At 67.2% G+C, this 56,831-nt stretch carries 49 protein-coding genes, 1 other RNA gene, 2 pseudogenes and 1 riboswitch (2 of these 53 running past the window's edge); of the genes and pseudogenes, 35 read left to right on the top strand and 17 right to left on the bottom strand.

Features of this window, described 5'->3' with window-relative positions; translation table 11 throughout:
• The 7 genes in view from bcsG to bcsZ are tightly spaced (each overlapping or abutting the next) and all read left to right on the top strand, a layout consistent with a single transcriptional unit that may run on beyond the window.
• Nucleotides 1-768, top strand: the 3' end of a protein-coding gene (gene bcsG, locus D7Y61_RS04885; protein ID WP_258010236.1) for a cellulose biosynthesis protein BcsG. The gene continues 864 nt to the left of window position 1, outside the view; 768 of the gene's 1,632 nt are visible here — the last part of the coding sequence; its start codon lies beyond the left edge, outside the window; it ends in the stop codon at nt 766-768.
• Nucleotides 768-947 carry a cellulose biosynthesis protein BcsR gene (bcsR, locus tag D7Y61_RS04880; RefSeq protein WP_049402398.1) on the top strand — a complete coding sequence of 60 codons (180 nt, stop codon included), beginning with the start codon at nt 768-770 and terminating at the stop codon, nt 945-947. Before bcsG ends, bcsR begins: the two co-directional genes overlap by 1 nt.
• The gene (gene bcsQ, locus D7Y61_RS04875) at nt 944-1,699 is read left to right on the top strand and encodes a cellulose biosynthesis protein BcsQ (RefSeq protein WP_180865330.1); all 756 of its coding nucleotides are present in this window, start codon (nt 944-946) and stop codon (nt 1,697-1,699) included. Before bcsR ends, bcsQ begins: the two co-directional genes overlap by 4 nt.
• Nucleotides 1,699-4,323, top strand: a complete 2,625-nt coding sequence (gene bcsA / locus D7Y61_RS04870; protein ID WP_180865329.1) for a UDP-forming cellulose synthase catalytic subunit — start codon at nt 1,699-1,701, stop codon at nt 4,321-4,323. Before bcsQ ends, bcsA begins: the two co-directional genes overlap by 1 nt.
• Nucleotides 4,320-6,683, top strand: coding sequence for a cellulose biosynthesis cyclic di-GMP-binding regulatory protein BcsB (gene bcsB, locus D7Y61_RS04865; RefSeq protein ID WP_180865328.1), 2,364 nt, complete (start codon nt 4,320-4,322; stop codon nt 6,681-6,683). The genes bcsA and bcsB overlap by 4 nt, the downstream gene beginning before the upstream one ends.
• Entirely contained in the window at nt 6,683-10,264 is a 3,582-nt protein-coding gene (gene bcsC / locus D7Y61_RS04860; protein ID WP_180865327.1) for a cellulose synthase complex outer membrane protein BcsC, read from the top strand. The genes bcsB and bcsC overlap by 1 nt, the downstream gene beginning before the upstream one ends.
• Entirely contained in the window at nt 10,248-11,381 is a 1,134-nt protein-coding gene (gene bcsZ / locus D7Y61_RS04855) for a cellulose synthase complex periplasmic endoglucanase BcsZ (protein ID WP_180865326.1), read from the top strand. Before bcsC ends, bcsZ begins: the two co-directional genes overlap by 17 nt.
• A 60-nt stretch (nt 11,382-11,441) precedes the next feature.
• Here bcsZ and D7Y61_RS04850 read toward each other — a convergent pair whose 3' ends face one another.
• Complete coding sequence (locus D7Y61_RS04850; RefSeq protein WP_180865325.1) at nt 11,442-12,758, bottom strand: NCS2 family permease; 1,317 nt, start codon at nt 12,756-12,758, stop codon at nt 11,442-11,444.
• Between the two features lie 100 nt (nt 12,759-12,858).
• Nucleotides 12,859-14,523, bottom strand: a complete 1,665-nt coding sequence (gene ettA, locus D7Y61_RS04845; RefSeq protein ID WP_010481992.1) for an energy-dependent translational throttle protein EttA — start codon at nt 14,521-14,523, stop codon at nt 12,859-12,861.
• Nucleotides 14,524-14,776: 253 nt separating this feature from the next.
• Between ettA and D7Y61_RS04840 the strand changes: the two genes are divergently transcribed.
• The 6 genes from D7Y61_RS04840 (at nt 14,777) to ribD (ending at nt 19,534) form a co-directional block, all read left to right on the top strand.
• Nucleotides 14,777-15,250, top strand: a complete 474-nt coding sequence (locus tag D7Y61_RS04840) for an RcnB family protein (protein ID WP_180865324.1) — start codon at nt 14,777-14,779, stop codon at nt 15,248-15,250.
• A gap of 188 nt (nt 15,251-15,438) precedes the next feature.
• Nucleotides 15,439-16,692: a serine hydroxymethyltransferase gene (gene glyA, locus D7Y61_RS04835; RefSeq protein ID WP_099588522.1), complete on the top strand. Its 1,254-nt coding sequence runs from the start codon at nt 15,439-15,441 to the stop codon at nt 16,690-16,692.
• Between the two features lie 67 nt (nt 16,693-16,759).
• Nucleotides 16,760-17,179: a hypothetical protein gene (locus D7Y61_RS04830; RefSeq protein ID WP_180865323.1), complete on the top strand. Its 420-nt coding sequence runs from the start codon at nt 16,760-16,762 to the stop codon at nt 17,177-17,179.
• A 27-nt stretch (nt 17,180-17,206) separates the two neighbouring features.
• Entirely contained in the window at nt 17,207-17,656 is a 450-nt protein-coding gene (locus tag D7Y61_RS04825) for a hypothetical protein (RefSeq protein WP_180865322.1), read from the top strand.
• Nucleotides 17,657-17,806: 150 nt separating this feature from the next.
• Nucleotides 17,807-18,328: a transcriptional regulator NrdR gene (nrdR, locus tag D7Y61_RS04820; RefSeq protein ID WP_004143350.1), complete on the top strand. Its 522-nt coding sequence runs from the start codon at nt 17,807-17,809 to the stop codon at nt 18,326-18,328.
• Nucleotides 18,329-18,448: 120 nt separating this feature from the next.
• A complete protein-coding gene (gene ribD, locus D7Y61_RS04815) occupies nt 18,449-19,534 on the top strand; it encodes a bifunctional diaminohydroxyphosphoribosylaminopyrimidine deaminase/5-amino-6-(5-phosphoribosylamino)uracil reductase RibD (protein WP_180865321.1) in 1,086 nt (361 codons plus the stop codon).
• Nucleotides 19,535-19,730: 196 nt separating this feature from the next.
• Here ribD and D7Y61_RS04810 read toward each other — a convergent pair whose 3' ends face one another.
• The 4 genes from D7Y61_RS04810 to D7Y61_RS04795 form a co-directional block, all read right to left on the bottom strand.
• Nucleotides 19,731-20,651 (bottom strand): hypothetical protein, encoded by a 921-nt coding sequence (locus tag D7Y61_RS04810; RefSeq protein ID WP_180865320.1) that lies wholly within the window; start codon nt 20,649-20,651, stop codon nt 19,731-19,733.
• Nucleotides 20,648-21,472: a hypothetical protein gene (locus D7Y61_RS04805; protein ID WP_180865319.1), complete on the bottom strand. Its 825-nt coding sequence runs from the start codon at nt 21,470-21,472 to the stop codon at nt 20,648-20,650. The genes D7Y61_RS04810 and D7Y61_RS04805 overlap by 4 nt, the downstream gene beginning before the upstream one ends.
• 320 nt (nt 21,473-21,792) lie before the next feature.
• Nucleotides 21,793-22,686, bottom strand: coding sequence for a hypothetical protein (locus D7Y61_RS04800; protein WP_180865318.1), 894 nt, complete (start codon nt 22,684-22,686; stop codon nt 21,793-21,795).
• Nucleotides 22,687-22,837: 151 nt separating this feature from the next.
• Nucleotides 22,838-23,458, bottom strand: a complete 621-nt coding sequence (locus D7Y61_RS04795) for an outer membrane beta-barrel protein (RefSeq protein ID WP_180865317.1) — start codon at nt 23,456-23,458, stop codon at nt 22,838-22,840.
• A 187-nt stretch (nt 23,459-23,645) separates the two neighbouring features.
• Nucleotides 23,646-23,791: riboswitch (FMN riboswitch) on the top strand.
• 74 nt (nt 23,792-23,865) lie between these two features.
• On the opposite strand from D7Y61_RS04795, the gene D7Y61_RS04790 reads away from it, so the two are divergent.
• The 5 genes from D7Y61_RS04790 (at nt 23,866) to thiL (ending at nt 27,818) form a co-directional block, all read left to right on the top strand.
• Nucleotides 23,866-24,492 (top strand): riboflavin synthase, encoded by a 627-nt coding sequence (locus D7Y61_RS04790; protein WP_049411214.1) that lies wholly within the window; start codon nt 23,866-23,868, stop codon nt 24,490-24,492.
• Nucleotides 24,489-25,589: a 3,4-dihydroxy-2-butanone-4-phosphate synthase gene (ribB, locus tag D7Y61_RS04785; RefSeq protein WP_180865316.1), complete on the top strand. Its 1,101-nt coding sequence runs from the start codon at nt 24,489-24,491 to the stop codon at nt 25,587-25,589. The genes D7Y61_RS04790 and ribB overlap by 4 nt, the downstream gene beginning before the upstream one ends.
• A gap of 197 nt (nt 25,590-25,786) precedes the next feature.
• Nucleotides 25,787-26,254: a 6,7-dimethyl-8-ribityllumazine synthase gene (gene ribH, locus D7Y61_RS04780; protein ID WP_005408061.1), complete on the top strand. Its 468-nt coding sequence runs from the start codon at nt 25,787-25,789 to the stop codon at nt 26,252-26,254.
• Nucleotides 26,251-26,730: a transcription antitermination factor NusB gene (nusB, locus tag D7Y61_RS04775; RefSeq protein WP_005408062.1), complete on the top strand. Its 480-nt coding sequence runs from the start codon at nt 26,251-26,253 to the stop codon at nt 26,728-26,730. Before ribH ends, nusB begins: the two co-directional genes overlap by 4 nt.
• A 125-nt stretch (nt 26,731-26,855) precedes the next feature.
• Entirely contained in the window at nt 26,856-27,818 is a 963-nt protein-coding gene (thiL, locus tag D7Y61_RS04770) for a thiamine-phosphate kinase (protein WP_430543696.1), read from the top strand.
• Nucleotides 27,819-27,919: 101 nt separating this feature from the next.
• Here thiL and D7Y61_RS04765 read toward each other — a convergent pair whose 3' ends face one another.
• The 3 genes from D7Y61_RS04765 to D7Y61_RS04755 are packed head-to-tail and all read right to left on the bottom strand — an operon-like array spanning nt 27,920 to nt 29,636.
• A complete protein-coding gene (locus tag D7Y61_RS04765) occupies nt 27,920-28,291 on the bottom strand; it encodes a DUF805 domain-containing protein (protein ID WP_180865315.1) in 372 nt (123 codons plus the stop codon).
• A 52-nt stretch (nt 28,292-28,343) separates the two neighbouring features.
• Nucleotides 28,344-29,066 (bottom strand): fimbrial biogenesis chaperone, encoded by a 723-nt coding sequence (locus tag D7Y61_RS04760; RefSeq protein ID WP_180865314.1) that lies wholly within the window; start codon nt 29,064-29,066, stop codon nt 28,344-28,346.
• Nucleotides 29,067-29,123: 57 nt separating this feature from the next.
• Complete coding sequence (locus D7Y61_RS04755; RefSeq protein WP_180865313.1) at nt 29,124-29,636, bottom strand: fimbrial protein; 513 nt, start codon at nt 29,634-29,636, stop codon at nt 29,124-29,126.
• A 211-nt stretch (nt 29,637-29,847) separates the two neighbouring features.
• On the opposite strand from D7Y61_RS04755, the gene D7Y61_RS22580 reads away from it, so the two are divergent.
• From D7Y61_RS22580 to D7Y61_RS04730, 5 genes are all read left to right on the top strand, one after another.
• Nucleotides 29,848-30,846: a fimbrial protein gene (locus D7Y61_RS22580; protein WP_258010235.1), complete on the top strand. Its 999-nt coding sequence runs from the start codon at nt 29,848-29,850 to the stop codon at nt 30,844-30,846.
• Nucleotides 30,847-30,962: 116 nt separating this feature from the next.
• Nucleotides 30,963-33,455 carry a fimbria/pilus outer membrane usher protein gene (locus D7Y61_RS04745; RefSeq protein WP_180865312.1) on the top strand — a complete coding sequence of 831 codons (2,493 nt, stop codon included), beginning with the start codon at nt 30,963-30,965 and terminating at the stop codon, nt 33,453-33,455.
• Nucleotides 33,456-33,486: 31 nt separating this feature from the next.
• Entirely contained in the window at nt 33,487-33,996 is a 510-nt protein-coding gene (locus D7Y61_RS04740) for a fimbrial protein (RefSeq protein WP_180865311.1), read from the top strand.
• Nucleotides 33,993-34,346 carry a hypothetical protein gene (locus tag D7Y61_RS04735; protein ID WP_180865310.1) on the top strand — a complete coding sequence of 118 codons (354 nt, stop codon included), beginning with the start codon at nt 33,993-33,995 and terminating at the stop codon, nt 34,344-34,346. Before D7Y61_RS04740 ends, D7Y61_RS04735 begins: the two co-directional genes overlap by 4 nt.
• 73 nt (nt 34,347-34,419) lie before the next feature.
• Nucleotides 34,420-34,881 carry a hypothetical protein gene (locus D7Y61_RS04730; RefSeq protein ID WP_180865309.1) on the top strand — a complete coding sequence of 154 codons (462 nt, stop codon included), beginning with the start codon at nt 34,420-34,422 and terminating at the stop codon, nt 34,879-34,881.
• 122 nt (nt 34,882-35,003) lie between these two features.
• On the opposite strand, the gene D7Y61_RS04725 is transcribed toward D7Y61_RS04730, so the two are convergent.
• The 6 genes and pseudogenes from D7Y61_RS04725 to D7Y61_RS04705 form a co-directional block, all read right to left on the bottom strand.
• A complete protein-coding gene (locus D7Y61_RS04725; RefSeq protein WP_180865308.1) occupies nt 35,004-37,388 on the bottom strand; it encodes an autotransporter outer membrane beta-barrel domain-containing protein in 2,385 nt (794 codons plus the stop codon).
• A 359-nt stretch (nt 37,389-37,747) separates the two neighbouring features.
• Nucleotides 37,748-38,771, bottom strand: a pseudogene (locus tag D7Y61_RS04720) (ATP-binding cassette domain-containing protein); the annotation flags it as partial.
• A 66-nt stretch (nt 38,772-38,837) separates the two neighbouring features.
• Nucleotides 38,838-39,023 (bottom strand): annotated as a pseudogene (locus D7Y61_RS22760) (ABC transporter ATP-binding protein); the annotation flags it as partial.
• 569 nt (nt 39,024-39,592) lie between these two features.
• Nucleotides 39,593-40,978, bottom strand: a complete 1,386-nt coding sequence (locus D7Y61_RS04715) for an FAD-binding oxidoreductase (RefSeq protein ID WP_180865306.1) — start codon at nt 40,976-40,978, stop codon at nt 39,593-39,595.
• A gap of 130 nt (nt 40,979-41,108) precedes the next feature.
• Entirely contained in the window at nt 41,109-41,477 is a 369-nt protein-coding gene (locus tag D7Y61_RS04710; protein ID WP_180865305.1) for a YraN family protein, read from the bottom strand.
• Nucleotides 41,467-43,188: a penicillin-binding protein activator gene (locus tag D7Y61_RS04705; protein ID WP_180865304.1), complete on the bottom strand. Its 1,722-nt coding sequence runs from the start codon at nt 43,186-43,188 to the stop codon at nt 41,467-41,469. Before D7Y61_RS04705 ends, D7Y61_RS04710 begins: the two co-directional genes overlap by 11 nt.
• An 81-nt stretch (nt 43,189-43,269) precedes the next feature.
• On the opposite strand from D7Y61_RS04705, the gene rsmI reads away from it, so the two are divergent.
• Both rsmI and rnpB read left to right on the top strand, forming a co-directional pair.
• Complete coding sequence (gene rsmI, locus D7Y61_RS04700) at nt 43,270-44,088, top strand: 16S rRNA (cytidine(1402)-2'-O)-methyltransferase (protein ID WP_005412235.1); 819 nt, start codon at nt 43,270-43,272, stop codon at nt 44,086-44,088.
• A 178-nt stretch (nt 44,089-44,266) separates the two neighbouring features.
• Nucleotides 44,267-44,618: RNase P RNA component class A (gene rnpB / locus D7Y61_RS04695), an RNA gene on the top strand.
• Between the two features lie 89 nt (nt 44,619-44,707).
• Here rnpB and D7Y61_RS04690 read toward each other — a convergent pair.
• Entirely contained in the window at nt 44,708-45,187 is a 480-nt protein-coding gene (locus tag D7Y61_RS04690; RefSeq protein ID WP_049482066.1) for a DM13 domain-containing protein, read from the bottom strand.
• 101 nt (nt 45,188-45,288) lie between these two features.
• Nucleotides 45,289-46,041 carry an NRDE family protein gene (locus D7Y61_RS04685; protein ID WP_180865303.1) on the bottom strand — a complete coding sequence of 251 codons (753 nt, stop codon included), beginning with the start codon at nt 46,039-46,041 and terminating at the stop codon, nt 45,289-45,291.
• Between the two features lie 323 nt (nt 46,042-46,364).
• On the opposite strand from D7Y61_RS04685, the gene mraZ reads away from it, so the two are divergent.
• The 10 genes in view from mraZ to murC are tightly spaced (at most 40 nt apart) and all read left to right on the top strand, a layout consistent with a single transcriptional unit that may run on beyond the window.
• Nucleotides 46,365-46,811 carry a division/cell wall cluster transcriptional repressor MraZ gene (gene mraZ / locus D7Y61_RS04680; protein ID WP_004143635.1) on the top strand — a complete coding sequence of 149 codons (447 nt, stop codon included), beginning with the start codon at nt 46,365-46,367 and terminating at the stop codon, nt 46,809-46,811.
• 14 nt (nt 46,812-46,825) lie between these two features.
• Nucleotides 46,826-47,794: a 16S rRNA (cytosine(1402)-N(4))-methyltransferase RsmH gene (gene rsmH / locus D7Y61_RS04675; protein WP_180865302.1), complete on the top strand. Its 969-nt coding sequence runs from the start codon at nt 46,826-46,828 to the stop codon at nt 47,792-47,794.
• Nucleotides 47,791-48,054: a cell division protein FtsL gene (ftsL, locus tag D7Y61_RS04670; RefSeq protein WP_005412242.1), complete on the top strand. Its 264-nt coding sequence runs from the start codon at nt 47,791-47,793 to the stop codon at nt 48,052-48,054. Before rsmH ends, ftsL begins: the two co-directional genes overlap by 4 nt.
• Nucleotides 48,051-49,895 carry a peptidoglycan D,D-transpeptidase FtsI family protein gene (locus tag D7Y61_RS04665; protein ID WP_180865301.1) on the top strand — a complete coding sequence of 615 codons (1,845 nt, stop codon included), beginning with the start codon at nt 48,051-48,053 and terminating at the stop codon, nt 49,893-49,895. Before ftsL ends, D7Y61_RS04665 begins: the two co-directional genes overlap by 4 nt.
• Complete coding sequence (locus D7Y61_RS04660) at nt 49,892-51,400, top strand: UDP-N-acetylmuramoyl-L-alanyl-D-glutamate--2,6-diaminopimelate ligase (protein ID WP_180865300.1); 1,509 nt, start codon at nt 49,892-49,894, stop codon at nt 51,398-51,400. Before D7Y61_RS04665 ends, D7Y61_RS04660 begins: the two co-directional genes overlap by 4 nt.
• On the top strand, nt 51,397-52,791 hold the full coding sequence (locus tag D7Y61_RS04655) for a UDP-N-acetylmuramoyl-tripeptide--D-alanyl-D-alanine ligase (RefSeq protein ID WP_180865299.1): 1,395 nt from the start codon (nt 51,397-51,399) through the stop codon (nt 52,789-52,791). The genes D7Y61_RS04660 and D7Y61_RS04655 overlap by 4 nt, the downstream gene beginning before the upstream one ends.
• Nucleotides 52,781-53,866 carry a phospho-N-acetylmuramoyl-pentapeptide-transferase gene (gene mraY, locus D7Y61_RS04650; RefSeq protein WP_180865298.1) on the top strand — a complete coding sequence of 362 codons (1,086 nt, stop codon included), beginning with the start codon at nt 52,781-52,783 and terminating at the stop codon, nt 53,864-53,866. The genes D7Y61_RS04655 and mraY overlap by 11 nt, the downstream gene beginning before the upstream one ends.
• Nucleotide 53,867: 1 nt before the next feature.
• Complete coding sequence (ftsW, locus tag D7Y61_RS04645; RefSeq protein WP_180865297.1) at nt 53,868-55,187, top strand: putative lipid II flippase FtsW; 1,320 nt, start codon at nt 53,868-53,870, stop codon at nt 55,185-55,187.
• Entirely contained in the window at nt 55,184-56,269 is a 1,086-nt protein-coding gene (murG, locus tag D7Y61_RS04640; protein WP_180865296.1) for an undecaprenyldiphospho-muramoylpentapeptide beta-N-acetylglucosaminyltransferase, read from the top strand. The genes ftsW and murG overlap by 4 nt, the downstream gene beginning before the upstream one ends.
• Nucleotides 56,270-56,309: 40 nt before the next feature.
• Nucleotides 56,310-56,831: the start of a UDP-N-acetylmuramate--L-alanine ligase gene (murC, locus tag D7Y61_RS04635; protein WP_180865295.1), read on the top strand. The gene runs 915 nt beyond the window's last position; 522 of the gene's 1,437 nt are visible here — the first part of the coding sequence; its start codon is at nt 56,310-56,312; the stop codon falls past the right edge of the window.

Raw genomic sequence — 56,831 nt, 5'->3', positions numbered from 1 at the left:
CAGCATCTGGGCTTCCAGAGCGAGCTGGCGATGAACCATGACGGCCACTTCGACGACTTCATCGGCGAATTGCATCAGTACGGCGGGCTGCAGGCGCAGCCGATGGACATCAGTGCCTTCCCGAAGGCACTGGTGGCCTTCGACAAGTCGCCGCTGCGCCGCGATGGCGATGTGCTGATGGCGTGGTGGAAACAGCGGCTGGCCGAGTCCAGCCAGCAGGTGGCGCTGTTCTACAACACGATCTCGCTGCACGATGGCAACCGCATCGTCGGCGCCGATGGCCGTTCGAATGCCGCCGACTACAAGGCACGTGCGGAAATGGTGCTGGGCGACATGGCCGGTTTCGTCGATGCGGTGGAGAAGAGTGGCCGCCGCGCGATGATCGTGGTGGTGCCTGAGCATGGCGCGGCCCTGCATGGCGACCGCATGCAGATTCCGGGCATGCGTGAGATTCCCAGTCCATCGATCACCCACGTGCCGGTGGGCGTGAAGCTGATCGGCATGGGCGCGCCGGCGGCCGGCGGCCCACGTCATGTGCCCGAACCGAGCAGCTATCTGGCGGTGTCCGAGCTGGTCTCGCGCGTGTACGCGCTCAATGCCCAGTCGCCGCCGAGCGAGCGCAACTGGGACAGCCTGCTGAAGGGGCTGCCGCAGACACCGTCGGTATCGGAGAACGAAGGCGCCAAGGTCATCGAGTACGCCGGCAAGCCCTGGCTGCAGCTGCAGGGCAGCCAGACCTGGAGCCCCTACCCGGAGGAGGCGCGCTGATGCCTGCCGACATTCTTGCCGTGCCAGTCACGCTGTCCGTGGAGGAGGACGACATCGACCTGCTTCGCCGCAGCCTGGACATGCCGGGGTTGCCCTATGTGGACTTCTCGGCCCAGCAAGAACGTGCACGGGCGCTGGCGCGCTGGCCGTTGCTGGCCGAACTGGAGCCGCGCCGATGAGCACCGTGTTGTCGCTGCAGGGCATCCATGGCGGAACTGGCGTCACTACGGTGCTGGCTGCACTCGGCCAGGGCCTGCATGCCCAGGGCCAGCGCGTGCTGCTGGTCGAATGCAGTCCGGACCAGATGCTCGGCCTGCACCTGGGCCTGCCTGCCGACGTGGAAAACGGCTGGGCGCGCGCGCAGCTGGACGGTACGGATTGGCGCGATGCCGCCTATGCCATCGCAGCGGGGCTGGCGGTGCTGCCCTACGGTCGTGTCGATGCCGGGGCCGCGATGCGCATCGAACAGCAGCTGCAGCAGGAACCGGCTACCTGGGCCAAGCGCATTCCGCTGCTGGAGACCCAGTTCGACTGGATCCTGTTCGACCTGCCGCAGCGCCTGCCGGCGCACGCTGCGGCCATCAACCAGCACGCGCGCTGCACGTTGCCGCTGCGCCTGGCCTGTGTCGATCCGGTCAGCCATGTGTTCCTGCAACGGCAACCGGATGACACCCGGCTGCTGCTGGCCAACCGCTACGACCCGGTCATTCCGGTGCAGCGCGACCTGATGCAGCTGTGGCTGCACGCGCACGGCGCGCGGCTGGTGCCGCAGCCGCTGCACGAGGATGCGCGGGTGCCGTCCGCATTGGCCAGCAAGCAGCCACTGGGCCGCTATGCGACCGATTCGCTTGCCGCCGCCGATGTCGACGGGCTGGTGCTGTGGTGCCTGGCCGAAGGCGCACGGCGCCAGGCTGCGGCGGGAGGACACTGATGGGCGCCCGTGTCTATTACCTGGACTGGGGGCGCCTGCGTGAGCGGGTGCATGCGTCCTGGCCGACGCGGGCATTGCTGTGGCTGCTGCAATGCGTGGGCTGGGCATTCCTGCGCCTGGAAGGGCCGGCGTGGCAGGCGCAGGCGCCGCGCCTGCGCAACGCCTTCCCGCAGATACAGGGCGACCGTCGCTGGCGTCCAGGTGATCCCCTGCGATTGCTGATCCAGGCCATGTGGCTGTCGGTGGTGCGGTTGGTACCGCAGCCTTCGCTGAGGCGGCAACGGTTGGCCCAGGCCCGGCGCGAACGCATTGCCGAACTGCGTGGCGCGGCCGGTCGTGGCCGCCTGCGCTATCTGCGCGCGATGCGCGATGCGCCCAGTGAATTCTGGAACAGCCGCGTGGCGGCCTGGTTCGGCCGGAAGGTGGGCGGCCTGTCGCCACGTTCGCGGCACCTGCTGACCCTGCTGGCCGGGTTGGCCACGCTGGGGCTGGCGGCGTTGTGCATCACCCAGCCGTTCACCTATTTCGCGCAGTTCGTGTTCGTCGTGCTGCTGTGGGTCATCGCGCTGCTGGTGCGGCGCATGCAGGGGCGCTATGCAACGCTGGTGCTGGTGGTGCTGTCGATCACCGTGTCCTGCCGTTACCTGTGGTGGCGCTATACCGCCACGCTGAACTGGAACAGCACCTTCGACCTGGTCTGTGGTGTGGTGCTGCTGGCGGCGGAAACCTATTCCTGGCTGGTGCTGATGCTGGGCTACGTGCAGGTGGCCTGGCCGCTGCGTCGCCGCCCGGCGCCGTTGCCGCCCGATATCCGCCAGTGGCCGACGGTGGATGTGCTGATTCCCACCTACAACGAAGACCTGGCGCTGGTGCGGCACACCGTGTACGCGGCGATGGGCCTGGACTGGCCGGCCGACAAGCTGCGCATCCATATCCTCGATGATGGCAAGCGCGAAGAATTCCGTGCATTCGCCGAGCGCGCCGGGGTCAACTACATCACCCGCGCCGACAACCGCCATGCCAAGGCCGGCAACCTCAACCACGCCCTGACCCTGATCGATGGCGAGCTGGTGGCCATCTTCGACAGCGACCACCTGCCGGTGCGTTCGTTCCTGCAGATCACCTGTGGCTGGTTCCTGCGCGACCCGAAACTGGCGCTGGTGCAGACCCCGCACCACTTCTTCTCGGCCGATCCGTTCGAACGCAACCTGCAGGTGTTCCGCAGCGATCCCAACGAAGGCGAGTTGTTCTACGGCCTGGTGCAGGACGGCAACGACCTGTGGAACGCGGCGTTCTTCTGCGGCTCCTGCGCGGTGCTGCGGCGCGAGGCCATCGATGCCATCGGCGGGTTTGCAACCGAAACCGTCACCGAGGATGCGCACACCGCGCTGCGCCTGCACCGCAAGGGCTGGAACTCGGCCTACCTGCGCATTCCGCAGGCAGCCGGCCTCGCCACCGACAGCCTTGGCGCACACGTCAACCAGCGCATCCGCTGGGCGCGCGGCATGGTGCAGATCTTCCGCATCGACAATCCGCTGCTGGGCAAGGGCCTGAGCCTGTTCCAGCGCTTCTGCTACGCCAACGCGATGCTGCATTTCCTGGCCGGCATTCCGCGCCTGGTATTCCTCACCGCGCCGCTGGCGTTCCTGCTGCTGCATGTCTACATCATCTACGCACCGGCGCTGGCCATCCTGCTGTTCGTGGTGCCGCACATGGCCCACGCCAGCCTCACCAACGCGCGAATCCAGGGCAAGTACCGGCGGCCGTTCTGGGGCGAGGTGTACGAGACGGTGCTGGCCTGGTACATCGCACGGCCTACCACCGTGGCACTGTTCAGCCCGGGTCGTGGCAAGTTCAACGTCACCGACAAGGGCGGCACCCAGGCCGGCGATCGTTTCGACTGGCGCGTGGCGCAGCCCTACCTGGTGCTGGCGCTGCTGAACGTGCTCGGCCTGTGCTTTGCCGTGTGGCGCTTCATGCACGGGCCGCTTGACGAGCGCGGCACGGTGGTCGTCAGTTCGCTGTGGGTGCTGTACAACCTGCTGATCATCGGTGGTGCGCTGGCGGTGGCCGCCGAAGTGCAGCAGGTGCGGCGCACGCATCGCGTCACCACCCACCTGCCGATGGCGCTGCAGGTACCCGATGGCCGCCGCCTGCGCGGCGTGCTGCAGGATTACTCCAACGATGGCGTGGGCGTCGAACTCGGCGAAGACGCACAACTGGCCGAAGGCCAGCGCGTGCAGGTGCTGCTGGGGCGCGGCCGCCGCGAGTTCGCGTTCCCGGCGCGCGTGCAGCGCACGGTCGGCCAGCGGCTCGGCCTGCTGCTGCTGTTCGAGGACGAACGCCAGCGCGTCGAGTTCGCCCAGTGCACCTTCGCCCGCGCTGATGCCTGGCTCGACTGGCACGCCGGTTACCAACCCAAGAGCCTGCCGCGCAGCCTGTGGAGCGTGCTGGTCCTGGGCTGGCGCGGCTACCGGCGGATGGGTGATTTCGCACCGTTCGACCTTGACCGCCCGGCACACTGGAACCGTCGCCTGCTGCGATGGCTGGCCAGTTTTGCTCCGCAACGTCCGCTTCCTTCCCACCCGGCTGACCCAGCCGCTGATCCAGGGCTTCGTCCATGACCCTTCCGTCCTCTCTGCGTTGGCTGCTGCTGCCCCTGCTGGCCCTGCCCGTGGCGTCAGGCAACAGCGCGCCTGCTCCGGCACCGGTCGTCCCTCCCACCACGGCGCCTGCCGCGCCGCCGGTGCCGAGCGTGCCGGCCGCACCCGCCACCACGCCCACCGCCGGTACCGAGCCCGCGCTGGCGCAGACCTGGGCGGGCAGCGCCTGGCCCTGGCAGCGGCAGAACACTTTCGCGCAGCTGGGGCGCCGCCAGGACACGCTGTTGTCGGGGGTGCGCAATGCCACCACCTTCGAGTTCCAGGTGCGCCGTGACCGCCTGGTCCGCGATGCCGAGCTGGATCTGAGCTTCACGCCTTCACCGTCGCTGCTGCCGACCCTGTCGCACCTGCGGGTCTACCTCAACGACGCGATGATGGGCGTGGTGCCGATCAGCAACGACCAGCTCGGCCGCCCGGTGCAGGCCAAGCTGCCGCTGGACGCGCGCCTGATCGCCGATTTCAACCAGGTCCGCCTCGAGTTCGTCGGCCACTACACCGACATCTGCGAAGAGCCGACGCACAGCTCGCTGTGGGTCAACCTGTCCAGCAACAGCACGCTGCGCCTGGGTGGCCAGCCGCTGGCGATGCAGGACGACCTGGCCAACTTCCCGCTGCCGTTCTTCGATCCGCGTGATACCGCACGCTTGGAACTGCCGGTGGTGTTCGCCGCCGCACCCAGCCTGGCGCAGCAGCGTGCGGCAGCGGTGATGTCCTCGTACTTCGGCAGCCTGTCCGGCTGGTGGCGCCAGGCGCGTTTCCCGGTCAGCTTCGGTACGCTGCCGGACAAGGGCCACGCGGTGGTGCTGGCGGTCAACGGCAGGTTCCCGCCGGTGATCGCCAACCATGCCCCGGTGAAGGGCCCGATGATCGAACTGATGTCGCTGCCGGAGGATCCGCAGCGCAAGCTGCTGCTGGTGCTGGGCCGCAACGATGACGATCTGCAGAAAGCGGTGGCCGCAATGGCGGCCGGCAACGTGCTGTTCCGCGGCCGCCAGGTCAGCGTCGACGAGATCAAGCCGCTGGCCCCGCGCAAGCCGTACGACGCACCGAACTGGGTGCGTACCGACCGCGCCGTGCGCCTGGCCGAACTGCTCGACTATCCGCAGCAGCTGCACGCCAACGGCATGTCGCCGCAGCCGATCACGGTCAACCTCAACCTGCCGCCGGACCTGTTCATCTGGCGCAACCAGGGCATTCCGCTGAACCTGAGCTACCGGTACACGCCGCCGTTCGGCAGCGATGAGTCGCGGCTGGGCGTAGCGATCAACGATCAGTTCATCTCCAGCTTCCCGCTGGTGCGCCGCAACGGCAAGCAGGGCCTGGAGGAAATCCGCCTGCCAGTGCTGGCCGGTGATGCCGGTGCCGACGACGGGCGCCTGTTGATTCCGGCGCTCAAGCTGGGCGACCGCAACCAGCTGCGCTTCGATTTCAACTTCGCCAGCGTGATGGGCAGTGCGCAGCGCGATCATTGCCAGACCGTGCTGCCGCCGAACCTGCAGGCAGCGATCGAGGGAGACTCGACCATCGACTTCTCCGGGTTCCATCACTACATGGGCCTGCCGGACCTGTCCGCGTTCGCACTCAGCGGTTTCCCGTTCACCCGCATGGCCGATCTGTCGGAGACGGTCGTGCTGGTGCCGCCCAGCGCCAGCGAAGCACAGGTCAGCCTGCTGCTGAACCTGATCGGTGGGCTGGGCGTGCAGAGCGGCTACCCGGCCTATGGCCTGCGCTTGTCCGATGACTGGAAGCAGGCCAGCGCGCTGGATGCGGACCTGCTGATGCTGGGTGCCTTGCCCGCCGAACTGCGCGGCAGCCAGCATCTGTCGCTGCTGATCGACGACCAGCGCACGCGCCTGCTCAACGGCCAGTCGCCGTCGCCGCAGCAGGCGATGGAACAGGCCCGCCGAGGCAGCCGCGATGGCGACCCGGCGGTGACCGAGGTTGCAGTGAGCGCGCAGGCGCCGTTTGCCGCGATCATCGGCATGCAGTCGCCGAAGCATGCGCAGCGCAGCATCGTTTCGCTGGCCGCCAGCAACGCCGCCGACTACGGCCTGCTCGACGATGCTCTCAGCGATACCGGCAAGCGCGAAGCCATCGCCGGTTCGGTGGCGATCCTGCGTACCTCGGGCATCCACAGCCAGTTCGTTGGCGATCACTACTACGTCGGCGCCCTCCCATGGTGGCTGCTGCTGTGGTACCACCTGGCCGACCACCCTGCACTGCTGGCGGTGCTGGCCACGCTGGTGGTGCTGATGGTCGCCTTCCTGTTGTGGCGCACGCTGCGCTGGGTTGCGGCCAAGCGCCTGGACCCGGGGCACTGATGGCACGTACGCGGCATCCGCTGGTCACTGCGTCCGGCCTGGTCCTGTTGGGACTGGCCGGTGCCGGGCCCTGCGCGGCGCAGGCCTTGCCCGATACACCGGGCGGAACCGTCGCCGAGCAGCGCCAGTGGTTGCTGCAGCAGGTGCGCATCGGCGAGGCCACCGGTCGCCAGAGCCTGATCGAAGACGCGCTGGCGCGGCTGCGCATGCTGGCGCCGGATGATCGCGGCACGCTGGTGGCGATCCTGGAAGTGCAGCTCTCGCAGCAGAAGCTGCAGGATGCCGAGGCGACCCTGAAGCGCCTGCGCGAGGTCGGCGCGGGTACCCGTGAACTGGCCGCCGGCGAACGCCTCTGGCAGGCCTATCGCGGTGACCTGCAGCAGGAGCTGCAGCAGGCACGTCTGTTCGCTGCCGGTGGTCGCAGCGCCGAAGCGCTGGCGATCTACCGGCGCCTGTTCAACGATGACCCGCCCGGCCTGCAGCTGGGCCTGGAGTACTGGCGCCTGCGCGGCGCCCAGGCGGATGGGCGTGCACAGGCGATCCGTGCGCTGAGCGAACTGGACCGCAGTTATCCGGGCAATGTGCCGTTGCTGCAGGCGATGTCGCAGATGCTGTTCGCGGCCGGCCGCGATGCCGAGGCGCTGGCCGCGCTGCAGCGCATGGGGCGCAATCCGGAAGCGCGTGGCATGGCGGCGGACGCCGAGTGGGCCTACCTGAAGGATCAGCCGGCTGATGACCGCAGCGTACGCAGGCTGCAGGACTTCATCACCCGCAACCCGACGTTCGCCGACATCGCGTTGGTGCGCGAGCGCTACACCGACCAGCACAAGCGGGTCAGCGACCCGGCGTGGCGCGCCGGCCTGCGTGGCCAGCAGTTGCTCGATGCCGGCCGCAATGAAGAGGCCGAGCGCGCCTTCCTGCAGGCCCTGCGCGGTTATCCGCGCGAGCCCGACCTGCTGGGGGGGCTGGGCATGGCGCTGATGCGCCAGGGCCGCCGCGAGCAGGCCATCAAGTATTTCCAGCGTGCGGTGCAGGCCACCCCGGCCGGTGACAGCAACGACAAGTGGCGTGACCTGATCGCCAGTACCCGCTACTGGCTGCAGCTGGACCAGGCCGACGCAGCGCTGGCGGCCGGCCGGCTGGACGAGGCCGAGCGCCTGTATGCGCAGGCGCGCCGCCAGCAGCCCCGCGACGTCAATGCTGCACTGGGCCTGGTCGACGTGTCCGTGGCCCGTGGTGATGATGCCGCGGCCGAACGCCAGTTGCAGGTTGCCCGGCGGATGGCCCCCAACGATGCCAACGTGATCCGCAAGCTGGTGCAGCTGTACGGCCGCACCGACCCGCAGCGGTTGGAAGCCTTCATCAACGCATTGCCCGCTGCCCAGCGCAGGTTGTATGCCGAAGACCTGCGCCAGCTGCAGATCAGTCGACTGCGTGAGCGCCGCGAGCAGGCGTTGGCTGCCGGCGATGCAGGCACTGCGATCACGCTGGGACAGCAGCTGCGCGGCGAACTGCCGGGCGATGCATGGCTGGCCTATGCGCTGGGCAACGAGCTGCGCGCCGCCGGTCGGCAGGACGAGGCCGACGCGGTGGTGGCCGACATGGCCACGCACAACGACAGTGCCGAAGCGCGCTACGCGCAGGCGCTCTATCTGTCGGGATCCGATCGGCTGCCGCAGGCGCTGGCGGTGCTCGATGCGATGCCGCAGGTGCAGTGGGACGATGACATCCGCGCGCTGTCGGCGCGCCTGCAGCGGCAGCAGCTGGTCGATCATCTGTGGGAGCTGCGTGCGCAGGGCAGGGAGGCCGAAGCCATCGCGCTGCTGCAGCAGCAACCGCCCAGCACCGACAACGACCTGCTGTTGGCCGAATGGGCGCGCCTGCGCGGCGATCATGCGCAGGCGCTGCACTACTACCAGCGCGTGCTTGCTGCACAGCCGGACAATGTGGATGCGCAGCTGGGCCAGGTACAGGCCTGGATCGGCACCGGCGATCTGGCCAGCGCACGCCGCCAGATGCACGATGCACCGCCGGCAGTGGACGATGCCGAGATCGGCCAGCAGCGTCAGCTCGCCACCATCTGGACCGACCTGCGCGAGGACACGAAGGCGCTGGCGATCCTGCGCGCGCTGCTGGCGCGCAAGACCGGGCCCGACGCACAGTCCTGGCGTGATGCGGCACGGCTGGTGCGCCGCGATGATCCACAGCAGGCGCTGGACATGTATGCGCATGCGATGGCCGACAACGGCCTGTTGGCCCCCAGCCAGGCCACGCCGCGCGACAACCGCGCGCTGACCCTGGCCAGCCGCGAGACGGCCGGCGATGACTGGTTGCGACGCAGCCTGCGCAGCGACGTGGAGACCCTGTACCAGCAGGAGAATCCCACCCTGACGGTGATGCGGGACACCGGCCGCCGCAGCGATGGAACCCCGGGCATTTCGCGCCTGTCGCGCGATACCCGCATCGCGCATCTCGACGCGCCGTTCGCCGGTGGCCTGGGCTGGGCGCGCATCGAGCAGGTGAGCTTCGATGCGGGCCGCTTCCAGACCGACGGGAACGGCGCCTACGACGAGGATTTCGGCAGCTGCGACCTGGATCTGCTGCAGGCCGACAACAGCCGCCTGCGCGCACCGGGCTGCACTCGTTTCGTGCATCAGCGGCGCACCTCCGGCGCCGGCTTCGCCGTGGGCTGGCGCACCCTGGATGACCGCTGGAACTTCGATATCGGCCACACCCCATCCAACTACGTGGTCGGCAACTGGCTTGGCGGTGTCACCCTCAATGGTGATCTCGGGCGCTTCGGCTGGGGGGCCACGGTGTCGCGGCGGCCGATGACCAATTCGCTGTTGTCGCAGGCCGGTGCGGTTGATCCGCGCAGTGGCATCAGCTGGGGCGGCGTCACCGCCAACGGCATGACCTTCAGCCTCGGCTACGACCAGGGCGGCCGCAATGGCGTGTGGTCGAACTGGAGCTGGCATCGGCTGACCGGCCGCAACGTGGTCGACAACACCCGCGCACGCGCGATGGTGGGCTGGTACCACAAGCTGATCCAGCACCCCGACATGCGGCTGGATGTGGGCACCACCGCGATGTACTGGCGTTACCAGAAAGACCTGGGCGGCTACTCGCTGGGCCAGGGCGGCTATTACAGCCCGCAGCGCTATGCTTCGCTGAGCCTGCCGGTCAGCTTCGCCTGGCGCAACGACGTGTGGTCGGTGCGCCTGGATGGCTCGGTCAGCGTGTCCAGTGCGCGCACCTCATCGATCAGCCGCTTCCCCGACCAGGCGTTGATCGAGCGCGTGATTGCACAGCTCGAGCCGCAGTATGGCCCGCTGCGGCTGGACGAGGCCGGCCTGTACACCGGCGACAGCAGCAGCACCGGCACCGGCTACCGCCTGTATGGTGCGGTCGAGCGCCGGCTGGGCGACCACTTCGTGCTGGGTGCCGCCGGCACCCTGCAGCGCAGCCGCGATTTCTCGCCGAATTCGTTCCAGCTCTACCTGCGCTACACCTTCAAGCCGTGGCAGGGAAACCTGCCGTTGCCCGTATCGCCACTGGTGCCGTATGGCGAATTCCGCTGACCTGCGGCGACGTCGCCTGCTGCAGGCGGCCGCCACGCTGCCGCTGCTTGGCTGGTGCAGTGCGCAGGCCGCGCCTGCACCGCGCTGGCCGGCGTGGCAGGTACTGCTCGACAGCAGCCTGAGCCGCGACGGACGCATGATCGATCGCAGCCAGGACGATCAGCGCAGCACCTCCGAAGGCCAGTCCTATGCCTTGTTCTTCGCCCTGGTCGACAACGACCAGGCGCTGTTCGATCGCATCCTGGGCTGGACCCAGGACAACCTCGCCGGTGGCGACATGGGCAAGCGCCTGCCGGCCTGGCTGTGGGGACGCGATGACGCCGGAGCGTGGCGGGTACTGGACGACAACCCGGCCTCGGACTCCGATCTCTGGCTGGCCTATGCGCTGCTGGAAGGCGCGCGGCTGTGGCGCCGTCCCGCGCTGAAGGCCATCGCCGAGGGCATGCTGGCGCAGGTGTGGGCACGCGAGATCGTGGATCTGCCCGGGCTCGGCCCGATGCTGTTGCCGGGCCCCCAGGGATTCATCGAAGGGGACGCCACGCGGGTCAACCCCAGCTATCTGCCCCTGCCGCTGCTGCGCCGCTTTGCGGTGGAGGATCGCGGCGGGCCGTGGCAGGCACTGGCGCGCAACAGCGTGCAGCTGTTGCAGCAGAGCAGCCCGCACGGGTTCGCACCGGACTGGGCGGCGTGGAAAGGCGATCGCTTCGTCGTCGATCCGGTGCGCGGTGCGGTCGGCAGCTACGATGCCATCCGCTGCTACACCTGGGCAGGCATGACCGCGCCGCGCGATCCGTTGTTCCGCGCGCAGCTCGCGGCCCTGTCCGGGCCGCTGCAGCGCCTGCGCAGTGGTACGCCGATGTGGGAAAAGATCGACACCCGCAGTGGCCAGGGGCAGGGCGAAGGCAACTACGGATTCCGCGCGGCACTGCTGCCGTATCTGATCGCACAGGGCGAAGCGGAGCGTGCGCAGTCGCTGCGGGCCAGCCTGCCCAGCGCCGAACAGCAGCGTGCTGATGCCCCGGCCTACTACTCGCAGATGCTGGCCCTGTTCGGCCTGGGCTGGGCTGAAGGACGCTGGCGTTTCGCCGCCGACGGCCGCCTGCAGCCGCGCTGGTAGCTGCAGTGCGGCAGGGTCGGATCCCATTGCGCAGCAATGGGCTCTGACCCCACTCAACGGTCATTCCATCGCGTAGCGCAGGGTGAACAGCACCGCCACCAGCCACACTGCCGGATGCACTTCGCGCCAGCGCCCAGTGCCGGCCTTCAGCGCGGCATAGGCAATGAAGCCGAACGCCAGGCCGTTGGCAATCGAGTAGGTAAACGGCATCGCCAGCGCACACAGGGCGGCCGGCACAGATTCGGTCAGGTCGCTCCAGTCCACTTCCACCAGCTCGCGCAGCATCAGGCCGGCCACGAACAGCAGCGCCGGTGCGGTGGCATAGCTGGGCACCATCGCTGCCAGCGGCGAGAACAGCAGTGCCGCCAGGAACAGGGCCGACACCACCAATGCGGTCAGGCCGGTGCGGCCGCCCACCTGCACGCCCGAGGCGCTTTCGGCGAAGGCGGTGGTGCTGCTGGTGCCCAGCATCGAGCCTGCAACAATTGCGGTGCTGTCGGCCAGCAATGCGCGGCCGAAGCGCTTCTGCGCGCCCGGCAGCTTCAGCAGGCCGGCGCGGCCGACCACGCCATACAGCGTGCCGGTGGCATCGAACACTTCCACCAGCACGAACACCAGCACCACCTGCAGCAGCACGGCGATCGGTGCGCCGCCGTCATGGTGCAGCAGGCCCGGCAGGTCCAGCTGCAGGAAGGTCGGGGCCAGGCTCGGCGGCAGCGAAACCAGGCCCTGGTACTGCACGTCGCCCAGCGCCCAGCCCGCGCCGGTCACGGCCAGGATGCCGATCAGGATCGCACCGCGGATACGGCGCGCTTCCAGCACCGCGATCAACAGGAAGCCGGCCAGGGCCAGCAGCGGCGGCGCCGTGTTCAACGGGCCCAGCGCCACCAGCGTGTCTTCGTTGCCGACGATCACGCCGGACTTCTGCAGCGCGATGATCGCCAGGAACAGGCCGATGCCGGCCACGATGGCCGAGCGCAGCGATGATGGAATGCCCGACACCAGCCATGCGCGCACACCGGTCAGCGACAGCACCAGGAACACCAGCCCGGAAATGAACACTGCACCGAGCGCCTGCTGCCATGGCAGGCCCGCAGCGCCGACCACGGTGAATGCGAAGAACGCGTTCAGGCCCATGCCCGGCGCCATGCCCACCGGGAAGTTGGCGGCCAGCGCCATCACCGCCGAACCCAGCGCTGCGGCCAGGCAGGTGGCCACGAACACCGCGCCGGCATCCATGCCGGTGGTGCCGAGGATCTCGGGGTTCACGAAGACGATGTAGGACATCGTCAGGAAGGTGGTGACACCGGCCAGCAGCTCGGTGCGCACGGTGGTGCCGTGCTGCTGCAGCTGGAACAGGCGTTCGAACAGGGACATGGGGTCGCTCATGGGTAGATGCCGGCCGCTGGCCGGCATGCATGGTCGGTACACATTGCAAAAGGAGAAAGGCCGCGCGAGCGCGGCCTTTCCTGTTGCCTTACTTCAGCGCCTTGAAGCGCAGGCGCTTCGGTGCGGCGTCGTCGCCCATGCGGCGGCGCTTGTCTTCTTCGTACTCGCGGTAGTTGCCCTGGAAGAACTCCACGTGCGAGTCGCCTTCGAACGCCAGGATGTGGGTGGCGATGCGATCCAGGAACCAGCGGTCATGCGAAATGACGAAGGTGTTGCCGGGGAACTCCAGCAGCGCATCTTCCAGCGCACGCAGGGTTTCGATGTCCAGGTCGTTGGACGGTTCGTCGAGCAGCAGCACGTTGCCACCCTGCAGCAGGGTCTTGGCCATGTGCAGGCGGCCACGCTCACCACCGGACAGCGAACCGACCATCTTCTGCTGGTCCTGGCCCTTGAAGTTGAAGCGGCCGATGTAGGCGCGCGACTGGATCTCGATGCCGTTGATGTTGAGGATGTCCAGGCCGCCGGCGATTTCCTGGAAGACGTTGTGGTTGCCTTCCAGCGCGTCGCGGCTCTGGTCCACGTAGGACAGCTTCACGGTCGGGCCGACCACGATCTCGCCGGTATCCGGCTTTTCCTGGCCGGTGATCATCTTGAACAGGGTCGACTTACCGGCACCGTTCGGGCCGATGATGCCGACGATGGCGCCGGCCGGCACCAGGAAGCTCAGGTTGTCGAACAGCAGGCGGTCGCCGAACTTCTTGGAGACGTTCTTGAACTCCATCACCGCATTGCCCAGGCGCTCGCCCGGCGGGATGAAGATCTCATTGGTCTCGTTGCGCTTCTGGTAATCGACCGACTGCAGCTCTTCCAGGCGGGCCAGACGGGCCTTGCCCTTGGTGCGGCCACCCTTGGCGTTCTGGCGCGACCACTCCAGTTCCTTCTGGATCGCCTTCTGGCGGGCCTTTTCCTGGTTGTCTTCCTGCTTCAGGCGCTCGTCCTTCTGGGTCAGCCAGTCGGTGTAGTTGCCCTTCCACGGGATGCCGCGGCCGCGGTCCAGTTCCAGGATCCACTCGGCGGCGTTGTCCAGGAAGTAGCGATCGTGGGTGACCGCCACCACGGTGCCGGTGTAGCGCGCCAGGAACTGTTCCAGCCATTCCACCGACTCGGCGTCGAGGTGGTTGGTCGGTTCGTCGAGCAGCAGCATGTCCGGCTTCTGCAACAGCAGGCGGCACAGGGCCACACGGCGCTTTTCACCACCGGACAGCTTGCCGACCACGGCATCCCACGGCGGCAGGCGCAGCGCATCGGCGGCCACGTCCAGCTGGTTTTCCAGGGTGTGCGCGTCGCCGGCGGCGAGGATCGCCTCCAGGCGCTCCTGTTCCTTGGCCAGCGCGTCGAAGTCGGCGCCTTCCTCGGCGTAGGCGGCGTACACCGCTTCCAGCGCGGCCTGGGCCTGCAGCACTTCGCCCACGCCTTCCTCGACCGCTTCACGCACCGTCTTGGTCGGGTCCAGCTCGGGTTCCTGCGCCAGGTAGCCGACCTTGATGCCCGGCTGCGGGCGGGCTTCGCCCTCGAAATCGGTGTCCACGCCGGCCATGATCTTCAGCACGGTGGACTTGCCGGCGCCGTTCAGGCCCAGCAGGCCGATCTTCGCGCCCGGGAAGAAGGACAGCGAGATGTCCTTGATGATCTGCCGCTTGGGCGGGACCACCTTGGACACGCGGTTCATGGTGTAGATGTATTGCGAGGACATGCGGTCTCCGTAGGCGCGGCCCTGCGCCCGGTCCGTCACGGGAAGATCCCGTTGCGGCAGCGGGCACAGACTGAAATGGAATACCCCCAATTATAGCCGGAACCGGTTCCGGGCCGCTCCCGGCAGAGACGCCCGGGCTGGCCGCCGCCTGAATACCTCGTCACAGTCCTGCCGCGGGAAGCGTTTCCAGCCGGAAACGGTTCAGATCGGGTGCGCAATATGGGTTCACCACCCACCCAGGCAGAGGTCTGACATGCGCATCAATCGAGTAATGGCCAGCGCCGTGGCCTCTGTGCTGGCGCTGGGCGCCGTGGCCCCGGCCTTCGCCGACGACGACCACCGCCGTGGGCATGATCGCCGCGAGTGGCGCGAAGACCGCCGCGAATGGCGCCAGGACCGCCGTGACTGGGAGCGCGACCGCCGCGAGGCCCGGCGCGACTGGGAACGCGATCGCCGCGACTGGCACCGCGACCATGACCGCTACTACCGCCCAGCACCGCCGCGCGTGGTCTACCGCCCGGCCTACGGCCCAGGCTATGGCTGGAAGGTGGGCCATCGCTACCGCGATTACTACCGCGGCCCGATCTACGTGGTGAACGACTATCCGCGCTACCACCTTCGCCGTCCGCCGTACGGGCACCACTGGATCCGCGACGACCGCGGCAACATGCTGCTGGTGGCCATTGCCACCGGCGTGATCGCCCAGTACGTACTCAGCAACCGCTGAGGATCGCGCTCGGGGCCGGATCCCTTTCTGCAGGAAAGGGCTCTGACCCCCACAACACCTCTCGAAACCATACGGGGCCGGATTCCTTCGGGAATGCCGGCCCCGTCCGTTTCGGCCCCAGCGGCGCGGCGCGGGGCTACAATCGGGGGCTGAGTCGTACCCCTTTTCCCTGCCTGCTGGAGTACCCGATGTTCCCGCGTGACGTCCGCATCGAATCCTACGATCCCGAACTGGCCAAGGCCATCGCCGCTGAGACCCAGCGCCAGGAAGACCACGTCGAGCTGATCGCCAGCGAGAACTACACCAGCCCGGCGGTGATGGAAGCCCAGGGCAGCCAGCTGACCAACAAGTACGCCGAAGGCTACCCGGGCAAGCGCTACTACGGTGGCTGCGAATACGTGGACATCGCCGAGCAGCTGGCGATCGATCGCCTGAAGCAGCTGTTCGGCGCCGACTACGCCAACGTGCAGCCGCACAGCGGTTCGCAGGCCAACCAGGCCGTGTACTTCGCCCTGCTGCAGCCGGGTGACACCATCCTCGGCATGAGCCTGGCCCACGGCGGCCACCTCACCCACGGTGCCAAGGTCAACGCCTCGGGCAAGCTGTTCAACGCCGTGCAGTACGGTGTGAACGACCAGGGCCTGATCGATTACGACGAAGTCGAGCGCCTGGCCCTGGAGCACAAGCCGAAGATGGTCGTGGCTGGCTTCTCGGCGTACTCGCAGGTGATCGACTGGGCGCGCTTCCGCGCCATCGCCGACAAGGTCGGTGCCTACCTGTTCGTCGACATGGCCCACGTTGCCGGTCTGGTGGCTGCAGGCGTCTACCCGAGCCCGCTGGAGCACGCCCACGTGGTCACCTCCACCACCCACAAGACCCTGCGCGGCCCGCGCGGCGGCATCATCGTCGCCAAGGGCGCCGACGAAGACCTGGTCAAGAAGCTGCAGTCGATCGTGTTCCCGGGCATCCAGGGCGGTCCGCTGATGCACGTCATCGCCGGCAAGGCCGTGGCCTTCAAGGAAGCACTGGAGCCGGGCTTCAAGGCCTACCAGCAGCAGGTGGTGAAGAACGCCCAGGCGATGGCCAACACGCTGATCGCGCGCGGCTACAAGATCGTCTCCGGCGGCACCCAGAATCACCTGATGCTGGTCGACATGATCGGCAAGGACGTGTCCGGCAAGGACGCTGAAGCCGCGCTGGGCAAGGCCCACATCACCGTCAACAAGAACTCGGTGCCGAACGACCCGCGTTCGCCGTTCGTGACCTCGGGCCTGCGCCTGGGCACCCCGGCGGTGACCACCCGTGGCTACGTCGAACAGGACTGCGTGGACCTGGCCAACTGGATCGCCGACGTCCTCGACGCGCCGAGCGATGACGCCGTGATCGCCCGCGTGCGCGACGCGGTCAGCGCGCAGTGCCGCAAGTACCCGGTCTACGGCTGATCGGGCGATGGGGTCGGATCCCTTCCCTGCGGGAAGGGCTCTGACCCCGGAACCGGAGTTCCTGCGCATGGATGAGCGCCGTTTCAGATATCTGTATGCCGCGCTGGCGGCCTTGTTCGGCCTGCCCAGTCTGGTGATGGGCGGTGCGGCAGCGACGTTGCTGGTGCTGATGGGGGTGGGCCAGTTCGGTCATGGCACGCTTGCCTCGGTGACCGTGATGCCGGTGTGGGGCCTGGCCGGCATTGCCGGCTGCCTGGCCTGGTTGTGGCTGAGCGTGGGCTTTCTGATGCAGGGGCGTGCCGGGCTGCGCGTGCGCCCGGTCTGGTGGTGGATGCTGTTGGCGGGTGGCCTCGCTGCCCTGCCTCCACTGGGGCTGGCGCTGTGGTTGAGCGTCACCGTTCACGCCGAAGGCATCACCCTGTTGCTGCTCGGCCCATCGATGCTGGTGCCGGCCGCGATGCTGGTGTGGCTCAAACGCCGCGCCTGAGGCGGCCTACGCAAGGAGATCGAACGCATGGATGAGCATGTGCACAAGCGCTGGATGGCGATTGCCGGCCTGCTGGTCGGGCTGCCCACCGCAGCGGCTGGAGGCACGGGGGCCGTGCTGGGACTGATGGTCGTGCTGGACGGCAAGTATCTGACTGGCGACGAGCACACGCTGTTGCTGCTGTGGTCGTTGGCCGGGATCATCGGCCTGCTGGCCTGGTTGTGGCTGAGTGGCGTGTTCCTGTGGCGCGGTCTTGCAGGCCTGCGCCAATCCCCGATCGCCGTGTGGGTGGGGCTGGCACTGGGCGGCCTGGCTGCGCTGGGCGTGGTTGCTGCCACGCTGTATTTCACCTTCAAGCAAGGGGAGATCTCGACCTTGGGCTTCCTTGGCTTCGGCCCGCCGCTGCTGGTGATGGCGGGACATCTGGCCTGGCTTCGCTGGGGGCGTGCGGCCCCTGCACCGACGACCGCCGGTTGAGCGGAAAGACCGGATCGCGCTGCAGCTGCGTTTCGGCCGAAATGCAGGCACTTCCGCGCAGACAGCATTTGCTGCTGAACGCCTTCTCAGGTACCTTTGCGACGCTGCCATGACCGTGGCATCTAGGTTGCCCCCTGAGCCAGGCGTTCCATGCATTGCCCCTTCTGCCAACATGCCGATACCCGGGTCATCGACTCGCGCGTCTCTGAAGACGGCGCGACGATCCGCCGTCGGCGTGAATGCGAAGCCTGTGGCGAGCGCTTCAGCACCATGGAAACGGTTGAACTGAAGCTGCCGGCCATCGTCAAGAGCGATGGCACCCGCGAAGCGTTTGACCAGCGCAAGGTCCGCGCCGGCTTCGACCGCGCGCTGCAGAAGCGTGCGGTGGCCGAAGACAAGATCGAAGCGGCGGTGCGTGCGGTGGTGCACCAGCTGCGCATCAGTGGCGAGCGCGAAGTGCCTTCGATCAAGGTCGGCGAGTTTGTGATGAACGAACTGCGCAAGCTCGATCATGTCGGGTATGTGCGGTTTGCGTCGGTGTACCGCAGCTTCGAGGACGTAGCTGATTTCCGCGAGGAGATCGAGAAGCTGGAACGTGACTTGCCGTCCAGCACCGAACAGCTGCAGCTGCTGGGTGACGTGATAGCCCTGACCAAGAAGAAGAAGGGCTGACCGCCTTTGCCCCGCTAGATGCCAACCCTGGTTGGCACTGATGGCCGCCTTCACTGGTGGGTGCCAACCTTGGTTGGCACTGATGGCATGGATCTACACCGCCAGCGTTACCATGGCGGCATGAGCACCCCGTTCTCCGTCCTCGACCACCTGCACATGGCCAACGCGCTGCGCCTGGCCGAGCGTGCCGCCTACACCACCCGCCCCAATCCGATGGTTGGCTGCGTGATCGCCCACGGCGAACGCGTGGTCGGTCAGGGCTGGCACCAGCGCGCCGGTGGCCCGCATGCCGAAGTGTTCGCCCTGCGCGAGGCCGGCAGCGAAGCACGCGGTGCCACCGCCTACGTCACCTTGGAACCCTGTGCGCACTACGGGCGCACGCCACCGTGCGCGCTGGCGCTGATCGAAGCCGGTGTATCGCGCGTAGTCGCGGCGATGCGCGACCCGTTCCCGAAGGTCGACGGCGGTGGCTTTGATCTCCTCCGCAGCGCGGGCATCGAAGTCGCTGAAGGCCTGATGGCCGCGCAGGCGCGCGAGCTCAACAAGGGCTTCCTCTCACGCGTGGAGCGCAACCGCCCTTGGCTGCGGGTGAAGCTGGCCGTCAGCCTGGATGGCCGCACCGCGATGGCTGATGGCAGCTCCAAGTGGATCACCGGCCCGGCCGCGCGCGAGGACGTGCAGCACTGGCGTGCACGCGCCGGCGCGATCCTGACCGGTGCCGATACCGTCCTCGCCGACGACCCGATGCTGACCGTGCGTCTGGCCAACACAGACGTGATGCCACCGTTGCGCGTGGTGCTCGATTCGCGTCTGCGTTCGCTGGAATGCAGCCGTGTGCGCGAGGGTGGGGCACCGACGTTGTACCTGCATGACGCAGCAGTAAGCGCACCGGATGCGGCCGACGCCGAATTTGCCAGCGTGCCCAGTGTCGATGGACGGTTGGATCTGGGCGCGGTGCTGGCCCTGCTGGCCGAGCGCGGCATCAACGAAGTGCATACCGAAGCTGGCGCGACCCTGGCCGGCGCACTGCTGCGCGGCGGCTGGGTGGATGAGCTGTTGCTCTACCAGGCACCCACCTTGCTGGGCGATACCGGCCGCCCGCTGCTGGCTGGCCTCGGCATCGAGGCGATGGACCAGCAGCGTCGATTGCGCGTGGTGGATCAACGCCAGGTGGGTGAGGACATCCGGCTGCTGCTGCGGCCGTAATGCAAACCGACAATGCCACGTCGTACCCGCCGGATGTGGCATCAAGGTTGCCGGGGCGAATGATCGCTGCGCATGTTGCAAGGCGCACAGATCTCCATTGGCCTACCAGGCATTTGTCGTGCGCGTAGTTCATCAGCTGCCCCAGCGCCAATGATCGACCGGCCCTGACCGCACGTGCACCTTGCCGGGCCCTGTTTCATGGGCATGTCAGGCCGCTGTATTCGAAATGAAGATGGGGAGATACCTGGTTGTTGCAGTAGGTCAATAGCTGGTGCTCATCCATGCCTTTCGCTGCATCCAGTACTTCGGCCTGGAGGGCATTGAAATGACCGATGCGATGCAGTGCCTGCTGGCTCACGCAGTTGCGGAGCCGATGCAGCGGCCAGTCACATGCAACTGATCCTGTGAGCGTGGGAGCTTCCTCCTCCAGCATGCGCCGGTCCCAGCCGTGGTAGGGAATGAAGGCGTCGAGCAGCTTCGCTTCGAGGCTGTTGGCACTGGCGCTGAGCCACGCGCCCTGGCCATGTCGGAAGAACTCCAGATCCCCGGAAATGCTGCGCGATCCTGATCCCCTCAGTATCCTGACCTGGCGACGGAAAATGTCGGCCATTTCGGCGGGAGCCGCAGCCCTGGAACCTGCCTTTGTTGCCTCCCGGTACCTGGCGTACAGTGGAGTCAGGTCGGGGACAGAGCAGCGATAAGACAACGTCGCTGTATTGGCGGTGGGGCCGGCGCGGGTGGAGAGCGCGGTACAGGTCACGCGGCCCAGTCTGTCCAGCGATGCAGCGCCGATGCCGGGTGATTCAAAGCCAGCAGGCACCAGGAAGCGTTCGGCGGCCTCGTCATCGCCAATGCGCGTTCGCACTTCCTGCAGCCGATCGAGATAGCCTGGGGGCTGGAACGTACCCTTCCACTGCGCGTCGAGGGTGCGGCGGGCAACCGGGTCGGCAGCGAGCAGAAGCGAAAGATAAAGCTGGAAATTGGCGTCAATACCTGCGGTGATCTCGCCCGACGGCAGCGCATGTGCACGCCGCGTGGACGCATCGGGCGAGGCCAGGGCAGAGAGTGGCGCGCTGGTTAGTACGAGCAGCCGCATCATTTTCACGCGTGGACTCATGGTCGATGGTGTTCCTGGAGTGCACGGCAGTGCGCGCGAGCCTCGTCGGGTCCCATCCCGCTGACCGTCTCTTCCAGGACATTCTGAAAGGTCGCGTCGTCTGATGAGGGATCGACGGGTTCGTGAATCCGTGCGGCTTTCAGTCGTGCGTCAAGCAGCAGGTCACACGCAGGAATGCCCGTACGGGCAGTGATGGACTCTGCCTCGATGCGCTCATTCCATTCCCGGAACGGCAGCATCTTCTGCAGCAGCGCCAGCCCGAGGAACATCATGTCGATACTGGCCCAGGGACCGCCTTCGCCAGCACGGAAGAACTCGGCCGTGGTGTCGAACGTGCTGTTGGGGGCTTGGGTCAGCACTTGGGCAAATGCCATTTTCGCGGGTTGGATGGACGCGACTGCATCCACGGCCACGAATTGTTCGCGATGCTCGCGATAGGTCGCGAAGAAGCTGGAGACGTCTGGAACCCCGCAGTGGTAGCGGATCGTCACACGATCGGGAGAGCCGCTATCGGCTCGCTCGACCTCCTTGCAATGGATGGAGTGCCACCTGGCTTTGACAGCCATGGCAATGGGGTCATTGCTTTCCAGCGCAGGGCCTTGATGGATATAGAGCGCGTCCACAGCATCCCCGATTCCGGGCAACGCATGTTGATTGGCTGTCTGCAGGCTTTTCCTCAGTGCCGTCCTGGCTTGCTCGTGATCCTGGGTGACTACGAGTACGTACGCGTCAAAGGTTTCTTCCAGCGAGAGTGCGCCCGTGGGCGCGGCGGTCGCTGACAGCGACGTGCCGAGCAGTCCGGTGAGAATGAGGTTCAGCATGACAGGGCTGCATTGCCTGGATCGGCCCGCGAGGATCCCGGCTTGTGGATTCCAGGTCCATGCAAGAAATCCGAAATTCCAGACCAACGGCGCCGGGTTCACGGGCGCGGTCTTTGGCCGTTCGACCCAGCCCGTCGCAATGCTTCCAGGGGACCCTGTCTTTGCGCAATCGGAATGGCGGTGGACTGCAAGCGCGTGCCCGGGTGGCATTGAGGATACTCGGCCGTCCGCACGCCACTTCCGCCGGCAGACCCCTCTCAGGCGTCGTGAAGGTTGCCCAGGTCCTCTGCTCCACGATAGCTGCGCTACCGCTTACCGGCTTACGCGCATTCGTCGGTCCACATCATTTCGGCCATCGGACGCAGCGCCTTGCACTCCTGCCTCATCTCCTCGGCCGATTGCACCTGCGCTTTGGCCTTCAGTTCCTCGGCCATCGCATCCACGCCGCTGATCTGGTCCGGTGCGATCTTGGCAACGCAGGCGCGGTGCTGCTGCAGCAGCAGGTCGCAGCCCGGTACGCCGGTCACTTTCGGTGCGCTGGCCGCCTGTGCGTCCTGCATCCAGTCCTCGAACGGGGCCAGTGCACCGGCGACGGTGCCTACCAGGTCATCGAAATTGCCGCTGTACCAATAGCCATCGTCCTTGGCCGGGTACAGGGTGAAGGTGCCGCTGACCGGCACGCGCGCGCCACTCTGCAGTGCCTGGGTATAGGTATCGGTGAACTGCCTGCGCGAGGCCGGGCTGGCATCGGCGGCCAGGCTGGCGGCGAACAGTGGGCGCACCTTGCCCAGGTCGGGCACCTGGCAGCTGAAACTGATGCGCGCCAGCTTCTGGTCTTCAACGTATTCGTTGTCTTCGATCACGCTCTTGGTCGCGCGGCACTTCGAATCGCGCAGGGCCTTGGCGTACAGCGCTTCTGCGGCGGTAGCGTCGGTCTTGTCACCGGCGCTGGCCAGCACGGTCTGCCACGGCTCGGCCAGGGCCTTGGCCAGCGCACCCGGGGTCGGGGTCACCGCATCCTGGCCTTCGAAGGCCGGCTTCAGTGCATCGTTGAGCGTGCGCGTGGCGGCCGCATCGTCTTCCAGCAGCACGCGTGCATACAGGTCGAAGGCCTGCTCGGGCGTCAGTTGGGCCGGTGCCGCGCTGGCAATCAGCGGGGCGCACAGCAGCACGCTGGCCAGAAGGGTACGGGTGGTACGGGTGGGGGTCTTCATGACGGTGTTTTCCTGTTCCAGAGGCGCGCAAGCCTAGCGCATCTGCCCACACTTTCGATGGCGCGATGCAGCCAGGTGACGGTGTGCAGCGGACAAAAAACGGGCCCCTTGCGGGGCCCGTTCGATCGCACGACGAGGAGCGATCGTTGGATCAGAAGCTGGCGCGGACGCCGGCCGAGTACTGGGTGACGTCGCGGTAGCCGGAGATCTCGCCCACCAGACCCCAGGTCTTGGTGAAGTTGATCTGGCCGCCGACGGTGCCGACCCAGGTGCCCTTGAAGTTGTTGCCGCCGTCCATGTAACCGGCCTTGACCCAACCTTCGGTCATGCGCGACGGCTTGCCACGGATGCCCATGGTCACGCGGCCCAGGTTGGTGTGATCCTTCTGGCTGAAACGCAGGCCGTCGTATCGGACGGTGGCTTCGGCGTTCTGGCGCACCCACGCGGCATCGGCGGTGAAGTCCAGGCGGTCGGTCCACGGCATGTGGTAGCCGATGCCCAGCTCCGGCTGGTTCAGTTCCAGCTTCAGCGAATCATTGCCGTAGTGATTGGTCTTGCTGGTACGCGACCAGCCACCGAACACGTAGACCTGTTCGGCGATGGCCACGGAGCCACGCAGGTAGCCGCCGTCGACCTTCGGGTCGTCCAGTGCGTTGTCGTCAACCTTGACCTGCGTCCAACCGCCTTCGACGTAGGTGTAGCTCAGAGCGTCGGCCGAAGCCGAGAGCGGGGCGGCGGCCAGCAGGGCGGCCACGATCAGCATCTTGCGCATGGGAATTCCTGTGAATTTCAATCCTTTGGCGGGCCGGCCCAGCGGGCGGCCCGTGGCGACCTCATGTCGTCCGGGGCGAAATTTTAATGAAAGTTTTACAAATTACGAGCGACCGCCGTCACAGCTGCGGCATCCGACCCCGTTCAGCCCGGGCTGTTACACTGGGCACGCCGGTTCGCCGGTACACAAACGTCTTCAGGGCGGGGTGCAATTCCCCACCGGCGGTAGGTGCGCAAGCACGAGCCCGCGAGCGCCCCGGCCCACGGCCGGGGGTCAGCAGATCCGGTCCAATGCCGGAGCCGACGGTCATAGTCCGGATGAAAGAAGACGGTGCCACAGGGCTCATGCCCTGCGTGCGCCTGTTTGCCTTGCGGCGTTTTTCGCTCACTTTCCGCGGAGAACGTTACTTGTTTACTGGAATCATCGAAGGCGTCGGCCGTCTGGCTGCGCGCGAATCCATCGGCGGCGATGTCCGCTTCACCTTCAATGTCGGGAATCTGCCGTTCGACAACGTGCAGATGGGCGAGAGCATTGCCATCAACGGCGTCTGCCTGACCGTCATCGCATTCGACGCCAGCAGCTTCCAGGCCGATGCCTCCACCGAGACCCTGGGCCTGACCACGCTGGGCCAGCTGGGCGAGGGTGCGGTCATCAACCTGGAACGCGCCATGCGCCCGACCGACCGCCTCGGCGGCCATCTGGTCAGCGGCCACGTCGACGGCCTCGGCCAGGTGCTGTCCATCCACGAAGACGCGCGTGCCCAGCGTTGGCGTTTCGCAGCGCCGGCCTCGCTGCGCCGCTACATCGCCAAGAAGGGCTCGATCTGCGTGGACGGCGTCAGCCTCACCGTCAACGAAGTGGACGATGAAGGTTTTGAAGTCGCCCTGATCCCGCACACGGTGGCCAACACCGCCTTCTCCGCCGCAGGCGTGGGCAGCGCGGTCAATCTTGAAATCGATCTGGTCGCCCGCTATGTGGAGCGGCTGATCAGTGTGCCGACCAACGGTCAGCACCCACAGGGAGATGCCGCATGAATTTCGCCCCGATTCCGGACATCCTGGAAGACATCCGCCAGGGCCGCATGGTGGTCATCGTCGATGACGAAGACCGCGAGAACGAAGGCGACCTGATCATGGCCGCCGAGCTGGTCAAGGCCAGCGACATCAACTTCATGGTCACCCATGGCCGTGGCCTGGTGTGCCTGCCGCTGAACCGCACCCGCGCCGCCGATCTCGGCCTGGCGCCGATGGTGCAGGCCAATACCGCGCAGTTCCAGACCAATTTCACGGTCAGCATCGAGGCCGCCGAGGGCGTCACCACCGGCATCTCGGCGCATGACCGCGCGCACACCATCCGTACCGCGGTGAAGCCCAACGCCAAGCCGTCGGACCTGCACCAGCCGGGCCACATCTTCCCGCTGATCGCTCAGCCGGGCGGCGTGCTGACCCGCGCCGGCCACACCGAGGCGGCCGTGGACATGGCCATGCTGGCCGGGCTGGAACCGGCCGGCGTGCTGGTGGAGATCCTGAACCCGGATGGCAGCATGGCACGCCGCCCGGAACTGGAAGTGTTCGCCCGCGAGCACGGTCTGAAGATGGGCTCCATCGCCGACCTGATCGCCTACCGCCTGGCCACCGAGAAGACCGTTGAACGCGTCGATGAACGTGAGATCGCCACCGAATTCGGCCCGTTCAAGCTGGTGACCTACCGCGACCGCATCGCCCACGACCTGCATTTCGCGCTGGTTCGTGGCACGCCGGATGCGGAAACCCCAACCCTGGTGCGCGTGCAGGTGGAAAACCCGCTGGCCGACCTGCTGCACTGGCGCCGTGACGACTTCGGGGTGGCCGCCACCGATGCCCTGCGCGCGATCGATGCCGAAGGCACCGGCGTGATGGTGGTGCTGCAGGCCCCGCGCGACGGTGAAGCCCTGCTGGCCCGCCTGCGCCAGCAGCCGGCGCCGGTGGTGCCGGGCAAGGACAAGGACGTGAGCCAGTGGCGCCGCAACGGTGCCGGCGCGCAGATCCTGTCCGACCTGGGCCTGGGCAAGCTGCGCGTGCTGGGCACCCCGCGCCGCCAGATCGGCCTGGCCGGGTACGGCCTGGAAGTGGTAGAGACGGTGGGCTGCTGAGGCCCGCGCGCCGGCCATGAGGCCCCTGTAGAGCCGAGCCATGCTCGGCTTGCGCGCGCAGCGCGGAGGGCAGTCCGGCGGCAGAGAGCAGCCGAGCATGGCTCGGCTCTACAGAAAGCCCCTTGAAGGCCCCCGCCGATCACGGCCGGGGCCCATCCACGCTAGAATTACCCCCTTATCGAGTCCCCAAGCCGCATATGAGCCACTTCGAAGGCGATCTTCGCACTCCCGAATCGGCGCGCTTTGCCATCCTGGCCAGCCGCTGGAATGCCCGCATCACCGACACGCTGGTCGCTGGCGCCCGCCAGAGCCTGGCCGGCAACGGCATCACCGAAGCCAACATCGACGTGATCCGCGTGCCGGGTGCCTGGGAACTGCCGCTGGTGGCCGCGCGCCTGGCCGCCGCCCACGAACACGCCGCCATCCTCACCCTGGGCTGCGTGATCCGTGGCGATACCCGTCACTACGAACACGTGGCCGACCGCTGCGCCGAAGGCCTGATGCGCGTGCAGCTGGATTTCGGCGTGCCGGTGCTGAACGGCGTGCTGGCGGTGGAACGCGTTGAAGACGCCGAGGCCCGCGCAGGCGGCAGCCACGGCAACAAGGGCGAGGAAGTCGCGCTCGCCGCATTGGAAATGGTCAATCTTCTGGAGCAGCTGCCATGAACAAGAACACCCAGGGCAAGCCCTCCGGTAAACCCGTCCGCCGCGATGGCGTCGATCCGGTGCTGCGCTCGCGCGCCCGTCGTCGTGCCGTGCAGGCCATCTACGCCTGGCAGATCTCCGGCGGCAACGCACAGTCGCTGATCGCCCAGTTCGCCCACGAGCAGGCCCGCGAAATCGCCGACCTGGCGTACTTCGAAGCACTGCTGCACGGCGTGCTCGACAACCGCCGCGACATCGACGAAGCGCTCGGCCCGTACCTGGACCGTGGCATCGAAGAGGTGGACGCGATCGAACGCGCGGTGCTGCGCCTGGCGGCGTACGAGCTGCGCTACCGCCTGGACGTGCCGTACCGCGTGGTGATCAACGAAGCCATCGAATCGGCCAAGCGCTTCGGTTCCGAGCATGGCCATACCTACGTCAACGGCGTGCTGGATCGTGCCGCCGTGGAATGGCGCAAGGTCGAATCGGGTCACTGACCCGATTCCTGTAGAGCCGAGCCATGCTCGGCTCACCGTGCAGCGCACGGTTGCGTCCGGCATTGCGGCGCGTGATCGAACTGCAGCCGAGCATGGCTCGGCTCTACATAACAGCAGACCGCCCCATGTCCCTGGCCGAATTCGCCCTCATCGACCGCATCCGCGCCCGCACCCTCGAGCGCGACGACATCCTGCTCGGCATCGGCGACGACGCTGCGCTGCTGCAGCCGCGTGCCAATGAGCAACTGGTGGTCACTGCCGACACGCTCAACAGCGGCGTGCACTTCCCGGTGGAAACCCCGGCCTACGACATCGGCTGGAAGACCCTGGCGGTCAACCTGTCCGACCTGGCCGCGATGGGCGCACGCCCGGCGTGGTGCACGCTGGCGCTGTCACTGCCGGACACTTCCGAAGACTGGATCGAGGCCTTTGCCGACGGCTTCTTCGCCCTGGCCGACCAGCACGACATCGCCCTGATCGGCGGCGACACTACGCGTGGCCCGCTGTCGCTGACCGTGACCGCGATGGGCCAGGTCGGCCGCGGCCAAGCCCTGCGCCGCGACCGCGCGCAGGTTGGCGACGACGTCTGGGTAAGTGGCACGATCGGTGATGCCGCCGGTGCACTGAAGCTGTGGCAGCAGGGCGCGCTGGACGTGGCCACGGCCACGCTGCTGGGTGACTACGAAACCCTGCGCCTGCGCCTGCTGCGGCCGACGCCGCGCGTGACCTTGGGCCTGCGGCTGCGTGCCTTCGCGCATGCCGCCGTGGATCTGTCCGATGGCCTGGTGGCTGATCTGGGCCACATCGCGGCACGCAGTGGCGTGGCCGCGCAGATCGATGCCGACGTGCTGCCGATCTCGCCGGAGCTGCGTGGCCTGCTCGGCCGCGACGGTGCCCGCGAGTGTGCGCTGCACGGTGGTGACGATTACGAACTGTGTTTCACTGCCGCCGCCGACCAGCGCGACGCGCTGCTGTACCTGTCCGAATCGCTGGATGTGCCGCTGACCCGCGTCGGCCGCATCACCGAAGGGCAGGGCGTGCAGGTGGATGGCGAAGCCGCCAGCGGCGGTTACCAGCACTTCGCCTGACCAAAGAGAACGCCGGGCATCGCCCGGCGTTTTTGTGTTGCCCTGGTAGATGCCAACCTTGGTTGGCACGCATGATCCATTCGGGGCGTGACCCGCCGCGATCAATCGCGCGGTGCGGACACACCGAAACGATTGCCGCCCGGGGTGCTGGGCAGTACCAGGAACACCAGCAGCACCAGGCTCACGATGGGGACGACGCCCAGCAGCAGCCACCAGCCCGATCGGTCCGTGTCGTGCAGGCGGCGCACGGTGACGGCAAGCGTCGGCAGCACAAAGATCAGCCACATCACCACGCTCAGGCCGGTCGATGCCAGCGCCAGGGCCTGCGAATCGGTGTAACCGGCAATGAAGCCCAGTACGTACAACGGGATCGAAACGATCGCGATGAACAACTGGAACCACCAGAATTCGCTGCGGCTCGCGCGCCCGTTGAACTGCGTGTAGCGCTTCAGCGGCATCATCATCTTCTTCATGCGGGTGCTTCTCTCTCTCTGTGTGTAATGCCGAGCCCACGCCCGGTCTGAATCAATGAACGACCTTTGCTTCGGCATCGCGCGGCGAGCCGTAGTCATCCAGCCACTGGAACTTCACCGTGGCCGGCATCGCCACGCCAGCAGGCAAGGGCAACCTCACCTGCGTGCCCGGCGCGATCATATCCACGTCCACCTTGTGGCCATCGGCCAAGGTCAGCGTGCTCAGCGTCACGTGGTACGCGCTGGGGTTGCGCACCTGCAAGGCATGGCCCTCAGCCGACCACTGCAAGGCTGCAGCCGCATCGCGTGCCTCGCCCGGCAGTCCCGCCGGCCGATGGAACAGCTTCACCCGCGTGCGCACCGCAAACTGAAGCAGGTTCTTGTCCGCCGCATCCTTGGGCTTGGGCGGAATATCCAGCAGGTTGAAGTAGAAAACCGATTCGCGATCGTCCGGCAGCGGCGCGTCACCAGGTCGTGGCGCATAGGTGATGCGGAACGCTTGACCTTGGTGGGCCTGCAGCAGGCGTGGTTCGGCCGGGGTCAGCCGGAACGGCGTGCGCACGTGCTCGGGGCGGGCGTGGCTGTCGCCGTTGTCGATCCACACCTGCACCATCGCGGCCTGTTCGCCCCGGTTGCTGGCCTGCACGGTCACATCGCGGGCCTTGCCTGCGTCATGCACGATGCGCGTGCCCTGCAGGGTCACGGCGGCGTGAGCGGGGCCTGACAGCAGGCCCGCCAGCAACAGGACGAGGCCGGAAGCTCTAGGAAGATTCATGGTTCATCTCTTCTGCCCGCGGTTGCCGGCCGATCATGGCCGGCAACCGCTGTGCCTTCAGTTGTAGACCACCACGAAACTGCCGGAGGCGTTTGCGGTGCCAGCAGTGGCGTTCTGGCTCGGCGAGGCATACCAGGCGCTGTAGTCGAGCTGGCCACTGCCCGCGGCGGGAATGGTCACCCAGTGCACCGGGTCGTCGCCGATCTTCTGATGATTGCCGGCAGCGTCATACAGTGCCACGCCCACATTGCCGGCAGTCGAAGCACCCGTCAGCGCGAGGTTGCCGGTGGAGCCGTCCGACGTGCCGCCGAAACGCACCGCGACGTTCTGGTCGGTGCCAGCACCGGAGCAGTCCAGCAGGATGCTGAAGTTCTTCTGGCCAGCGCGCGTATCGGCATTGATCGAGCTCAGCTCGACCTTGCCCATCGCTACGGTAATCGTGCCGGAAGAAGTGCTCACCTCGCAGGTGGTCGGCATGATCTCGCCAGTGATTTCCAGCTTCTCGGCGAGGGCAGACGGTGCAAAGGCAAGCAGCAGGCACACGCCCAGCGCATGGGTGATGTTCGACATGGGATTCTCTCAGGACTACGGAAAAGGAGCGCCGGCGAACGCCATGCGCCCGATCAGCAGCGCGGAGTCTCCGTGAGCGCAGCAAGGACGCCAATGCAATTAGTTGCAAAACGGGCGTGGTGCGGGCAATTGCAACAAATCGTATGGGATCGGAGGAGCTAGATTTCTAGACTTTCGTCCCATCTCCTACCACTCGGCCAAGAACAGTCTCATGATGACGCTTCTCCGTCTGCACCGCCGCGCTGTCAGCCGTGCTGTCGCATTGCTCCCGCTTCTGCTGCTGGCAACGATGAGCGAAGCCACTGCGTGCGTGCGTCTGAGCAGCGCCGATCAAGTGCTGGACGAAAACCGCTCGGTGCCCAACGTTGACCGTCCCGACTACCGGTTCGGAGGCATGGGCGGCTTTCTCAGCGCGGCGTACCGCTGCCCGCCGGGCCCTGTTTCCTTCCAGGTGGATGTCGCGCTTGCAGGGCTTACCTACGTTCGTGACATCCCATACGAGCGTGCCGTGTTTGCGGCCTATCGTTTCAACGATCCCGACCGCTCCATGCTCATCGGCATCCAGCATCAGGTCCAAGGCGGTGGCCTGGGCAGCTCGACGCCGCTGCACCCGGGCCGGGTGGCCCGGCACGATGCGGGAGTCCTCCCCGCTGAGGCAGACATCGATGTCGGCGTGCTCATCATGTATTTCCTGCCGGGCGGCGCCATGGAGAGTGTCCCGTACCATCATCTCGGCACGATCGAAACCTGGCCTGACAGCGATCCCGGCCAGCGTCTGCGGCACCCCGTCTCGCTGGGCTTCACGGTGCCAACGCTCACCTGTTCACTGGTGCAGCGCGATATCGCGCTTGATCCTGCAGCAGCGCTGTCTCTGCAGCAACCCGACGACACCTCAGGCGAGCTGGCGTTCGATGTGATGATGGCCTGCCCCAGCGCGAACATCGATGTGACGCTGAGCATGGGCGATGCCAATGATGCAGCCAATGCCGGCAGCGTACTGACACCTGCCGCCGGTGCCGATGCTGGAGGCGTGCGTGTGCAGCTGCTGCGCGGCGGCCAGCCGATGCGGTTCGGACAACGTTGGAACCATGGCTACTCCAGCAAAGGCGATCAGCCGTTGACGTTCAGCGCGCGCTATCTGCGTGTTGCCGAGCCGCTTGTACCGGGCGTAGTGAAGGGCGAAGCCGTCCTCACCGCCGATTACCGCTGATGTCGTTCTCGGCTCAATTGCTGCAGTCGCAATAAATTCGATAGGCGTTCACGACACGCCTGCCTAGTCTTCGCCGCGATGCCCGCACCTGTGCGGGCTGCAACCTGGCAATCCCCATGATTCCGCGTTTCTCGCCACCCCGAACGGCCTCACAATGCCGCGCCCTCTCTGTCGCCATTGCCTTCGCGCTGTACAGCGCCAGTGCTGCGGCCGCCGCCGATGATGTCGAGTTCAGCAATGGCTTCCTCATTGGTGGCCAGGTCATCGACATGCAGCGCTATGCGCACGGCAATCCACTGCCCGATGGCGACTATCCGCTGGAACTGCTGGTCAACGATGGCTTCCAGGGCAACGTGGACATCGGCGTGCGCGACGGCGTGGTATGCCTGCCCACGGCAGTGGCACGGCGGCTGGATCTGAAGGACGACATCCTCGCCCAGCTGGATGATGACTCCGACGCCTGCGTCGATCTGCCACGCCTGATCGAGGGCGCCACGGTGGCGGTGGACAGCAGCACGCTGCAACTGCGCATCGGCCTGCCGCAGGCGGCGCAGGCGCGTCGCGCGCGTGGCTATGTGGCGCCTGACCAGCGCGATCGTGGCATCACGGCGGGCTTCTTCGATTACAGCCTCAACCACAACCGCAGCGGGGGCCGCGACAGCACCTACCTCGGCGTCAACGCTGGCCTCAACCTGGGCGCCTGGCGGCTGCGTCATCGCGCGTCCATCAGCCACGGCACGCAAGGCCGCCGCCATGATGTTATCGGCAGTACCCTGCAGCGCGATCTGCCCGGGTGGAACAGCCAGCTGCTGCTGGGCGAAAGCAACACCGGTGGCGAGCTGTTCGAGAGCGTGGCCTTCACCGGCCTGCGCGTAGCCACCGACGAACGCATGCTGCCGGATTCGCTGCGGGGCTTCGCGCCGGTGGTGCGCGGTATCGCCGAGGGTAACGCGGTGGTGCGCATCCGCCAGAACGGCAACGTCATCCATGAAACCACGGTGGCGCCGGGTCCGTTCGTCATCGAGGATCTGTACCCCACCCATTTCGGTGGTGATCTTGAAGTGACCGTGACCGAGCCCGACGGTCGCGAGCAGCGCTTCGACGTCAACTTCTCCGCCGTGCCGCAGGCGTTGCGCCCAGGTGCCAGCCGCTTCAGCGCCACGGTCGGCCAACTGCGCGACACCAGCGACCGCTGGGACGAATTGCGCTTTGCCGAGGCCACCTACGCACGTGGTATCAGCAACCGCCTGACTGTACTGGGCGGCGCGCAGCTGGGCGAAGATTACCGATCTGTGCTGGCTGGTGCGGCGGTGAATACGCCGGTAGGCGCCTTCGGTGCCGACATCACCCATTCGCGCGCGCAGCCGCTGCATGCCGGGCCGGTCACCGGCAACAGCTTCCGCATCAACTACCAGCGCTACGTGGCGCGCAGTGGCACCAACTTCGGTCTGGCCGCCTACCGCTACAGCACCCGCGGTTACCTGTCGCTGGGTGATTTCGCACGCGTGCGCAGCGATGACTGGGGCCATGCCAGCCGCGCCCGCCAGCGCTACCAGATGAATTTCTCGCAGAAGCTCGGCCAGCGCAGCACGCTCTACCTCAGCGGTGGCCACACCCGTTACTGGGACAGCGCACGGCGCCAGAACGATATGCAGCTGGGCGTGCAGACCGTGGTGGGCATGGCCAACATCGGCCTCTCCGCCCTGCGCTACCAGATTGGCGAAGGGCGCCAGGACACGCGCTATGCGCTCACCCTGAGCTTGCCACTGGGTCGCAGCCCCAGCACGCCTCGGCTGAGCAGCCAGGTCAGCCATGCCGCCACCGGCACAACGGCGCAGCTGGGCGTCAATGGCGTGATGGGCGAAGACCGTGCGCTCAGTTACAGCCTGTCGGCCAGCGACGGTGGCGGCAGCCAGGGCAATGCCAGCGCCTATGCCGCGTACCAGGGCAGCCGTGGCAACTTCAACGCGGGCTACAGCCGCAGCGGCGATTACCGCAACCTGTCGCTGGGTGCCAGCGGCAGTGTCGCCCTGCATCGCGGCGGCATGAACCTGGGCCCGCCGGTGGGGGAGGGCTTTGCACTCATCCATGCTGATGGCGCGCAGGGTGCGCGGGTCGGCTATGGCGGCCAGGTGCGCGTGTCAGGCAATGGCTACGCGCTGCTGCCGCACGTCAGTCCGTACCGCTGGAACCAGATCGATCTGGACCCGTCCGGCCTGCCAATCGAGGTGGATCTGCTGCAGACCTCGCAGCGGTTCGCGCCTACCGCAGGCAGCATCGTGCGCGTGGAATTCGGCGCGCGCCGTGAGCGCACGCTGTTCATCGACGCCACCGATGCACTCGGTCAGCCGCTGCCATTCGCCGCGCGGGTGGAGGACGAATCCGGCACGCCCAAGGGCGCCGTCGGGCAGGGCGGCGTCATCCAGTTGCGCGGTGCACAGGATGCCGGCGCATTGATTGTCGACCCGGACGGCGCGCAGCGCTGCCGTTTGGAATACCGCATGCCTGATGCGCCCGATGGCTATGGCCTGTCGTGGAGCCAGGCGCTGTGCGTGCCCTTGGCTGCCCCCCTGCGCGGCCTGCAGGCCGCCGTTCCCGCAACGCCCTGACCGTGCCGTTCCCTTTCACAGGAGATTCCCCATGAACGTTGTTGCCCTGCGTAGCGCCACCCTCGTCGCACTGGTTGCCGTCGCGCCCACCGTGCTGGCGGATACCGCCACCCTTACCATCAGCGGGCGCGTGCTGCCCGGTACCTGTGTGATGAATGCGCCCGCCATGACGCTGGATCCGATCAAGGCCAATGAGCTGAGCCAAGGAGATAACCAGATCAAGGCAGGACGACTGGATTTCAGTGGCTGCGTGGGCGTCACCAAGGCCAAATTGTCCTTCTCCGGCACCGCCGCCGATGGCGATGCCGCGCGCTGGAAGAACACGGCCGATACTGATCCCGCCGAGGGCGTATCCATCGCGTTGTTGGCCGGCACCACCGGTAGTACCTATCTGAAAGATGGCGACACCGGCATCGAGGTGGTGGTGACCGGTGCTACGGCCAGCTACGCGCTGCGTGCCGGCTACTACCTGCCCACGCTGGGCGCGATTACGGCCGGTGCGGTGCAGGCCGACATCACGGTGACGGCGGATTACGAATGAAGTGGCCTGGGCGCGACCTGCCCTGCGGCGTGCTGGTCGCGCTGCCTGCCATGGCGCCGCTGGCTGCGCATGCATGCAAACCAAACGATCCGCGCGGCATCGCTGGCATCATCGCCACCTTACCGAACGAGCTCAGTCCGGATGTCGTCCTCCACCCCTTCCGAGGTAATTCCGGCACCACCAGTCTGAAGGAGTGTGCCAACGACCCCTCCTTCCCGATCACGCTGACGCCCACGATGGCGGGCCTGATCTATGTGCGCAATGTGCAGATTGACGGCGCCTCCTATCCCGCCTACGGCTGGGCACGCAACGTCGCCGTTGATCGCATTCAAGTACCGGCTCGCCAATAGCCGGGGCGAGGTATCCAGTGGGCCATTGAACATGGCGCGGCCTACCGACGTGGCAGGATGGAGCAACGGCTAGATGTTCATGTCGGTGGAGATGGCGATCATCTCCCGTGGCGGAAGGATGACCGGCGTGGGTAGGGTTTCGATGGGGTCGGTGGAAACAAGCTTCGCCAGGTTTCCTGCGCTGCAGTTGAGCAATGAACTGGCCGGCGATGTAAGCATGCAGACCGAGACCTGCCACATACTTTCTCCGCCCGTCACGCTGCGCGATGTCACCATGGCTGACCTTGCGAGCCCAGGCCAAAGCGCCGCTGAGGTGGATGTGGAGGTGGAGCTGCTGTGTGAGGCGCTGGGTTTCGTGGATCTGAGCATCAGTGATGCGAGCGATCCCGGAGACCGGACAGAGCAGCTGGCGCCTACGCCGGATTCGGAGTCAACAGGTGTACACACGCAGATCCTGCGCAACGATGTTCCGCTGGCCATGGGCACGCTTCGCGAAGATTTCTGTAGAGCCGAGCCCACGCTCGGCTGCTTCTAGCGCGATTGAGGTCAGGAGCAGTCGAGCATGGCTCGACTCTACAAACAAGCAAAGTGCACCGGTCGTGCCGGGCTAGAACAAAAACGGCGCCGGATTTCTCCGGCGCCGTTGCTTCATCTACATCACCACGTGTACGCAATGCTCAGGTTCCCCGTGGCTTCGCGGTACCCACTGTCACCCCGCATCACGCCAAACCCGCCCCACGCGCTGAAGCCAGATCGGAATTCCACGCGCGCGCCCGCACTCAGTTCATAGCGGTTGCGCGGAATGCCGGCCTTCAGCACCTCGTCGTCGAAGGCGATGCCATTGCCCGCACCATCGCGGTACCAGTTGGCCGCCAGATACGGGCTGACCGAGGCGCGCACTGCCGAGCGCGATTCACCCTGCAGGCGCAGGCCGGCGCGGCCGGACAGGCCGCTGTTGCCTGCGGCACGCACCACGGTGCCGTTGCTTTCGGTATGCACGTCGGTCTTGGCATCGGTATGGATCAGCTGCAGTTCCGGCTGCAGGCTCAGCGCGGTGTTGCCGATCTGGCCGATGCCGAAGCGGTAACCGGCTTCCACCGAGCTCTGCCAGATATGCGAGTCGTAGCGTTCCTCGGCCAGGCCTTCGCCCTGCACGCGGTTGCGGAACTGCCCGCGCTGCACGCTGGCATCCACATACAGCGCATCGCTGGCCCAGCTGCCGTATACACCCAGCGCGCCGCCCTCCACATTGCCCTTGGCGCTGTAACCGGTCAGCTCGGAGCGGGAGGTGGCACTGGACTGCGCCAGCGAACCCATCACGCCCACGCGGCCACGGCCGTCGTCGAACACGCCCAGATCGGCACCCATCTGCAGGCGCGAGCGGTGCACGCGCAGGTCGAGCTGGTCTTCCACGGCAGCGAGCCTGCTCTGGTTCGCATCCACGCGGGCCCAGCCACGGATGCCGTCTGCAGCGCTCGCATCGCGCTGGCGGTCGCGCCAGGTGTGGCGCAGCAGCTGGCCCAGCGCGAACTGGTTGGCCAGATAGGCACCGGCCTCCGGGCGCAGTACTGGCACCGGAGTGATCGGATCAACCGGGTCGATTGGCGTGACGGGGGTGCAGTCCGGCAAGGTCGGGTCGATCTTGCACGGGTCCGGCGCCGTGGCCAGTTCCGAGCGCAGGTACCAGTTGCCGTTGGCGTCCTTCACCAGGAAGTACTCGTACTGCCCGCCGACGGCGCGGCCGATCAGATCGAACTGCGCGTTGGACGCGCCACCGATGTCGATCAGCTCGATGCCGCGATCGGTCTTGGCACCGGCACCGCCGGCATTGAGCACGCGTACGTTGGCCTGGCCATTGGCATCTCCATTGATCACCAGCGTGTCGGTCAGCGAGGTGTCGTCGCCCAGCACGGTGTTGAACAGCAGGGTGCCGCCGCTACCGGTGAATTCATCCACGGTGAGCGTGTTGAAGGTGGTGCCATCGCCCAGACCGATGGTGCCGGTGGCGCCGAGGGTGAGCTGGCCGACAGTGCTGTCGCCGGTCATCAGCCAGGTGCTGTCGCTGCCGATGTCGGCCGTGCTGACGCCATTGAAGCGCCCATCAATCTGCGCCTTGTTGCGCAGCACGACATCCAGGTTTCCGCTGACGCGGTCGGTATCGAAGGTGATGTCACCGGCCAGGCGGGCGTCGTCCACGGTGAAAGAGACTTCGGCTTCACTCGTAGCTACGCCATCAGGACGCACCAGCAGCAGATGGCCATCACCGCCGGACAGCTGCGAGCCGTTGGCGATGGTGATGTCGTAGCGCACCAGCCTGCGTGGCGCCACCCAGATGGCGGCGCCGTTGTCCGAGGCAACCTGGGCATTGTCCACGCGCAGGGTAATTGGCTGGCCCAGCAAGGAGCTGTAAGTGCCACCCAGCAGCAGTACGCCGGAGTTTGCGCCCTCCACCCGCGTGCCGTTCTGCAGGATGGCAGTGCCCTGCTGCAGCCGCACGGCGTGGCCGTTGCTCAGGTTGACTGCACCTGGCGAGGCCTCGGCCCGCACGAAGGAAGAATCGACGATGAGCGTGCTGTCGGCATCGGATGTGCTTGGCGACCTCTCAAGGGAAATACCCACGCTGAGGCGCGAGCTGGCGCCCACCGAATGCAGTGTACTGCCGGTGATACGCGCCGTAGAAAGGTCTGCAACCACGACCTGCCCGTCATGCAGGGCGCTGCCGGTCATGTCCAGTGTCGAGGTGCCGCGCAGCACGATGCTGGCGGTCGTTCCACTGGCCAGCGCTTCCACGCGGCCATTGCGCAGCGTCACCAGCGAGTCGCTGCTGTTGATCCCCTCCGTGCGGCCCCCGTCAACCGTCAAAGAGGAGCCATTGATCAGGTTCCAGGCTTCAACCGCGGTGCTCCCACGCACGGTTGCCGACTGTCCATCCAGGTCGCGTGCCAGCACGGGTGTTGCGGTAAGCGCCGCCAGGGCCAACAGCAGGCCGCGGGCGAGGGGGCGCATGGCATAGCGCTGGGGGCGTGCAGAATGACGGCGCATGGATCACTCCTGATCGGACGAATGTGTCTGGTGTGGACAGCCGCGTCATCGGCCGGGACCCCTCGCTTCCGGGGGGACTTGGCCTTTCGGCGATGCTATGCCAAAGACGACCGGGCGTGTCCACTTCGACTCGAATTGTTCCGGCACAGGGGCTGGGGTCCCATGCAATTTGTTGTAAAGCGTCGCGATCGGCCCGATTCGTTGCGGGCCGGTTCAGCGTGCGCTGGTTCTGTCGCCGGCTTGCAGGTCCAACTGCTGCGTGGGCTGCAGCGACTGGATGAAGCCCTCATCGTGGGAGATGACGACCAGCGTGCCGGGGTAGGCGTGCAGAACCTGCAGCAGGTGCGCGCGCAGGCCCAGATCGAGGTTGTTGGTGGGCTCGTCCAGTACCAGCAGGGCAGGGGGATGCGCCGCCATCAGGGCCAAGGCCAGGCGCGCACGTTCACCGCCCGACAGGCGGCCGACAGGGGTCTGCGCGGGCGCGTCGCCACGGAACAGGAAGTCGGCCAGGTGCAGCCGGCATTCCGACGGTGTCCATTGCGGCTGGCATGCGGCCATCGCCTGTACCGGCGTCAGTTCGGCTGGCAATGCGTCGTAGTGCTGGTCGATCAGCGCCACCTGCTCCTTTGCTGGCAGCAGCCATTCGCCTTCACGCCGGACATCGGCGGCGCCCTGCAAGGCCCGGGCAAAGGTGGATTTGCCGCTGCCGTTGTCGCCGGTCACCAGCAGGCAGTCGCCCACTTCAAGGCGCACCTGGAGCCGTTGCACGACCAGGGGAAGGCCGTAACCGCACGCGCCATCGGTGACCTGCACCACCACACCCTCCCGGCGCCACCCGGCCGGAAGCTGGAAGCGTGGCGCGATGGCTTCGTCGCGCTGCAGTTGCCGGCGGCGCTCGGCGATGTCCTCCTGTACCTCACGGATCTGCTGGCGTTTCTGTCCTGCCGTGGTGTTGCCGCGCTCCAGCTTGGTGGCCGAGCGCACCGTGCCCCATTTGCGCTGCTCCACCTTCACCGCGCCGCGCTTGCGCGAGGAGGCGGCGCGTTCCTGCTCGCGCATGAGCGCGTCGTGGGCATGCGACTGCGCGCGGTCGAGGTCGCGCACGGTACGATCCAGCGCGTCGCGTCGGCGCTGCAGTTCCAGTTGGTGGTCGTGATAGCGGCCCTGGAAGACCTCGATACGCTGGTTGTGGATATGCCAGAGCGTGTCGCACAGCGCATCGATCAATGCGGTGTCATGCGAGGCAATCACCAGGGTGCCGTGGTACTGACGCAGCCGGGCCAGCAGCGAGCGCCGCGCACTGCGGTCCAGATGGTTGCTGGGTTCGTCCAGCAGCAACACGTCCGGTACCGCATCCAGCGCACGGGCCAAGGCATGGCGCATCTGTTCGCCGCCGCTGCGCGCCGAGCCGTCCAACACGTGCTGCGGCACATAGGCAACCGATGCGCCATCGCGCCAGCGGATCTTGCCGGCACTGGGCGTTGCCTGCCCGGCCAGCATGCGCAGCAGACTGCTCTTGCCGGTGCCGTTGTTGCCGATCAGGGCGACCCGCGCGCCGGCAGGCAGGCGCAGGTCCACGCCGCTGAAAAGCGCGCGGCCGTTGAAGTGAAGTTCGATGTCTTCCAGTTGCAGCATGGTGCGTAGTCTCCAGCGAGCAGGCCGTTGGCGGCCTGGTCATTCAGCGCAGGGCGCTGTTGGCGGCGGGCTTCAATCAACAGCCGGCCCAAGCCGGCCGCGCCAAGGCCAGCCTACCCGCCAACCCTCGGTCGCGCTGTGCATCGGCAACGAACGCGCTGCCAAGCCAGTGCCCGCATTGCGGAAAGAGGGCGTCTCCCGACGCTTGAGTTGTACGGCGGCGACCACCCGGTCACCTTCGAACGTTGCCATCAGGTGCGGGAATCCGTCGCTGTCCGGTTGTACCACTGGGCCAGCTGGAGCCGCTCCGGCGCATCTGCAGGGAGTGTCCTGAGCTGCATGGCAAAGCCTCGGTTCTGGTCACCCCCCAGCAGATCACGACTGCCAGCCAAAGTCACTGCAACAAGTTGCAACAGCGCTATGGGCGGCGGCGCGGCGACAGCAGGGCTTGGAGGGGCAGGTAGTAGAGCCGAGCCATGCTCGGCTGCTTCTAACGCGATTGAGGCCAGGAGCAGCCGAGCATGGGCTCGGCTCTACAAAAGCAAAGGGCAGTCGAGCATGGCTCGACTCTACAGGGGCGGCAGCACCTTGCCTGGGTTGAGGATGCCGTCCGGGTCCAGTGCCGTCTTGATCGCCCGCATCGTTGCCAGCGTGGCCGGGGTGAACGCCTTGGCCATGAAATCGCGCTTGGCCAGGCCGATGCCATGCTCGCCGGACAACGTGCCGCCCAGCGCCAGGGTCAGTTCGAAGATCTTCGGCAGCGCCGCATGTGCGCGCGCGTTCTCGTCTGCGTCGTCCGGGTGGTAGAGGATGTTGACGTGCAGGTTGCCGTTGCCGGCATGGCCGAAGGTGACGATGGTCAGCGTGTACTCACGCGCCAGCGCCTGCACGCCGGCCACCAGATCGGGAATGCGCGAGACCGGCACCACCACGTCTTCGTTGATCTTGCCCGGCGCCACACTACGCAGTGCGGGCGACAAGGCCTTGCGCGCGGCCCACAGCTGGTCGCGGGCGCGGCCTTCCATCGCCACGTCCAGCGCGATCATGCCGTCGCCCTCGGCAGCCGTCGCCAGTGCCTGCAGCAGATAGGGCAGGGTGTCGTGGTCACCATCGGCCTCGACCAGCAGCATCGCGCCGGCCTCCGGAACCTCCGCGCCATTCAAGCGCAGCAACTGCAGGCTGCGCGCATCCATGAATTCCAGGCGGGTGGGCACGACCGGCTGCGACATCAGCCGCGAAACGGCGGCAGCGGCGGCATCGGCATCGCGGTACAGCACGCGCAGGCCAGCCTGGCTGACCGGTAGCGGGGTCAGTTTCAATGTGGCTTCCACGATGAGAGCGAGCGTGCCCTCGCTGCCCACCAGCAGATGGGTGAGGTCGTAGCCCGTGGAATCCTTGGTGTAGGCGCCGCCACAGCGGATCACTTCGCCGGTGCCGGTCACCGCCACCAGGCCTAGTACGTTGTCGCGGCTGGTGCCGTACTTCACCGCACGCGGGCCGCCGGCATTGCAGGCCAGGTTGCCGCCCACGCTGCAGATGTCGGCGCTGGACGGGTCCGGTGCCCAGAACAGGCCGTGCGGTGCCAATGCCTGTTGCAGGTTGCCGTTCAACACGCCCGGCTGCACCACAGCACAGCGGTCGCCGGCACGGATGTCGACGATGCGGTCCATGCGGGTGAACGACAACACGATGCTGCCGGGCAATGGCACGGCCGCGCCGGTGGTGCCGGTGCCCGCGCCACGCGCCACCAGGGCGATGCCGTGCGTGCGGCACGCGCGTACCAGCGCCTGCACCTGTTCGATGTCTGCCGGCAGCGCCACGGCGTCCGGGCGCTGCCGGCGCCAGGAGTTGTCCTGCGCGTTGGCTTCCAGCGCACCGTCATCCATGCGCCAGCCCTCCGTGCCCAGCAGGGCAGACAGTTCGGCAACCAGGGCGGCGGGCAGGGCGGTAGTCATGACGGTTCCAAGGAATTGCGGAGGTATCAGCAGGTGTGTACGAGCGAGGCATGTGCCTTGGTAGGTGCCAACCTTGGTTGGCACAGAAGCGCCGACCAAGGTCGGCCTCTACCAGAGCAGAGCGCAGACATCAGCAGTCATCCAGCCGGAACGCATCGCGCAGCCAATGCAGCTGCGGCGGCTCGCCCGTGGCTTCCACCACATCGAAACGGCAGGGCGCATCGGCCAGGGCAGGATGATCCTGCAGGTACAGCAGCGCGGCATGGGCCAGACGCCGGCATTTGCGCGCATCCACCGAGGCCGCGCCGCCACCGAAGTCCGCACGCGCGCGGTAACGCACTTCCACGAACACCACGGTGCCCGCGTCGTCCATCACCAGGTCCAGTTCACCACCGCGGTAGCGCACGTTGCGTGCGCGCGGCTGCAACCCGGCCTGTTGCAGATGCTGCTCGGCGGCGGCTTCCACCGCCGAGCCCCGTTGCAGATGCTCAGCGACCACCGACGATCGGCATCGGGCGGCCACCGCTGAAGGTGGACCACGCCGGCTGGCGCAGTATGTTGCCGTTGCTGTCCAGGTACAGCGTGCCGGTGGCGCCATCCAGGCCGCCCTCGTTCGACAGCTTTTCCAGGTAGGCGCTGATCTTCCACGCATCGGCACCGAAGGCGAACAGGCGGCCGGCGGCACCGCGCGCGCTGGGCAGGGTCTGGCCCACCTGCGCGGCCGACGGCAGGCCGGACACGCTGCGCACGTTCCAGGCTTCGTTCGGGTAGATGATGCCGTCCAGCGCCACGTCTTCTTCCGCCTTGCCGCTGCCGGTGGTCAGCTGCGAGGTGCCGACGCGCGTTGCGCCACCGGCACCGGCCAGGGCCAGCTGCGGTGCCAGCAGGCGCGCCTGCGGGGCACGCACGGCGAGGAACACGGCATCGATCTGGCCGGCGTTGCGGGCCTGTGCGCTGACATCGCCCACGGCTTCACCCACCGCCACCGTGGCGGCGACGGTGCCGCCGCGCTGGGCGAAACGCTGGGCGAAGGCGGCGGCGGCGCGGCGGCCGGTGTCGTCGTTGCTGCTGATGACCAGGGCGCGGTTGCGCTCGCGGCCACGCAGGTATTCGGCGGCGACGATGCCGTCGTCTTCCGGCGCCAGCGAGAAGCCCGCACTGCCGGCCGGCGGCGCATCCTTGCCGCGGTTCAGGGCCAGCACCGGTACCTGCAGCGGCTGGCGGCCGTACACGGCGTCCACTTCGTCGCGGCCCAGCGGGCCGACCACGAAGTCGGCACCGGAGGCCACGGCCTTGTCATAGGCGGCCAGCGCACCGGCCGGGGTGCCGGCGGTATCGAAGAAATTGATGTCCGGGCGGCGGCGGCTTTCACCGTAATAGGCGGCCAGCAGGCCATCGCGCACCGGCTGTGCGGCGGTGGCCAGGCGGCCGCTCAGCGGCAGCAGCACGGCCATCTTCGCCGGCGGGCGGTAGCCATCGCTCAGCGCCGGCGGGCGCTTGCTGGTATCGAACTGGGCCGCGCCGTCGCGGTCGAACGGGCGCGGCAGCGGCAGGCCGCGGGCGATCAGCGCACGGCCGGCGAAGTTGTACAGCGGATCGTTGGCCGGCAGCGCGGCGGCGCGGCTGCTCAGGGTGGTGTCGTCGAGGGTGCCGAGCAGGCCGGCGATGGCCGACTGGTTCTCGTTGCGGGCGGTGCCGGTCAGGCCGGCATGCGCGCGGGCGCGCTCTGCGGCAGCGCCGAAGCTGTCACCGGTACCCAGCAGAGCACCGGCGCGGGCCAGATACCAGCGCGTGCGCAGGGCCGGCACCACGTTGTCGCCGCTGTCCTTCAGCAGGGCCAGCGCCTGCGCCGGCTGCTTGTCGGCCAGCGCCAGCTCGGCGCTGGTCAGCTGGAAGCGCTGCAGGCTGGCGCCCGACAGCTGGCGGGCAGTGAGCTGGCCCAGCAGGCTGCGCGCACGCGTGCTGTCACCAGCCAGGTGCCAAGCCCAGGCCGCATCGGCCAGGGTATTGGCGCGGGCACCGCCACGCAGCGTGGCGGCCAGGCCTTCCAGCTGCAGTGCGGCGTCGCGCGGCTTGCCCTGTTCGATCAGCGCCAGCGCCTGGCTCTGGGCCGGCGATTCGGGCGCACTGGTCAGGCTGGTGGTGGCACAGCCGGCCAGCAGCATCAGCGACAACGACAGGGCGGAGATCCGTGCGACGGGCTTGTTCATGATCGGGTCCATGCGATGAGGGCAGCGGCCTTGGCCGGGTACACGCTACGATTCTACCCTTGCCCCGTGAGTACCGCTGAAATGAGTGTGCCAACCCTGTACGTCGTCGCCACCCCGATCGGCAACCTGGCCGATCTGAGCCCGCGCGCGCAGGAGGTGCTGCGTTCGGTGGCGGCCATCTGTGCCGAGGACACGCGCCGCAGCGGCCAGCTGCTGTCCCATTTCGGCATCCAGCAGCCGCTGGTGGCCCTGCACGAACACAATGAAGAGGCCCTGGCGCAGCGCCTGGTGTCGCGCCTGCAGGCCGGCGAGTCGCTGGCGCTGGTCAGCGATGCCGGCACCCCGCTGGTCAGCGACCCCGGTTTCCGCCTGGTGCGTGCTGCCCGTGCAGCCGGTATCAAGGTCAGCCCGATCCCGGGCGCCTGCGCCGCCATCGCCGCGCTGAGCGTAGCCGGCCTGCCCAGCGACCGTTTCAGCTTCGAAGGTTTCCTGCCGGCCAAGGCCAGCGGCCGACGCGACCGCCTGCAGGCGCTGGCCGGTGAAGTACGCACGATGGTGTTCTATGAATCCTCGCACCGCATCGCCGAATCGCTGGCCGACATGGCCGCGATCTTCGGCGGCGAGCGCCCGGCGGTATTGGCGCGTGAGCTGACCAAGCTGTTCGAGACCGTGCTCGATGGCGATCTGGCGGGGCTGCTGGCCAAGGTGGAAGCCGACGAGAACCAGCGCAAGGGCGAGTTCGTGGTGATGGTGCAGGGCGCCGGCGATGATGAGGAAGCGCAGCTGGCGCATGGCCGCCGGGTGTACGCCAAGCTGAGCGAGCACCTGCCACCGTCGACCGCTGCGAAGCTGGCGGCGGAGCTGACCGGCGCGCCGCGCAAGGCGTTGTACGGCAGTTGATGGATCGTGCGGACCAAGGTCCGCACCCACCAGAGCGGAATCCGCACCCACCGGAGCAGCGGCATCGGCATCCCCAGGGCAGCGGCATCGGTAGATCCACGCTATGCGTGGATGGATGAAGCGCACGTCGCGATCAACGCGGCAGGAACCATCCGCGTGCGCTAGAATGCGCGCTGGCGGAGCCGGCCAGACAGTCGCGTCATCCCTTCGGGGGTGCCGAGGAAAGTCCGGGCTCCATAGGGCAAGGTGCCAGGTAACGCCTGGGCGGCGCAAGCCGACGGAAAGTGCAACAGAAAGATACCGCCTACGTCTTCTTCGGAAGGCCGGTAAGGGTGAAATGGTGCGGTAAGAGCGCACCGCGAGTCTGGCAACAGACCGGCACGGCAAACCCCACCTGGAGCAAGACCAAATAGGGATCCTTTGGCGCGGCCCGCGTTGGATCCGGGTAGGTTGCTTGAGCGTTGCGGTGACGTAACGCCTAGAGGAATGACTGTCCACGACAGAACCCGGCTTATCGGCCGGCTCCGCCTCTTTCTTACGGTAGGCCGAGCATGGCTCGGCTTTACAGTAGAGCCGAGCCATGCTCGGCTGCTCTCCGCCCAGATGCTTGGGATGTTGTTCAGCCCGGCGTACGGTACTGCCCGGCAGAAATGAACTGCTCGAACCGTTCGCACCACACCACCACGGTGGTGTAGTCGTCCACGTTGACGCTTTCAGGCACGTCCACCAGGAACCGGTTGAAGGTCTTCACCTCGCCGATGCGCTGGGCCTGCGCCTTGATCTTCAGGAAATCGGCCTTGTTGTCGACGAAGTCGCGCACCAGGTAGACCTTGTAGTCCGGCCCTGGGCCCATCTTGCCGTCGAAGGCGACCTGGCGTGGGCTGACACTGACCTTGCCTTCGGCCCAGTGCACCGCGTCGCTGCCCTTGAGGTCGCGACGGAAGGTGGTGTGGTAACGGGCGTCGCCCATCGCCGCCTGCACCTGCGCGACCGGCGGGTCGTCGGGGGCGATCAGGATCGGCAGCAGGTAGATGCCCAGGCCGAAGCCCAGGCCGAGGGCGAGCAGGTGGGTGACGACAAGTACAAGAACACGGCGCATCGATGACTCCCTGTGGATCGGTGAGGCGCGCGGCAGAACCGCGCCGGGTCATCGTGTGGCGTGCGTGCAGACATTTATAGACACAGAAAACAGGTACAGGGTCAGAAATCGACCTGGCTCTGGCCGAGGGTGACACCCTGCGGGCCGAAGCGACGCTCGTGGATCTGCCCGTGCCCTTCTGCATCGATCAGCAGCACCGTGCTGGCGCGGGTGCCGTAGTCGTCACCGCGGATGAAGGCCGGGCTCAGCCAGCGCTCGCGTTCCAGTCCGATGCCGGTATCGGGCAGGTCGCTGTCGGCGGGGCGATGTTCGTCGGCCAGGGCGGCCCAGAGCGCGATCAGGTCCTCATCGCCGGCCTGCAACCACGCCGACAGCGCATCCATCAGCCGTCGGGTCTTCGGCCAGGGCGCGTCCAGCGCGCCGTTGGACATGCCATGCACACCCGGGCCCAGGCGCTGCCGCTCGGCGGGGTGGTTGCCCAGGAACTCCAGGCTGTGGCCGTCGGCCAGCAGCAGGTTGAATGGGGCGTAGGCACCGGCCACGGTCGCCAGTCGGTCGATATGCACGGCGGCCGGGTCGCGGCCGCGCAGGAAGTCGGCCACCAGCGCCCCCCGTGAAGGGCCGGTCTGTGCGGCCAGTGGATCGCGGACATTGGTGACCACGGCCATGCGGCCGTCGGCACCGACGCCGGCCCAGCCACCGCCGGAGCGCAGGTCGCGCCCCCCGATGACGGAGGTCTCATCCTGCCAGGGGGCCAGCGCCGCCGTAGGGCGGGCGTGGAACTCATCACGGTTGCCGGTCATCACCAGCCGCCAGCGCGGGTGGTGCATCCAGCCAAGAGCGAGCAGGCACATGGCCTCATTGTGCACGGTTTGCGCAGTCTGGCGCCGCTTCCAGCCCGTTTTGGATGAATGCGCGGCCGATGTTTCACGCGCTGTCCACAGCGCTGAACTTCCGTTCAATCTCAAAAATTGAGACGGATCAGCAACTTGTGGATAAGCCTTGAACAATTCTCTAAAGGTTGTTGCAAGCCATTGATGTGGCTGGCGATTTCCCCGCTGAAAAGTTGTTGACAACCCTTCGGCCGCTGCTAAGGTGGGCATCAGAGGGAAATCCGGGTGTTTTGTGGGTTTTCGTGGTTCAATGTTTCACCGGGCGAAGGATAGGTGCACGCGTCGTGTTCCAGGGCGAGACGGCCATCACAGTTGACGACAAAGGGCGCATGGCGGTTCCCACCGCTTACCGCGACCTTGTCGCGCGCGCCAGCAACAACCGTCTCGTCTTGACCTACAACCCGTTCGAAGCCGGCTGCCTGTGGCTGTATGCAGAGTCGGAATGGGAGCGGGTCCGCGACGACGTCATGTCCAAGCCCAACACCCAGCGCGTCGTACGCCTGTTGCAGCAGAAGCTGGTCGGCTCGGCCGCCCATCTGGAGCTGGACGGCAACGGTCGCATCAGCATCCCCGCCAGCCACCGCGGTGCGGTGGGCATTGAGAAGAAGGCGGTATTGCTCGGTATGGGCGACAAGTTCGAATTGTGGAGCGAGCAGGCGCATCGGGCCCTGATCCAGCAGACGTTGTCTGACGAGGATCTGGGTGATGGGTTGCTCGACCTGAAGTTGTGAGCCGGGGTGCCCGGATGCGCCCAGAAGCGCAGGCCGGTCACCTTCCGGTGTCGCAGTCGCCGGCGGTGCACCTGCCGGTCCTGTACACCCAGGTCATCGAAGGCCTGAGGGTGATCGAAAACGGACGTTATCTGGATGGCACGTTCGGTCGTGGCGGTCATGCACGTGGCGTGCTCACCCAGCTCGGTTCCGAGGGGCGCCTGCTGGTCATGGACAAGGATCCGGAAGCCATCGCCGTTGCCGAGCGCGATTTCGCGCCGGACCCGCGCGTGTCCATCTTCCGTGGCAGCTTCGCCCAGCTGCTGCAGTGGGATGCGACGGCTGAAGGCCTGGACGGCGTGCTGTTCGACCTGGGCGTGTCGTCGCCCCAGCTGGACGTGGCCGAACGTGGCTTCAGCTTCGGCAAGGACGGCCCGCTGGACATGCGCATGGACCCGGACAGCGGCGAAAGCGCCGCGCAGTGGATCAACCGTGTGGAAGAGCGCGAGATTGCCGACGTGCTGTGGACCTACGGCGAAGAGCGCCAGAGCCGCCGCATCGCCCGTGCCATCGTGGCCCGCCGCGAGAAGCAGCCGTTCTCCCGCACCGCCGAACTGGCCGAGCTGATCGCTTCGGTGATGCCGCGTGGGAAAGACAAGATCCACCCGGCCACGCGCAGCTTCCAGGCCATCCGCATCCACATCAACCGCGAGCTGGCTGATCTGGAAGCCGGCCTCGATGCGGCGGTGGAGCGGCTCAAGCCCGGTGGCCGGCTGGCGGTGATCAGCTTCCACTCGCTGGAAGACCGCATCGTCAAGCAGTACATGAACCGCCTGGCCAAGGCGCCGCCGGCCAACCGCCGCCTGCCCGAGGCGGTCGCGTTCGTGCCGACGCTGGACCTGATCGGCGGTGCCATCAAGGCCACCGACGAAGAGCTGGCCGCCAACCCGCGTGCGCGCAGCGCCGTGCTGCGCGTGGCGCAGAAGCGGGAGGCCAGCGCATGAGCCGGCTGCTGCTGATCATCCTGCTGGCCTCGACCGTGGCCTCGGCGATCGGCGTCGTGTTCGTGCGTCACCGCCATCGGCAGACGTTCATCGAGCTGTCGCGCGCCGAGCGCAAGCGCGATGACATCAATCTGGAATTCGGTCGCCTGCAGCTGGAGCAGGCCACGCTGGCCGAAGCCAACCGCGTGGATCGCATCGCCCGCGAGAAGCTCGGCATGAAGTTCCCCGAGGCCGCCGACATCGTGGTGGTGCGGCCATGAGCAAGACCGGCCGCAACCGCCCGCGCAACGCCTTCAACCTGCGCCAACGCCTGCGCTGGGTCGCGCTGGCGCTCGGCCTGTGCTCGGTGTCGCTGGTCGGTCGTGCCGCCTACGTGCAGATCGTCAACAGCGATTTCTACCAGCGCCAGGGCGAGGCCCGCTACCTGCGCGAACTGCCGATCAAGACCTCGCGCGGCATGATCACCGACCGCAACGGCGAGCCGCTGGCGGTGTCCACCCCGGTCGCTTCGATCTGGGTGAACCCGCAGGACCTGCTGCGCTCGCCCGAGCGCATTCCGGAGCTGGCCCAGGCGGTCGGCATGTCGGTGGATGAGCTGAGCAGCCGCCTGTCGCAGAAGTCGGACAAGGAATTCATGTACCTGCGTCGCCGGATCAATCCGGACGAGGCAGAAAAGGTGGTCGCGCTGAAGATTCCGGGCGTGGCCGCGCAGCGCGAGTTCCGCCGCTTCTACCCGCAGGGCGAAGCGATGGCGCACGTGCTGGGCTTCACCAACATTGACGACCGCGGCCAGGAAGGCCTGGAGCTGGCCTTCGACGAATGGCTGCGCGGCAAGGCCGGTGCCAAGCGGGTCATCCGCAACCGCAAGGGCGAAACCGTCGAGAGCGATCTGCTGCGCGCCGCCGAACCGGGCAAGGACCTGACCCTCAGCATCGATCGCCGCATCCAGTACCTGGCGTTCAAGGAACTGCGCAACGCGCTGGTGGCCAACAAGGCCGCCGGCGGTTCGATGGTGATCATGGACGTGACCACCGGCGAGATCCTGGCCATGGTCAACCTGCCGACCTACAACCCGAATTCGCTGACCGGCGCGTTGCCCGATGCGCGCCGCAACCGTGCGGTGACCGATCTGGTCGAGCCGGGTTCGACAATGAAGCCGCTGACCATCGCCACCGCGCTGCAGGCCGGTGCGGTGACCAAGGACACCATCATCGATACCAACCCGGGTTACATGACCCTTGGCCGATTCACCATCCGCGACGTGCCGCGCAACAACGGCGTGCTGAACGTGACCGGCGTGATCACCCGCAGTTCGAACGTGGGCGCGGCCAAGGTCGCTGCGAAGATGCCGGACCAGGTGTTCTACGACGGCGTGCGCCGCTTCGGTTATGGCTCGGTACCGCACAGCGGTTTCCCGGGTGAATCCGGCGGCGTGGTGCTGCGCCCGGCGCGCTGGTCGGGTACCACCAAGACCACGATGTCCTATGGCTACGGCCTGAACGTCACGCCGCTGCAGATCGCCACGGCCTATTCGGCGCTGGCCAATGGCGGCCGCCTGATCGCGCCGACCTTCGTCAAGGGCCAGCGCAACGAAGGCCAGCAGATCATCGACGAGAACGTCGCCAAGCAGGTGGTGGCGATGATGGAAACGGTGGTCACCCAGGGCGGCGCCAAGCAGGCGGCGGTGCTGGGCTACCGCGTGGCCGGCAAGACCGGTACCGCGCGCAAGGCCGGCCCCGGCGGCTACGAGCGCGGCCATTACAACGCGCTGTTCGCCGGTGTGGTGCCGGCCACCAATCCGCGCTTCGCCACCGTCATCGTCATCAACGACCCGCAGGCCGGCAAGTTCTACGGCGGCCTGGTGTCGGCGCCGGTCTACCACAACGTGATGGAAGGCACGCTGCGTCTGATGGACGTGCCGCTGGACGACTTGCAGTCGTGGCTGGCCGCACAGCAGTCCGGCAAGGTCGGCCACTCGGCCTCGATCCTGCCCGCGCCGCCGGCCGAAGCCGCGTTGCCGGTCGATGCAGCCGCTGAATTCGATGCTGCGCTGCCCAGCGCGCATGCCCAGACGCCCCCCGCTACGGGAGGCACGCAATGAGTCCTTCGATGTTGCTTTCGCAGTTGCTTCCGGACGTGGCCCTGGCGGGCCATGATCCCGTTCTGACCGGCCTGGTGCTGGACAGCCGCGCCGTGCGCCCCGGCAATGCTTTCGTCGCCATCGCCGGTTTCGGCGCGCATGGCTTGGGCTATGTGGAGCAGGCCCGTGCAGCTGGCGCGGGCGTCATCCTGTTCGAACCGCCGGCCCCTGCCGAACTGCCGGCCCCGGCTGATGCGATTGCGGTGCCGGGCCTGCGCGCGCGCATGGGTGCGATGGCCGACCAGTTCCATGGCGCACCGTCGCGGGCGATGGCGATGGTGGGCGTGACCGGCACCAACGGCAAGACCTCCACCGTGCAGCTGCTGGCCCAGGCCTGGCACCTGCTCGGAACGCCCAGTGGCAGTATCGGCACGTTGGGCGCCGGACTTTATGGTTCGGTTGAGCCGACCGGTTTCACTACGCCGCTGGTGCTGCAGATGCATGCGCTGCTGGCGCAGCTGCGCGACGCTGGTGCGCGCGCGGTTGCGATGGAAGTCAGCTCGCACGCGCTGGACCAGGGCCGCGTCGACGCCGTGCATTACGACGTGGCGGTGTTCACCAACCTTACCCGCGACCATCTGGACTACCACGGCGACATGGCCAGCTACGGCGCGGCCAAGGCACGGCTGTTCCATCGCCCGGGCCTGAAGGCGGCGGTGATCAACCTGGACGACGCCTTCGGTCGCCAGCTGTTCGCCGGCCTCCCGGCGGGCGTGCAACCGATCGGCCTGAGCTCGCGTGGTGCCAGCGAGGCCAGCGTGCGCGCCGAAGCGCTGCAGCTGGATGGCCGTGGCATTGCGTTCGAACTGGTCATCGACGGCCAGCGCGCGGCGGTACAGTCACCGCTGCTGGGCCGTTTCAACGTGGACAACCTGCTGGCCGTGGCCGGTACCCTGCATGCGCAGGGTCAGCCGCTGCCGCGCATTGCCGAGGTGTTGTCGGCGCTGCAGCCGATCCGTGGCCGCATGAACCGCCTGGGCGGCGAAGACGGCCTGCCGACCGTGGTGGTCGATTACGCGCATACCCCGGACGCACTGGAACAGGCGCTGGACAGCCTGCACGGCCACCTGCAGGGCACGCTGTTCTGCGTGTTCGGCTGCGGTGGCGAGCGTGATACCGGCAAGCGCCCGCAGATGGCCGCGATCGCCGAGCGCTTGGCCAACCAGGTCATCGTCACCGACGACAATCCGCGTGGCGAAGATGGCGACGTGATCGTGGCCGACATCCTGGCCGGCTTCACCGATGCCTCCGCCGTGACCGTGCAGCGCAGCCGCGCGCGTGCGATCGGCCTGGCGGTGAAGCGTGCCGGTGCCGGCGACATCATCCTGATCGCTGGCAAGGGCCACGAGCCGTACCAGGAAGTGAATGGCGTGCGCCACGACTTCGACGACACCGAAGTGGCCGCCGCTGCGTTGGCCGCCAAGGCCGGTGTGCTCAGCGCGCAGGCCGGGGAGGGCATCGCATGAAGCGCACTCTGCTTTCGCTGATCGCACACTGGGCCGGCGGCGAGATCCACGGCGACGACGTGGCCATCGATGCGGTCAGCAATGACACCCGCAGCCTCGGCCCGGGCAGCCTGTATGTGGCGCTGCGCGGCGAGCGTTTCGATGGCCATGACTTTGCCGCCGACGCGCAGGCGCGCGGTGCCAGCGCGCTGCTGGTCGAGCGCCTGCTGCCGATCGAACTGCCGCAGGTGCTGGTGGCCGACAGCGAACTGGCGCTGGCGAAGATCGCCACCGGTATGCAGCGTGACCGCGATACCGCGGTGTTTGCGATTACCGGCAGCAACGGCAAGACCAGCGTGAAGAGCCTGCTGCTGTCGATCCTGCAGCAGGTGGCACAGCACGCGCACAAGGTGGTCTACGCCAACCCCGGCAACCGCAACAACGAGATCGGCCTGCCGCTGGCGGTGATCGATGCGCCGGAAGATGCCGACTACGCCGTCTACGAGATGGGCGCCGGCAAGCCGGGCGACATCGCCTACCTGACCGATATCGCCCGCCCGCGCTATGCGCTGGTCAACAACATCGCCCCGGCCCACCTGGAACGCATGGGCAGCCTGCTCGGCGTGGCAGTGACCAAGGGTGCGATCTATGCCGCACTGCCGGCCGATGGCGTGGCGGTGATCAACGCCGACGATGCCTACGGCCGCTGGTTCGAACAGCATTTCGTCGGCACCCCACCGCGCTGCCGCGTGCTGCGCTACGGCCTGGAACATACCGCCGACGTGACCGCGCGCGACATCCGCGCCGGTGCGCAGGGCAGCCAGTTCACCCTGGTTTCGCCGGCCGGCGAAGCGCGTGTGGTACTCGGCCTGCCGGGTCGCCACAACGTCAGCAATGCACTGGCCGCGGCCAGCCWGGCGCTGGCCGCGGGCGTCGACCTGGCGCTGATTGCCGCCGGCCTGGCCGAAGCGCAGCCGGTGCCGGGCCGCCAGATCGCCCATCAGCTGCGCAACGGCGCGGTGCTGGTGGATGACAGCTACAACGCCAATCCCGGCTCGCTGGCTGCGGCCATCGATGCCCTGGCCGCAGCCCCGGAAGAGGGCTGGCTGGTGCTGGGCGACATGCGCGAACTGGGCCCGGATGCCGAGGCACTGCATGCGCAGGCGGGCATCCGCGCACGCGCTGCCGGACTGAAGCGTCTGTACGCGCTGGGGCCGCTCAGTGCCGCCGCCGCCACTGCCTTCGGCGAAGGCGGCCGTCATTTCACCACCCATGACGCGCTGTCGCAGGCGCTGAAGGACGAGCTGCACGCCGGCGTGCGCTGCCTGGTCAAGGGTTCCCGTGGCAGCGCCATGGACACGATTGTCAAAGCGCTGCTGGCGCAAGGAGAGGAATCCCCGCATGTTGTATGAACTGGCTCGATGGTTGCAGCAGTTGGAGAGCCTGTTCGGGCTGTTCAACTACCAGACGTTCCGCGCCATCCTTGCCGCGCTGACGGCCCTGTTCCTGTCGCTGTGGCTCGGCCCGGCGATGATCCGCAAGCTTGCCCAGTTCAAGGGCGGCCAGCCGATCCGCCAGGACGGCCCGCAGACCCATTTCTCCAAGGCCGGTACGCCGACCATGGGCGGTTCGCTGATCCTGCTCACCATCACCCTGTCGGTGCTGATGTGGGCCGACCTGCGCAACCGCTACGTGTGGCTGGTGCTGGCGGTGATGCTGTGCTTCGGTGCCATCGGCTGGTATGACGACTGGATCAAGATCGTCCGTCGCGATCCGAACGGCCTGAAGTCGCGCTGGAAGTACCTGCTGCAGTCGATCTTCGGCCTGGCCGCGGGCCTGTTCCTGTTCTACACGGCCGATGTACCGGCGGCGCTGACCTTCTACATCCCGATGTTCAAGTCGATCGCGCTGCCGCTGGCCGGCATCGGCTTCGTGGCCATCGCCTACTTCTGGATCGTCGGTTTCTCCAACGCGGTGAACCTGACCGATGGCCTGGACGGCCTGGCGATCATGCCGACCGTGCTGGTTGCCTGCGCGCTGGGCGTGTTCGCTTATGCCTCGGGTAACGCGGTGTTCGCCAACTACCTGCAGATCCCGCAGATTCCGGGTGCCGGCGAGCTGGTCATCATCTGCGCGGCCATTGCCGGTGCGGGCCTGGGCTTCCTCTGGTTCAACACCTATCCGGCCATGGTGTTCATGGGCGATATCGGCGCGCTGGCGCTGGGTGCGGTGCTGGGCACGATCGCGGTGATCACCCGCCAGGAGCTGGTGCTGGTGATCATGGGCGGCGTGTTCGTCATCGAAACGCTGTCGGTGATGATCCAGGTGGCTTCGTTCAAGCTGACCGGCAAGCGCGTGTTCCGCATGGCACCGATCCACCACCATTTCGAACTGAAGGGCTGGCCGGAGCCGCGCGTGATCGTGCGCTTCTGGATCATTTCCGTCGTGCTCGTGCTGATCGGCCTGGCCACGTTGAAGGTCCGCTGAGATGAACGACCTGTCCCGCCAGGCAACACGCCTTGAAGCCATCGAAGGCAGCTACGACAAGTGGCTGCTGGGCGCGATCATCGCGCTCACCGGCGTGGGCGTGGTGATGGTGGCGTCCAGCTCGATCGCCTTGATGAGCAGTCCGTTCTACTACCTCAACCGCCACCTGATCTTCCTGGCGGTGGGTATCGTGCTGGCGGTCATCGCCGCCCGCACCGAGCTGAAGTCCATCGAGCAGTACAACCAGATGCTGCTGCTGGGCTGCTTCGTGCTGCTGCTGGCTGTGTTCATGCCCGGCCTGGGCAGCACCGTCAACGGTGCGCGTCGCTGGATCAACCTGGGCATCTCCAAGTTCCAGACGGTCGAAGCGGTGAAGGTGCTCTACATCGTGTGGCTGTCCAGCTACCTGGTGCGCTTCCGCGACGAAGTCAACGCGACCTGGCCGGCGATGCTCAAGCCGCTGGGCGTTGCCGGTGCGCTGGTGGTGCTGCTGCTGCTGCAGCCCGACTTCGGTTCGTCCACCCTGCTGCTGGCGATCACCGCCGGCATGCTGGTGTTGGGCGGGGTGAACATGCCGCGCATGTCGATGCCGGTGATCATCGGCCTGGTCGGCATGAGCGCGCTGGCGATCATCGAGCCGTACCGCATGCGCCGCATCACCTCCTTCCTGGATCCATGGGCCGACCAGCAGGGCGACGGCTACCAGCTGTCCAACGCGCTGATGGCGGTGGGCCGTGGTGAGTGGACCGGCGTCGGCCTGGGCAACTCGGTGCAGAAGCTGTACTACCTGCCCGAAGCGCACACCGACTTCATCTTCTCGGTCACCGCCGAGGAATTCGGCTTCCTGGGCACCTGCGTGATCGTGGCCCTGTACGCGCTGCTGGTGGGCCGCACCTTCTGGCTGGGCATGCGCTGCGTGGAAATGAAGCGCCACTTCTCCGGCTACATCGCCTTCGGCATCGGCCTGTGGATCAGCATGCAGACCTTCGTTTCGATCGGCGTGAATCTGGGCATCCTGCCGACCAAGGGCCTGACCCTGCCGCTGATCTCCTCCGGCGGCTCGTCGGTGCTGATGACCTGCGTGGCGATGGGCCTGCTGCTGCGCGTGTCCTATGAACTCAAGCGCGCCGAGCGCCGCCAGGCCGTCCGCATCGGTGGTGCCGAGGACGCCGCTGCCGAGCCGACCGACCCGCCGTCCGCACCGGTGGCCGCCAGCGTGCCGATGAGCGCTGAGCCGGTGGCTGCCGCTGCGCCGAACGCTGCGCGTGGCACCAGCCGCCTGCAGTCGCGCATCGAACCGACTTTCGGGAGGCTGTCATGAGCAGCGCTTCCAACGCCCGTCCGGTAATGATCCTGGCCGGTGGTACCGGCGGTCACATCTTCCCCGGCCTGGCCGTGGCCCGCGTGCTGCGCGAGCGTGGCGTGCCGGTGACCTGGATGGGCGCCGACGGCGCGATGGAAACCCGCCTGGTGCCGCAGCACGACATCGCGATCGACACGCTGGCCATCACCGGACTGCGCGGCAAGGGCAAGCTGGCCCTTCTGGGCGCGCCGTGGCGGTTGATGCGCGCGCTGCGCGCGGCCGGCATGATCATCCGCAAGCGCCAGCCGCGTGCGGTGGTGGCCTTCGGTGGATTCGCCTCCGGCCCCGGTGGCATGGCCACGCGTCTGCATGGTCTGCCGCTGATCGTGCATGAGCAGAACCGCGCACCGGGCCTGACCAATCGCATCCTGTCGCGCTATGCGCGCCGGCTGCTGACCGGTTTCCCGGGCACCTTCTCCAAGCGCGAGGAGTTCGTCGGCAATCCGGTGCGTGCGGAGATCGCCGCCATCGCACCGCCGGAACAGCGCTTCGCCGACCGTCAGGGTCCGCTGCGCGTGCTGGTGGTGGGTGGCAGCCAGGGCGCGCGTGCACTCAACACCGGCGTGCCGCAGGCCATCGCTGCGATGGGCGCCGCGGTGCCGGTGCAGGTGCGCCACCAGAGCGGCGAGAAGCTGCATGCCGAAGCGGTCGAGGCGTATGCCAAGGCCGGCGTGCAGGCTGAAATCACCCCGTTCATCGCCGACATGGCCGAGGCGTTCGCCTGGGCCGATCTGGTCGTGTGCCGTGCCGGTGCGTCGACCCTGGCCGAGCTGTGCGCGGTCGGTGTCGGCAGCGTGCTGGTGCCATTCCCCGCTGCCGTCGACGATCACCAGACCCGCAATGCGGAGTACCTGGTCGAGCGCGGCGCGGCGGTGTTGCTGAAGCAGGACGGAACGCTGGCCGACGGCATTGCCGCACTGCTGCGCGATCTGTCCGAAAATCCCGCCCGCCGCATGCAGATGGCGCAAGCCGCGCGTGCCCTGGCCAAGGTCGATGCCGCCGAGCGCATCGCCGATATCATTCTTGAGGAAGCTGTATGAAGAAGGCATGCCACCGCGCCTGCCCTGCACGAGGCCGCGCATGATCCGTCGCCTGCACGACACCAACGATCTGGTGCGCGCATTCCCGCGCGTGCATTTCGTCGGCATCGGCGGCACCGGCATGAGCGGTATCGCCGAAGTGATGCTGACGCTGGGCTATGAAGTGTCCGGTTCGGACAACGCCGACAACGTGGCGACCCGCCGCCTGGCCAGCCTGGGTGCGCGCATCATGCGCGGCCACTCTGCGGCCAACGTGCTGGGCACCGACTGCGTGGTGGTCTCCAGTGCCATCCGTGAAGACAACCCGGAACTGATGGAAGCGCGCAGCCAGCGCATTCCGATCATGCCGCGCGCAGCGATGCTGGCCGAGCTGATGCGTTTCCGCCGCGGCATCGCCGTGGCCGGTACCCATGGCAAGACCACCACCACCAGCCTGACCGCTGCGGTGCTGAGCGAAGGCGGCCTGGACCCGACCTTCGTGATCGGTGGCCAGCTGCTGGCCGCCGGTGCCAACGCCAAGCTGGGCGGTGGGCAGTGGCTGGTGGCCGAGGCCGACGAAAGC

The organism is Stenotrophomonas maltophilia (assembly GCF_013464485.1).
Lineage (GTDB): Bacteria > Pseudomonadota > Gammaproteobacteria > Xanthomonadales > Xanthomonadaceae > Stenotrophomonas > Stenotrophomonas maltophilia_AW.
The sequence above is the reverse complement of the archived record's forward strand: the minus strand, read 5'-3'. Positions and strand labels throughout refer to the sequence as shown.

Coding starts and splice junctions, on each gene's coding strand:
- bcsR (WP_049402398.1), top strand. CDS start 768: ATGCCTGCCGACATTCTTGCCGTGCCAGTCACGCTGTCCGTGGAGGAG.
- bcsQ (WP_180865330.1), top strand. CDS start 944: ATGAGCACCGTGTTGTCGCTGCAGGGCATCCATGGCGGAACTGGCGTC.
- bcsA (WP_180865329.1), top strand. CDS start 1,699: ATGGGCGCCCGTGTCTATTACCTGGACTGGGGGCGCCTGCGTGAGCGG.
- bcsB (WP_180865328.1), top strand. CDS start 4,320: ATGACCCTTCCGTCCTCTCTGCGTTGGCTGCTGCTGCCCCTGCTGGCC.
- bcsC (WP_180865327.1), top strand. CDS start 6,683: ATGGCACGTACGCGGCATCCGCTGGTCACTGCGTCCGGCCTGGTCCTG.
- bcsZ (WP_180865326.1), top strand. CDS start 10,248: ATGGCGAATTCCGCTGACCTGCGGCGACGTCGCCTGCTGCAGGCGGCC.
- D7Y61_RS04850 (WP_180865325.1), bottom strand. CDS start 12,758: ATGTCCCTGTTCGAACGCCTGTTCCAGCTGCAGCAGCACGGCACCACC.
- ettA (WP_010481992.1), bottom strand. CDS start 14,523: ATGTCCTCGCAATACATCTACACCATGAACCGCGTGTCCAAGGTGGTC.
- D7Y61_RS04840 (WP_180865324.1), top strand. CDS start 14,777: ATGCGCATCAATCGAGTAATGGCCAGCGCCGTGGCCTCTGTGCTGGCG.
- glyA (WP_099588522.1), top strand. CDS start 15,439: ATGTTCCCGCGTGACGTCCGCATCGAATCCTACGATCCCGAACTGGCC.
- D7Y61_RS04830 (WP_180865323.1), top strand. CDS start 16,760: ATGGATGAGCGCCGTTTCAGATATCTGTATGCCGCGCTGGCGGCCTTG.
- D7Y61_RS04825 (WP_180865322.1), top strand. CDS start 17,207: ATGGATGAGCATGTGCACAAGCGCTGGATGGCGATTGCCGGCCTGCTG.
- nrdR (WP_004143350.1), top strand. CDS start 17,807: ATGCATTGCCCCTTCTGCCAACATGCCGATACCCGGGTCATCGACTCG.
- ribD (WP_180865321.1), top strand. CDS start 18,449: ATGAGCACCCCGTTCTCCGTCCTCGACCACCTGCACATGGCCAACGCG.
- D7Y61_RS04810 (WP_180865320.1), bottom strand. CDS start 20,651: ATGAGTCCACGCGTGAAAATGATGCGGCTGCTCGTACTAACCAGCGCG.
- D7Y61_RS04805 (WP_180865319.1), bottom strand. CDS start 21,472: ATGCTGAACCTCATTCTCACCGGACTGCTCGGCACGTCGCTGTCAGCG.
- D7Y61_RS04800 (WP_180865318.1), bottom strand. CDS start 22,686: ATGAAGACCCCCACCCGTACCACCCGTACCCTTCTGGCCAGCGTGCTG.
- D7Y61_RS04795 (WP_180865317.1), bottom strand. CDS start 23,458: ATGCGCAAGATGCTGATCGTGGCCGCCCTGCTGGCCGCCGCCCCGCTC.
- ribB (WP_180865316.1), top strand. CDS start 24,489: ATGAATTTCGCCCCGATTCCGGACATCCTGGAAGACATCCGCCAGGGC.
- ribH (WP_005408061.1), top strand. CDS start 25,787: ATGAGCCACTTCGAAGGCGATCTTCGCACTCCCGAATCGGCGCGCTTT.
- nusB (WP_005408062.1), top strand. CDS start 26,251: ATGAACAAGAACACCCAGGGCAAGCCCTCCGGTAAACCCGTCCGCCGC.
- thiL (WP_430543696.1), top strand. CDS start 26,856: ATGTCCCTGGCCGAATTCGCCCTCATCGACCGCATCCGCGCCCGCACC.
- D7Y61_RS04765 (WP_180865315.1), bottom strand. CDS start 28,291: ATGAAGAAGATGATGATGCCGCTGAAGCGCTACACGCAGTTCAACGGG.
- D7Y61_RS04760 (WP_180865314.1), bottom strand. CDS start 29,066: ATGAATCTTCCTAGAGCTTCCGGCCTCGTCCTGTTGCTGGCGGGCCTG.
- D7Y61_RS04755 (WP_180865313.1), bottom strand. CDS start 29,636: ATGTCGAACATCACCCATGCGCTGGGCGTGTGCCTGCTGCTTGCCTTT.
- D7Y61_RS22580 (WP_258010235.1), top strand. CDS start 29,848: ATGATGACGCTTCTCCGTCTGCACCGCCGCGCTGTCAGCCGTGCTGTC.
- D7Y61_RS04745 (WP_180865312.1), top strand. CDS start 30,963: ATGATTCCGCGTTTCTCGCCACCCCGAACGGCCTCACAATGCCGCGCC.
- D7Y61_RS04740 (WP_180865311.1), top strand. CDS start 33,487: ATGAACGTTGTTGCCCTGCGTAGCGCCACCCTCGTCGCACTGGTTGCC.
- D7Y61_RS04735 (WP_180865310.1), top strand. CDS start 33,993: ATGAAGTGGCCTGGGCGCGACCTGCCCTGCGGCGTGCTGGTCGCGCTG.
- D7Y61_RS04730 (WP_180865309.1), top strand. CDS start 34,420: ATGTTCATGTCGGTGGAGATGGCGATCATCTCCCGTGGCGGAAGGATG.
- D7Y61_RS04725 (WP_180865308.1), bottom strand. CDS start 37,388: ATGCGCCGTCATTCTGCACGCCCCCAGCGCTATGCCATGCGCCCCCTC.
- D7Y61_RS04715 (WP_180865306.1), bottom strand. CDS start 40,978: ATGACTACCGCCCTGCCCGCCGCCCTGGTTGCCGAACTGTCTGCCCTG.
- D7Y61_RS04705 (WP_180865304.1), bottom strand. CDS start 43,188: ATGAACAAGCCCGTCGCACGGATCTCCGCCCTGTCGTTGTCGCTGATG.
- rsmI (WP_005412235.1), top strand. CDS start 43,270: ATGAGTGTGCCAACCCTGTACGTCGTCGCCACCCCGATCGGCAACCTG.
- D7Y61_RS04690 (WP_049482066.1), bottom strand. CDS start 45,187: ATGCGCCGTGTTCTTGTACTTGTCGTCACCCACCTGCTCGCCCTCGGC.
- D7Y61_RS04685 (WP_180865303.1), bottom strand. CDS start 46,041: ATGTGCCTGCTCGCTCTTGGCTGGATGCACCACCCGCGCTGGCGGCTG.
- rsmH (WP_180865302.1), top strand. CDS start 46,826: ATGCGCCCAGAAGCGCAGGCCGGTCACCTTCCGGTGTCGCAGTCGCCG.
- ftsL (WP_005412242.1), top strand. CDS start 47,791: ATGAGCCGGCTGCTGCTGATCATCCTGCTGGCCTCGACCGTGGCCTCG.
- D7Y61_RS04665 (WP_180865301.1), top strand. CDS start 48,051: ATGAGCAAGACCGGCCGCAACCGCCCGCGCAACGCCTTCAACCTGCGC.
- D7Y61_RS04660 (WP_180865300.1), top strand. CDS start 49,892: ATGAGTCCTTCGATGTTGCTTTCGCAGTTGCTTCCGGACGTGGCCCTG.
- mraY (WP_180865298.1), top strand. CDS start 52,781: ATGTTGTATGAACTGGCTCGATGGTTGCAGCAGTTGGAGAGCCTGTTC.
- ftsW (WP_180865297.1), top strand. CDS start 53,868: ATGAACGACCTGTCCCGCCAGGCAACACGCCTTGAAGCCATCGAAGGC.
- murG (WP_180865296.1), top strand. CDS start 55,184: ATGAGCAGCGCTTCCAACGCCCGTCCGGTAATGATCCTGGCCGGTGGT.